We start from the raw sequence: 57,476 nt of genomic DNA, 5'->3' as shown, positions 1-57,476 counted from the left end.
GCGCTCACTGATTCACCTGCCAATGCGCGGCAACCAGGCCCCGTCCTTGGAACTGCCCGAAGACGGCACGCGCCAGCTTGATCTCGTCCTGCTTCATCACTCGCTCCAGTTCGCGCCCGCCCGCTGGAAGGAAGTCCGCGGACGACTCGGCCCGGGCCGTCCGAGGACGGTGACGCTGCCCGACTCTGCACACATGGGCGAAGCCGTGATCAACCGCGAAGCACGGCGTTACCGGGAGAACCGGGACCTGTTTCACCAGCATCTCCACGCCGAGACCCTGTTCATGACCGGCAGCGCGAAGGTGTTCAGGGAGACCGCCCGGTACTTCCTCGATGTCGCCCGAAACGGTCCCGGTTACGTCCCCGTCCATCCGAGCTACCCGCGCTTCTGCACGGAGCTTCACTCCAACGACGGCATTCTCGGCGACGCGCGAGAGATCCACATCGAGTATTGCGACCAGTGGAACTCATGATCCAACAGCCAGGAACCCCGTCGGCCATGACCTTCCACGATTACCTCCAGTACCTCGCTGAGGACGCTCGCACAGCCATCCCAGCGGTCGACATAGGCGACCGACCGCGAGACGACTCCGGCGGGGATGCCCCGCGCCGCGGCGATGTGCGCCGGGTCGTCGGTGTACACGGTGGAGGCGAGGCCGAAGCGCGAGTCGCTCGCCTTCTCCAGTCCCTCCTCGAAGGAGGAGACGACGACGACCGGGGCGAGCGGGCCGTCGGCGCGCGGTCCGGTACCCGAGTGCGGCCGGAGCCGAATCGCCGCCGGCGGCATCGCACTCGCCATGCCCGAGCAGTGCGCGCCGACCTGGCGTCCTGCACACTGGCTGCTGGTCCGACTTTGGCCTTCCGGTACCCCGAGACGAGGAGAAGCGCCGTGGTCAGTGAGAACACTGCCAAGCTCGCCGTGCTCATCGATGCGGACAACGCCCAGTCTTCGGTGGTCGAGGACTTGTTGGCCGAGGTCGCCAAGTACGGCACAGCGAATGTCAAACGGGCGTACGGCGACTGGACGGGTACGAACCTGAAAGGCTGGAAAGAGCCGTTGCTGACCCAGTCGATTCAGCCGATCCAGCAGTTCGCCTACACCACGGGCAAGAACGCCACCGACGCCGCGATGGTCATCGACGCGATGGACCTGCTGTACACCGGGCGGTTCGACGGCTTCTGCCTCGTCTCCAGCGACAGTGACTTCACTCGCCTGGCCGCGCGGATCCGCGAGTCCGGTCTGACCGTGTACGGGTTCGGTGAACGTAAGACGCCCAAGCCCTTCGTCTCGGCATGTGACAAGTTCATCTACATCGAAAACCTGAGCTACGCCACGAGCCCGGCCACTCCCGCCGACGTGTCGCTGAGGCCGGCTCCGCCGGCGTCGGCCGCGAAGCTCAAGGCCGATACCGCGCTGGTGAACCAGCTGCGCAACGCCGTGGAGGCGGCCTCCGACGATGACTGGGCCCCGCTGGCCAATGTCGGGCACATCATCACCAAGCAACGCCCCGACTTCGACTCCCGCAACTACGGATACGCCAAACTCAGCGACCTGATGACCGCCACGACCCTGTTCGAACTGGACCGCCGTAGCCCCGGTGACGGAAAACAGGCGGTCATCTACGCCCGGGACAAGCGCCGCCAGGGCAGCTGACTCTGGGGGAGCCGCTCCTCGCGGCCACCCACCGGCTGGCAGTCGAGTCCGGATATGCGACACTCGCTCCTGTCAGTGATCATATGGTGACGATGAGCTTGAGTGCGTCGGCCCGCAGGGCCTTCGATGCGTGACTCGGCGCCGAACCCGCCGGAGACTCTGGAGCAACAACCGCATGAACCTCTTCTGGCCGATAATCGTTGGGCTCATGGCCGTAGGCATGGCCATCCTGGGATTTCAGGAGCAGCGCACGCTTTGGTGGCGCTTCCAAGCCCGGTGGTATGCGAATCCCGAGGCGAATGAGCCCTCAGATTCCGCGTTCATCGCCCAGCGGGCCGTCTGCTTCATCGTCGCGGCGTTCATGGCCTTCGGCGCCTTCCAGTTGTATCGCATCCAAGACAGTGTTTCCTGGAGCGGCAGTGAGGTGCGAGTCGCCGCCGACCAGGCCGCCCGCGCGCTCCAGTCCGACAGCGTGCTCATCGAATCCCTCGACAAGGATGGCGTCTTCACGTCATACGTTGAGTCCGCAGTGCGGGATGCCGCCGAAGCAAAAAAGAACCATGTGATGCTCGCGGTCTCGCGTGACGAAGCCCAACGGAGTCCAGGCGGATCGCAGTCAAAAAAGATAATCGAGCGCTACGGCATTACGGCCAAGGGCGAGCACGCCGTGTGCATGACGGTCACCGGCAACAGGGGCGGCAAAGTGACTTCGGTCTATAAGACGCCATCATGGGTGCCTCCGGAGTACTACTGGAAGCTCTCTGCCGCGGTCGCCGGCGGGTCCTGCTGAGCGTGCGCCCATCCCGGCTTAGTGCTCCTGTCCCGTCATGGCGTCATTCTTGCCCAGCGAAAGCGTTGTATACCGCTGGAACCGGCCGGTGTGCCGCGCGAAGCGGGCGATGGGGATCTCCAGGGTGCCGACGAGTTGCAGGGCGCCGGCCGGCGGCTCAGGGCGAGGTCGACGTGGTGCCTGGTTCTGTGCGGGTGAAGTCGGGCAGGCGTTCGCGGGCGATGGCGCGCAGCGTCTCGGCGTGTTCGGGGGGCACGCCGTAATAAGGCCAGCGTAGCCGTGTGCCGATCGGGGACCAGCCGCCGATCGTGGCCAGCAGTTTGTCGAGTGCGGCATTGCAGTATTCGCGCTGGAGCGGCTGGATGAACTCGCTGAGGAAGGCGTTGAGGCGGGCTTCTGTGGACATCGCGGCGGAGAGGCCGTCGCGGATGGCATGCCACCAGGCCACGGCGGCGTAGGGGTTCAGACAGGCGATGTTGGAGTATGCGCCGGCCGCGCCGCGAGAGTGGCCGGAAGCGAGATGGTGGCCTGGTACGAACACGGAAACACGTTCCATCACCGGGCCCATCGCCTCGTACCAGGCATCGTCCCCGTCGCCGACCTTGAGCCCGATGATCTCCGGGACCTCATCGCACAAGCGCCCATATTCGTCTGGGGTCAGCACGCGCTTGGAATGCGGGGGGTTGTACAGGACCAGGGGTACCGGTGTCGCCTCGTCGGCGAGCCGGCGCAGGAAGGCGATCGCCTCGCGGTCGGTAACGGCGAACCAGTCCGGCAGGATCACCTGGATCGCCGCGGGCGCCAGTTCCCGGGCGCGGCGGAGCCGGTCAAGGGCGACCTGTGGACTGGGGTGGGCGCAGCCGATCTGGAACGGCATCCCTGCCGATGCGCAGCGCTCGGCCACAAGTGCGGTGAGCCGATCGACCTCCGCTTCGCTCTGCGTCCAGAATTCTGCGGCCGACCCACCCGTGTACACGCCGTCCACGCTGGCGGCGATGAGGTGGTCCACCTGCTCGCCGACATGCTCCCAGCGCAGATTGTCGTCTTCGTCGAGCGGCAGGAGCACCGTTGCCCATGTGCCCGTGGGGGGTTTCACCGGACACCGATCTGCTGACGGACCAAGGCGGTGGAGCGGTGGCCTCGCGTCGCGGTCATCTGACCATGCCTCTCACGGGGGGGGCTACTTTCTGAGATCCTGCCCCGTTCTGCGTGATCTTGTATCCGTGATGTTCGCCACAGAGGCCGGACGGGGTGCGAAGCGGGCGATGGGGTTCTCCAGGGTGCCGATGAGTTGCAGGGCGCCGGCCGGGTCGGCCAGGTCGACCATCTGCCGGTTGTTCCGCAGTTGCAGGCGGTTGAGGCAGGACAGCGCGAACCGCTCGGCGAACAGGTCGTGCCGCGCGAACCGGTCGGCCAGGTGGGGGACCGAGTCCTGGTAGTCGAGAACGCACGCGGCCACCGTCGACCAGAACGTGTCCTCGTCCACGGTGCCGTCCGCGTCGAGGATCGCGGCGAGGAAGCGGAAGAAGCAGTCGAAGACGTCCGTGAAGACCGACAGGATCTTCATGTCCTCGGGCACGTCGGCGCGGACCCGCTCGACCGCCGGGGGCAGCGGCCGGTCGGCGCTCATCACCCCGATCTCCTCGGCGATGTCCTTGAAGACGGCGCGCCGGGGGACTCCCCGTTCGTCCAGGACGAGGATGACGTTCTCGCCGTGCGGCATGAAGACCAGGTCGTGGGCGTAGAAGCAGTGCAGGATCGGCGTCAGGTAGGCGTCGAGGTACCGGCGCAGCCAGGCGACCGGGTCGAGCCCCGATCCGTTGATCAGGGCGCTGACGAAGGAGCCACCGAAGCGGTCGACGTGCAGCAGCGACGCCATGGTCGCGAGCCGCTCGCCCGGCCCGAGCAGTGGCATTGGGCTCTCCCGCCAGAGCGCGGCCAGCATCTTCAGGTACGGCGAGCCCTTGGCGGAGGCGGCGGCGTACTGCTCATGGTGGTACCCGACCGCCGCGCGCTCCCGCAGGACGGTCAGGCCCGTCCGCTTCAGGACCTCGTCGCCCGCGACCAGGTCGGCGACCCAGTCGTTGATGGCCGGGGTGGCCGCCATGTACTCGGCGGACAGGCCGCGCAGGAAGCCCATGTTCAGCACGGACAGGGCCGTCTTGACGTAGTGCCTGGACGGGGCGCTGACGTTGAAGAACGTCCGGATCGACTGCTGGGCGAGGTACTCGTCGTCACCGGGCCCGAGGAAGACGAGACGCCGTCGCGCCACGTCGCCCGCGAAGGTCACCGACAGCCGGTTCCACCACTGCCACGGGTGCACGGGGATCAGGTGATAGTCGGCGAGGTCCAGGCCGAGCCCGGCCATGGTCGTGGAGAACCGTTCGAGGGTCGCCGCGCCCAGCTCCGCGCGGACCAGCGCGTCATGGTCCAGGCCCGCGCCGCTGGTGAAGGTGGAGCGGTCCCGGTGCGCGGCCAGCCACAGCAGGCGGACGGGGCGGGCGGCCTCCGGGGCGTACCGGTGGTACTCGGCCAGGTCGAAGCCGAGGCGCCCGTTGTTGGCGACGAAGCAGGGGTGGCCCTCGGTCATGCCGGTCTCGATGGTCTGGAAGTCGGCCCGCGCGAGGTCGGCCGCGGGGACCGGTGGCCGGGCGAGCTTGAAGGCACTGCTCGCCAGGGTGCTGCCGATCTCCTCCAGGTAGACCGGGAGGACCTCGTCGGTGAGGCCGAGCGTGTGGCGCAGCTCCAGGATCAGGTCGAGCGCGTCCAGGGGGAGCTCGGCGCCGGACCGCCACCGGGTGATGGAGTCCGCGTCGATCTCCCAGTGGTCCAGCGCCAGCACGCGCGCCGCGAACCGGTACTCGACGGTGCCGTCGTCGCTCCGCACGGCGTACCGCCCGTCGGGCAGCCGTTCCGGGGTCAGCAGCCGCTCGTGCGCGAACTCGGCGAGGGCCTTGCGCACGAGCATCCGATTCGCGTGGGCCCAGCGTTCGGGGGTCAGGTGCGCGACCGGGTCGGGACGGTCGGCGCCGCGCCGGGTCGCCTCGTACCGGTCACGGGTGCAGACGCTCAGGAGGGCACGCTTCTCCGGGAGCGACACGGTGCCGACGACCTCGAAGCCGACCTGCGCGTTGAGGGCGTGCACGGCCGTGTTGCGGACGTCCGGTTCGACGATCACTCGGCGGGTCTCCGGGTCGGCGAACAGCAGCTCCATGGCGGTGACGATGACGGCGCGGGTGAAGCCGTGGATCGGCGTGTCGGCCGGTGCGACCAGGAAGTGCATGCCCACGTCGCCAGGGCGCGCCTCGTACGCGGTACCGAGCTCCCGGCGCGGGTCGTAGCGTTCGACGAGGAAGGCCGGGCGGCCTTCGTGCAGGCCGAGGAACGCGTCATGACCGGGCCGGGCCGCGATGGTCTCGAACTCCGCGACCACGTCGGACAGGGTGGCGTCGCCCATCATCCAGAACACCGACTTGGGGTGGGCGACCCAGCGGTGCACGAGCGGGGCGTCGCCGGCCGGGTCCACGGGCCGCAGCGCGAACTCGCCGAGCCGGTCGTCGGTGCGGGAGAACACGATCATGCGGAGACGACCTCCCTCGACGCGGCGGGGACCCCGAACTCCTGGAACGCGATGGACGTCTCGATCGGATAGTGCTCGCGGCCCAGCAGGCCCCGGATGATCCAGGAGTTGCGGTACGCGGCCATGCCCAGGTCGGGCGCCACGAAGCCGTGCGTGTGGAGTTCGGCGTTCTGGACGTAGACGCCGCCGCCCGCCGTGTCCACGGTGTAGTCGCGGCGCACCTTGAAGCGCCCGGACTCGTCCCAGCGGATGCGGTCAGCGACCGGGGTGAGGAAGGCGGGGACCTGGTAGCGGTAGCCGGTCGCGAGGACCAGGCCCTCGGTGGCGAGGGTGAAGTCCCGTCCCTGTTCCTCCTGGCGCAGGCCGAGGGTGTACGCGCCGGTCCCGGCGTCGTGGCGCACCTCCCGCAGCGCCGTGTTGGTCAGCAGCCGGGTCGGGCACGGGCGGTCGAGGCTCTGGCGGTACAGCAGGTCGAAGATCTCGTTGATGAGGTCGGCGTTGATCCCCTTGTACAGGCCCTTCTGGGCCACCGAGAGCCGGTCGCGGGTCGCGGCGGGCAGCGCGTGGAAGTAGTCGGTGTACTCCGGCGACGTCATCTCCAGCGTCAGCTTGGTGTACTCCAGCGGGAAGAACCGGGGCGATCGGGTCACCCAGTTCAGCTCGTAGTCGTGGCGGCCGACGTCCTGCAGCAGGTCGTGGTAGATCTCCGCCGCGCTCTGGCCGCTGCCGACGACGGTGACGCTCCGCTTCTCCCGCAGCGACGAGCGGTGCCGCAGGTAGTCGGAGGCGTGGATCGCGTCGCCGGGCAGGTCGCGGCAGCTGTCCGGGACGTGGGGCGGCGTCCCGGTGCCCAGGACCAGGCTCCGCGCCCGGAAGGTCGCGCGGTCGCCGGTGGCCCTGCGGTCGGCGTGGACGACGTACACCTCCTCGGCCTCGTCGTACTCCACGGCCGTGACGTGGTGGCCGAAGCGGATCGTGGAGAGCCGGCCGGCCGCCCAACGGCAGTAGTCGACGTACTCGGTGCGCAGCGGGAAGAAGCTCTCGCGGATGTAGAAGGAGTACAGGCGCCCCGACTCCTTCAGGTAGTTCAGGAACGAGAACGGCGAGGTCGGGTCGGCCAGCGTGACCAGGTCGGCGAGGAACGGCGTCTGCAGGGTGGCGCCCTCCAGCAGCATTCCCGGGTGCCAGGCGAACTCCGGCTCGCTCTCCAGGAAGATTCCGTTGAGCTCGTCGATCGGGTCGGTCAGGCAGGCGAGGCCGAGGTTGAAGGGGCCCAGTCCGATGGCGACGAAGTCATGAGGCGTGGGCAAGGTCGTCTCCCAGGTAGGCGCGGGCGTGTCCGGCGAGGAGGTCGAGGACGTCGGCGACGTCGACGACGGTGGTGCGCGGGTTGAGGAGCGTGAACTTCAGGTGGTGGCGGCCGTCGACGACGGTCGTGGCGACGACGGCCGCTCCGGAGGCGGACAGCGCGGCGGCCGCGTGCAGGTTGGCCTGGTCGAGCGCGTCGTCGCTCACGCCGGGAGGCGCGTAGCGGAACACCAGGGTGCTCAGCCGGGGCCGTACGACGACCTCGAAGCGCGGGTCGGGGTCCAGCAGCGCCCATGCCTCGGCCGCCCGGTCGATCACCGCGTCGAAGAGTTCGCCGACGGCGTCCGCCCCCGTGATCCGCAGCGTCAGCCACAGTTTCAGCGCGTCGAACCGCCGGGTCGTCTGCAGGCTCTTGTCGACCTGGTTGGGGAGGCCCTGTGCGGCGCTGCGCGCGGGGTTGAGGTAGTCGGCGTGGTAGGTCACGTGCCGCAGCGCCGCCCGGTCCCGTACGAGCACCGCGCTGGAGCTGACCGGCTGGAAGAACGACTTGTGGTAGTCCACGGTGACCGAGTCGGCCCGCTCGACGCCGTCGAGCAGGTGGCGCCGGCGCGACACCAGCAGCCCGCAGCCGTAGGCCGCGTCCACGTGCAGCCACACGTCCGCCGACACGCAGATCTCGGCGATCTCCGGCAGCGGGTCGATGCTGCCGAAGTCGGTGGTCCCGGCGGTGGCGACCACGGCCATGGGCAGCAGGCCCTGACGGCGGCAGCGGTCGAGTTCGCGGGCGAGCGCGCCCGGCCGCATCCGCCGGTCCCGGTCGCACGGAACGCCGATGACCGCGTCCTCGCCCAGCCCCAGCAGCCGGGCCGCCTTGACGACGCTGAAGTGGCCGCACGCGGAGGCGAGGACGCGCAGGCGGGGCAGCACATCGGTACGCGCCGGGGCGTCCGCGCGCCGGCACGCCTCCTCGCGGGCCAGCAGCAGGGCCTGGAGGTTGGACTGGGTGCCGCCGCTGGTGAACACCCCGTCGGCGGCCGGGCCGAGGCCGAGGCGCCCGGCCGTCCAGTCGATCAGGCGGCGTTCGATCAAAGTTCCGCCGGCGCTCTGGTCCCAGGTGTCGACCGAGGAGTTGACCGCCGACAGCACGGCCTCGCCGAGCAGGGCGGGGATCGCGACCGGGCAGTTGAGGTGGGCGAGGTAGCGGGGGTGGTGGAAGTAGACCGCGTCCCGCAGGTAGAGGTGGTCGAGTTCATCGAGGGCGGCGGTCGGGTCGCCGAGCGGCCGGTCGAGGTCGACGGCGGACACCTCCTCGGCGAGCCGGCCGGGGGTGATCCCGGTGAACGGCCGGTCCGCCGAGGCGATCCGGTCCGCCACGCGGCCGACGCCGGCGGTGACGAGGCTGCGGTAGAGCTCGGCGGTGTGGGCGTCGAGCAGGGGCGACGTGAATGTCACGGGTCGTCCTTCCCAGGTCAGTCGTCGGCGGGGGCGGTGCCGGCCACGGCCTCGGCGATCAGGTCCTCCTCGGTCGCGCCCCGGCGCCAGTAGCCGGTGAAGACGACCGCGCGGCGGTCGAGGCCGCGTTCGCCGACGAGGTGCCGGCGCAGGGCCCGCACGCCGCCGGCCTCGCCGGCGATCCAGGCGTACGGGGTGCCGGCGGGCAGTGCGGCGGCCCGGACGGCGTCCAGGATCAGGCCCGAGGGGGCGCCGTCCCGGACGAGCCAGGTGATCTCGGCGTCCGCGTCCGTCGGCAGGTCCTGGACGTCGGCGGCGTGCGGCACCTCGATCCACGCGCGCGCCCGGGTGCCCGCCGGCAGCGAGGCGAGGATGCCGGCGACGGCGGGCAGCGCGGTCTCGTCCCCGGTGAGCAGGATCCAGTCGGTGCCGGGAGGCGGCCGGAAGTCGACGCCGCCGTTGTCGGGCGTCACCGGGCCGAGCACGACGACACGGTCCCCGGCGGCGGCGCGGGCCGCCCAGCGGGAGGCCGGTCCACCGTCCCCGTGGAGGGCGAAGTCGACGTCCAGCTCGCAGGGGTCCCGGCGCTGCTCGCGCGCGGTGTAGGAGCGCATCACCGCCCGTACGGCGGGGTCCATCGTCCGCCAGCGCGCGAACCACTCCTCGCCCGCGTCGGTGGGGACCACGGGGGCGTCCTGGTGGGGGTGGGGGAGGAAGAGCTTGAAACGCTGGTCACGGCCGCCCCCGGCGAACTCCGCGAGCGGATCGCCGCCGAACGTGATCCGGACCATGGACGGGCCGAGGCGTTCGGTCCGTACGACGCGAAGGTCGAAGAAACGGAAGGGTGCCGAGGTGGGGGTGGTGCTCACCGGACCTTCTTCGCCTTCTGGACGGCCGCGGCGAGGGACTCGATGAGCGGCGCGCAGCCCGCGTGGCTGAACCGCGGCTCGCTCTGCCAGGGGGTGATCTGGCCGGCCTTCACGGCGGGCAGCTTCGCCCAGGTGGGCTTGGCCCCCAGGTCCTTGGGCTGCAGCGCGGAGGTCCGGCTGTCGAGCAGGAGAAGGTCGGCCGGGTACTTGTCGGCGTTCTCCCAGCTCAGGCTCTCGAAGAAGCCCTGGGCGCTGACCTTGCCCGGGACGATGAGGTCGACGCCGAGGCTGCGGAAGTAGCGCAGATCGGCATTGGCGTTCGGGTCGGAGACGTAGAACAGGTCGGGGCTCGCGGACGCGGCCATGACCTTGAGCCCGCCGTTCGCCCTGGCCGCCGCGCGCAGCGTCTCCGACGCCCGCTCGAACCGGGTCTTGGCGTCGGTGACCTGCCGGGCCTTCAGGTCGGCGCCGAGGGCCGCGGCCAGTTCCTCGTACCGCCGGAGGGGTTCGGTCAGCGGCACCTTGGCGGCGGTGATGGCGACGCTCGGGGCGAGCGCGGCGATCTTGTCCTTGCTGTTGTCGGGCACATACCACAGGGCGTTCGGCAGGTACATGTTGGTGACCAGCAGGTCGGGGCGCAGCCCGGCGTACTTCTCGATGTTGAACTCGCCGAAGGTGTTGCCGAGGATCGTGACCTTGCCGACGTCGAGGCTGCCGGCGAGGGGGTCGGGCCGGCCGTCCTTGAGCTTCGTCGGTCCGAACACCCCGACGATCTGATCCCCGACGCCGAGGTCGCGCAGGGCCGCGGCCGTTCCGACATAGGCGACGACGCGCCGCGGGCGGCCCCGCACGCCGGCCTTACGCCCGCGGTCGTCGGTGAACGCCCAGGATCCACCGCCCTTCGCCGGGCCCGATCCACCGCCTCCTCCGCACGCGGTGACCAGCGCTCCGGCGCCGATTCCGCCGAACGCGGCGAGCAGGCCGCGACGGGACATCCGGGGGTTCCGGGCATGGGGCATGGCGTTGCCTTCCTTCGTCGAGGGGGAGAGGGGGTCTGGGCCGGAAGATCGAACTTAGGTTAACCTAACCTAAGTTGGTGTTGTCCAGTGTGACCGTGATCTCGGTCCGCAGCGGAGCTGATACGTGTCTGTCACCAAGTCATCGAGGCCGCCGGTCGCGCCGCCGACGGGAGGACGGCGGCCCCCGCGCCCGGCCGGGCCGCTCGCCGCGCTGTTCTTCCTGCTCGTCGTGGTCGCGGCGAGCCTGGCCATCGGCGCACGGGAGTTCTCCTTCGGCGAGGTGTGGCACGGCCTCCTCGACCCGCACGCCCCCGCCTACACCGTCGTCCGCCAGACCCGGCTGCCGCGCACTCTCCTGGGGCTGCTGGCCGGCGTCGCGCTCGGCCTGGCCGGAGGGGTGATGCAGGCGCTGACCCGCAACCCGCTCGCCGACCCCGGGCTGCTCGGCATCAACGCCGGAGCGTCGGCCGCCGTCGTCTCCGCGATCACCTTCCTCGGCGTCACGTCCCTCGGCGGGTACGTCTGGTTCGCCTTCGCCGGGGCGGGTGCGGTCTCGGCCCTGGTCTGGGCCGTCGGCGGGGGACGCGCCGCCACGCCGGGGCGGCTGGCCCTGGCGGGGGCGGCCGTCAACGCGGCGCTGTACGCCTACGTCAGCGCGGTCGAGCTCCTCGACACCGCCTCCCTGGACACCATGCGGTTCTGGACCGTCGGCTCGCTGGCCACCGCGCGGCCCTCCACCGTGACGGGCGTCGCCCCGTTCGTCGCGGCCGGGGTGCTCCTCACCGCCGTGCTCGCCCGCCCGCTCAACGCGCTCGCCCTGGGCGACGACGGCGCGCGCGCCCTCGGCGCGCGCCCCACCGGCACCCGCGCCGGCGCCATCGTCGCCGTCACGCTGCTGTGCGGAGCGGCCACCGCCGCGTGCGGGCCGATCGTGTTCGTCGGGCTGATGGTGCCGCACCTCGTGCGCGCGCTCACCGGCCCCGACCTGCGCCGGCTGCTGCCGTACTGCGCGGTGCTGGCACCGGTGACACTGCTCGGCGCGGACGTGCTCGGGCGGGTGCTCGGCCGGCCGGGGGAGGTCCAGGTGGGCATCGTCACCGCGGTGGCGGGCGGCCCGGTCTTCCTGTCCGTGGTCCGGCGGCGACGGGTGGCCGGCGCGTGAGCGAGGCGATCGTCATCCGGACCTCCGGCGGGTTCTCGGTACGGCTGCGGCCGCGCCCTCTGGCCGTCGGGGCGGCGTGCGTCCTGGTCGCCCTGGTCGTCGCCGTCCTCGCCATCGGCGGCGGCGACTATCCGATGAGCCCGGCCGACGTCGTGCGTACGCTCCTCGGGCGGGGCACCTCCGCCGACGCCTTCATCGTCGAGCAGGTACGGCTGCCGCGCGTGCTCACGGCGCTCGCGGCCGGCGGAGCGCTGGCGCTCTCCGGCGCGGCGTTCCAGGCCCTGGCCCGCAACCCGCTGGGCAGCCCGGACCTCCTCGGGTTCACCCAGGGCGCGGCGGCCGGGGCCCTGACCGTGATCGTCGTCATCGGCGGCGGCGGACTGGCGCTGGCGGCCGGGGCGGTCACCGGGGGACTGGTCACGGGGGCCGCGATCTACCTGCTCGCCTGGCGCGAAGGACTGCACGGCAGCCGGCTGGTCCTGGTCGGCATCGGCGTCGCCGCGACCCTCACGGGGATCGACGGCTACCTGCTGACCCGCGCGAACATCCCCGACGCCGCCCGCGCCGTCCTGTGGCTGACCGGCACCCTCGACGGACGCGGCTGGGGCGACCTGGCCCCCCTCCTGGCGGCGATGATCGTCGTCGTGCCGATCGTGCTGCTCGGCTGCGCCCGGGGGCTGCGGATCCTGGAGATGGGCGACGACGCCGCGACGGCGCTCGGCGTACGGGTCGAGCGGGTCCGCCTGGCGCTGCTGGCCTCGGCAGTCCTGCTCAGCGCGCTCGCCGCCGCGGCCACCGGCCCGGTCGCGTTCGTCGCGCTGACCGCTCCGCAGCTCGCCCGGCGCCTGACCCGCGAACCGGGCCCGAACCTGCTGCCCTCCCTGTGCATGGGCGCGGCCCTCCTGGTCACCGCCGACCTGGTCGCCCAACGGTTGATCCCCGGCCACCGGCTGCCCGTCGGCGTGGTGACCGGCGTGCTCGGCGGCGTCTACCTGATCGGGCTGCTCGCCGGCCGGCGTCGCGCGGGACGGCCGTGAAGACCTCCGGCACCTCGACAACGGAAGCAGGGAACGTGGCACACGAGAGCACGCGCGAACGGGAGCACGAGAGGGCCGAGGGCGGTGGGCCCCGGCTGGCAGGGCGGGCGCTGACGCTCGCGTACGAACGCCGGACCGTCGCCGAGGGGCTGACCGTGGCCATCCCCGACCGGTCCTTCACGGTCGTCGTGGGCCCGAACGCCTGCGGCAAGTCCACACTGCTGCGCGCGCTCGCCCGCATGCTCAAGCCGCGCTCGGGCACCGTCCTGCTGGACGGACGGGACATCCACGCGCGACCCACGCGAACGGTGGCCCGGACGCTCGGGCTGCTGCCGCAGTCGTCGATCGCCCCGGACGGCATCACGGTGGCCGAGCTGGTGGCGCGCGGCCGCCATCCGCACCAGGGCCTGTTCCGCCAGTGGTCCCGCGATGACGAGCGCGTCGTCCAGGAGTCGATGGCCGCCACCGGCGTGGCGGACCTGGCCGACGCCTACGTCGACGAGCTGTCCGGCGGTCAGCGGCAGCGCGTCTGGATCGCGATGGCCCTCGCCCAGGAGACCCCGCTGCTCCTCCTGGACGAGCCAACGACCTACCTGGACATCGCCCACCAGATCGACGTCCTCGACCTGTGCGCGCGGCTTCACCGGGAGCAGGGCCGCACCCTCGTCGCCGTCCTGCACGACCTGAACCACGCGGCCCGCTACGCCGACCACCTGATCGCCATGCGCGACGGCCGCGTGGTCGCCGAGGGAGGACCCGCCGAGGTCGTCACGGCCGAGCGGGTCGAGGAGGTCTTCGGCCTGCCGTGCCGCGTGATCGACGACCCGGAGACCGGAACCCCCCTGGTCGTCCCCGCAGCACACCGACGATAGGTCGCCCATGCTGGGGTTTCCCGGGCGGATCCCGTAGATTGTCGTGAAGGGGCATGCACGTTGAGAGCACGTGATGGAACAGGACATTGATTACAGAGCCCTGTTCGCCGCGGCGCCCAGCCCATGTCTGGTTCTCTCACCCGACCTGATCATCGTCGACGTCAACCAGGCCTATCTGGACGCCACGGGGCGCGAACGGGCCGACCTGCTCGGTCAGTACATTTTCACCGCGTTTCCCGACAATCCGGCGGATCCCCGCGCTGATGGGACCCGCAACCTCAGTGCGTCCCTGCACCGGGCCCTGGCGACGGGGCGGCGGGACACCATGGCGACCCAGAAGTACGACATCCCGGTCCCCGGTCGGCCGGGCGTGTTCGAGGAGCGGTACTGGAGTCCGATCAACACTCCGGTACTGCAAGCGGACGGCACGGTCGCGTGGCTGATCCACCGTGTCGAGGACGTGACCGCGTTCGTCCGCGAGCGGGAGCGGCACCGGCTAAGGCGCGGCGGGCGCGCCAGGGGCCTGCGCGAGCGTGGCGAGGACATGGAGGCCGAGCTCTACGCCCGCGCCAAGGAACTGCAGGAGCTCAACGACGAGCTGAGGCGCGCCCACGCCCGTGAGCGGAGGGTCGCGCTCGCGCTGCAGCAGGCCATGCTGCCCGCGGTCGACCCGCCGCGGCATCCGGACTCGGCGGTCCGCTACCTGCCGGCCGTGAGTTCCCTGAACGTCTGCGGCGACTGGTACGACATGGTGGACCTGAGCGACGGCCGCATCGGCGTCGCCGTCGGCGACGTCGTCGGTCACGGCCTGTCGGCGGCCGGCGTGATGGGCCAGCTGCGCAGCGCCCTCAGCGCCGCCATCCGCGTCGTCGAGGGACCCGCCCAGGCCCTCGACATCCTGGGCCGGTACGCCCGGTGCGTCGACGGCGCGCTCCTGACGACCGTCGTCCAGACCGTCATCGATCGGGACGCCGGGAGGATCGAGTACAGCTGCGCGGGGCATCTCCCACCCGTGCTCGTCCGGCCGGACCGTACGGCGGAGTTCCTCGACCAGGCCACCGACCCGCCGCTGGGCGCGCGTCCGCTCCACCTCCCCCGGCCACAGGCCGCCCGGGACTATGAGGCGGGGAGCGTCCTCGCCCTGTACACCGACGGACTCGTCGAGCACCATGACGAGGACATCGACGTGGGGTTGGAACGGCTGGCAGACAGCCTCGCCCGGCACGTCGCGCTCGCTCCCGAACCGCTGGCCGACGCCGTTCTGGCCGACCTGGAGGTCGCGGGTGGCGGCGCCGACGACATTGCCTTCGTCATCGTCCGCCTCTGAGGCCGTACTACCGTTTCGCCGGTCAACAGTCTCAAAAACGGCGATTGCCAGATTAATTGCCGATGATCGATACTATGATGCTCGAATTACCGGGGATCTACCGATGCGCACCTCCTCTTTCACTCTCAGGTGCGCATCTTCTGCGCGAAGTGGGGTCATCAGTGCGCATCAGGCGATCGGGTCGATTGATCACTACGGCGGGGGCCGGAGCGGTTCTCATGCTGGCCGCGGCATGCTCATCGAGCGGTGACGCGTCTCAGGCGGGCAAGTCGGCCAACGCCCCAGACGCGGCGGCCGCGATCACACCGGCCAGCGGCGCCTCCAAGGTGCGCCCGGACAAGGGCGTCACGGTGACGGCGGACAGCGGCGTCCTGGAGCAGGTCAGCGTGCAGGCCGGCCAGAGCACCGTCGACGGCGTCCTGGCCGCCGACAAGAAGAGCTGGAAGACCAAGTGGGCGCTCAAGCCGGGCACCGCGTACACCGTGACGGCGACCGCGAAGAACGCGGCGGGCAAGGTCGCGACGGTCACGAGTAAGTTCACCACCCTCAAGGCGTCCTCGACGGTGAAGGTCAGCGACGTGACGCCGAGTGCGGGGGAGACGGTCGGCGTCGGCATGCCGATCACCGTGAGCTTCGACCGGGCGATCACCGACCGGGCGGCGGTGGAGAAGGCCCTGGAGGTGCGCTCGACCTCCCCGATGGAGGGCGCGTGGCGCTGGATCACCAACCAGCAGGTGATCTTCCGGACCAAGGCGTACTGGCCCGCGCACAGCAAGGTCAGCCTCGTCGCGCACCTGTCCGGCGTTCGCGCCGCGTCCGGCGTGTACGGCACCAAGGACGTCACGAAGAACTTCTCGATCGGCGCCTCCCACATCGCGAAGGTCAACCTCAAGACCCACAAGAGCAAGGTCTACGTCGACGGCAAGCTCGCCAAGACCATCCCGGTCAGCGGCGGCATGGGCGGCGCCGACTCCCACGGCAACGACTTCCGCACCACCAGCGGCGTCCACCTGGCGATGGGCAAGTCCCCGGTGGTCACCATGACCTCGCCGAACATCAAGGAGGGCGAGCCCGGGTACTACCACGAACTGGTCTACAAGGACGTGCAGATCAGCAACAGCGGCGAGTACCTCCACCAGAGCCCCGGCGAGTACGGGTGCCTCGGGCACAGCAACTGCAGTCACGGCTGCGTCCGGCAGACGCCCGCCGGCGCCCAGTGGTTCTTCAAACTGAGCAACCGCGGCGACGTCGTCGTCATCAGCGGCACGACGCGTGACCTCGAGTGGAACAACGGCTGGGGCTACTGGCAGCTGTCCTTCACCAAGTGGATGAAGGAGGGCGCCCTCAAGCAGCCGGTGACGACGACGCCCCTGACGGCGACCGCCGGTTCCGGCACGGGCACGCCGGCGCACAACTGACGACGGACGGCGCCGGGACGCCGGCGCGGACTGACGGCGGCGGGGCCGAGCGGCCCCGCCGCCTTCTTTTCCGATCACGTCCTTTACGATCATGGAACGCGGTTCGGGGTGACCGCGTCGAAGGACGGCGAAGAGCGCAGTCGGGGATGACGGGAGAGAGATGGCGGTCAATCCGGGCTTGCTGACGCGCATGGTCGCGGGGTTCAAGAAGGAGGTCCCCGCGAACACGATCGAGTCGATCCAGAAGGCCGGGATCGCCGTCTACCAGGCGCTCGACGAGGCCGAGGCCGTGCGCCGCGACCTGGCCGCCCAGGAGATCGACGCCTGGAACGCCCCGGTCGCGGCGGCCGCCCAGCAGCTGTACGCGTGGAACGCCTACGTCCTGCAGACCCTGGGCGACAAGATGATCGAGGCCGACTACCGCGCCGACACGCGCACCGTCGGGTACCTCCCCCGGGTGACGGCCGAGCAGGTCTGGGCGTTCTTCGGCCAGGTCGAGGGCTGGCTCTCGCTGAACCGCCAGGCCGCGGCCAATCCGGACTACCTGCCCCACCCTGGGGGCGTCCTGCCGGCCGACCTGCCCGGCTGGATCGAGGTCGAGCCGTGCCCCGCCACGCACCTGGAGGCCATGATCGCGGCCGGTGCCGCCATCCGGGAGCACGTGGAGACCGCCCTCGGAGCGTTCGACATCACCGATGGCCAGGACGGGCACCGCGCCGACATCGCCCGGTTGCGCCAGATCGCCGCGGAGGCGTCGTCCGTCGCCGACTACGCCGCGCACGTCTTCGAACCCGGGGCGGGCCAGGAGCTCCACGCGATCATCGAACAGCGGTTGCAGCACGCCCTAGGGGCGTACTACCACCTCGGCCAGCTCATCGCGATGCCGAGCCTGCTGGGCACGTACGGCTGGAGCGAGGGGGCGGCGGGCGGCCCCTCCGGCACCAGGCTGCCGCTTCCGGGCGGCGCCGGCTTCGACCCCTGGTGCCTGACCGACCCCGACTCCCTGCACCGCTGGCAGCGCGACGCCCAGGCCGGCCGGTCGATCAACGAGATGTGGCGGCACGACCCGGACCCCGCCAGAACGCTGCGGCTCCAGGAGCAGATCAACGCCGCGCTGCAACGCGGCGACGTCGTGCGGAGCGGCTCGATGTACTACTGCTCGCCCTGGGCGTCGATCTACCGCGTCCGGCGCTCCGTCGTGATCGGCCGGCGCTCGCTCCAGCCCGGCCAGGACTTCACGCTCGAGGTCACCGCGGAGGAGGTGCTCGACTCCGGCCGGTTCATCCGTGAGATCGTCACCGGGCCCTTCCAGCCCGCCTCGCGGTTCGAGTACGACGAGCCCGGCGACGATCACTGAGGACTACGTCTTCGCAGTCGTGGGAACCTTCCGCTCCCTGGGTGATGATGGGAGCACCTTCCCCCTCACGCCGGGAGCACGTGTGTCAGATTCGCTGACCTACGCCGACGCCCTGAAGATCCTCGGCAGCCGCCACAGTCGCCTGATCGGCATCGTCGACCGGCTCGCGGCGGCGGGGCTGGCGACGTGGACGGTGACGGCGCTGGCCACCGGGCACGACGTGTCGGCCCCCCTCAACCTGTTCGATCTGAAAGAGGAGATCGTCAGGTTCGGGCACGAGACCGTCCGCCGGATCTCGGAGCGCCGCAGCGGCGTGTCCCGCTACGACCGCACGCAGCGGCTCGCCGCGGCCCACGCGGTCCTCGTGGTGTCTTCCTACTTCGAGGCGCTGGAGCAGGCGGACCTTCCGATCGGGCTCGACCGGTTGGAGCTGACCGCCGCCGAGCAGGTCGCCCAGGCGACCGGCACCGCTCCGGCACGTGGGGGCGCCGACCTGATCGACGGGCTGGTCAACGACCGGCTCCCGCTGCCCGAGCCGCACGTGCCGTACGAGCGCACGCGGGCGGCGATCACGGCGACGTACGAGCTCATGTCGAGGCGGCTCACGACCTTCGCCCGCGGCGTCGCCGCCTGGGACGCCCTCGCGGGTCCTGAGCGAACCCGCCTGACACGGGCGGTCATGGCCGTGCCGCCAGCCGCCCTGAACGGCTACGAACAGGCGTTCCGGCGGCTGGCCGCGGACAACCGGGAGTTCGAGGTCTGGGCCAACCTGACCCGGATCGACGCGCTCGGCGCGGGCCTGTCCGAGGTGGGCAGGATCCTCACCGAGATGGCGGCGAGCCGGGCGGGCGACCGGCCGCGCCGCCACCTCCTCCGGAGCTACCGCGCGGCGCTCGCGGAGCCGATCGTCGCTGCGGGCCGGACGCCCGAAGGGGTCGTCCTGCCGTCTCTCGGCGACGCGTACGTCAATCCGCGCTGCAAGGTGGCGGAGGTGCGGCCGGGGGACACCCCGGCGGGGCAGGAGTGGTGGGAGCACCGGGAACCGGCGCCCTACACCGATGCCTTCCTCTCCGGCTATCTCACCTCACCTCGCGCGGTCCAGGCGCCCCTCGTCGTCCTCGGCGAACCCGGGTCGGGCAAGTCCAAGCTCACCGAGGTCCTCGCCGCACGACTCCCGGAGGAGGACTTCCTGCCGATCCGGGTCGAGCTGCGCGACGTCGCCGCCGAATCACTGATCCAGGAACAGATCGAGCAGGCCATCCTCCACCAGTCAGGAGAACGGGTGGCACTGCCCGACCTGCTCGATTCGGCGGGCGGGGCGTTGCCGGTCGTGATGCTCGACGGCTTCGACGAGATGCTGCAGGCAGCGGGCGTCAACCGGTACGACTATCTGGAGCAGGTGCGCGACCTGCAGCGGCGGCAGCTCGCGATCGGGCATCCGGTCGCCGTCATCCTGACGAGCCGCACCGTCGTCGCCGACCGCGTACGGTATCCGGCGGGCAGCATCGCGCTGCAGCTCCAGCCTTTCACTGACGACCAAGTGCGCTACTGGCTGGACGTCTGGAATCGGCACAACGCGGAGATCTTCGCGGCGCGGGGGCGGCGGGCGCTCCCGGCCGAGACCGTGCTCGCCCATCGTGAACTCGCCCGGCAGCCCCTCCTCCTGCTCATGCTCGCCATCTTCGACGCGAACGACGACGCGCTGCGGGCCGGGATGACCAGCATCGGGCAGGCGGGGCTGTACGAGGCCCTGCTGATGGACTTCGCGTTCCGGGAGATACGAAAGTCGCCGCGCAACGCCTCATTGCCCTCCGATGCCCAGCGCAGACTCGCCGAAGCGGAACTGGAGCGCCTGGCCGTCGCCGCGGCCGCCATGTTCACCCGCGGCCGGCAGACCGCCTCCGAGGACGAACTCGACCGCGACCTCGCCGTCCTGCTGCCCGAACGGGAGGGGACCACCGACGCCGACGAGGCGGCACTCAGCCCGGCGCAGCGTGTCACCGGCAGGTTCTTCTTCATCCACCGGTCGGAGGCTCGGGTACAGGACCAGCGGACACGGAGCTACGAGTTCCTGCATCCCACCTTCGGGGAGTTCCTGGTCGCCTGGCTGACCGTCCGGGCACTCGGCGATCTCGTCGCCGTGAAGGAGGTGACGAGCGCGCGGTCGACGGCATCCGGCGGCCGGCTGGACGACGGCTTCCTCTTCGCGCTCCTGTCCTTCGCGTGCGTGGCCGAACGCGCGCCGATCGTCGGCTTCCTCGGCGAGCTGCTCCGCCGGACCCCGGAAGCGGACCACGAGCCGCGCAGGACGCTGCTGCTGCAGCTCCTCGACGGCGCGCTGTACCCGCACACCGGCAGGTCGTACGCCGCCTACGAGCCGGTCGGGCACCCGGTCACGCGGCGGCTCGCCGCCTACTCGGCGAACCTCACCGTCCTTCTCGTCCTCCTCTCCGGCGAGGGGATCACCGTGGCGGAGATGTTCCCCGGTTCCGGCGCCGCTGTGGCCGAACGATGGGTGCAGCTGAGTCATCTCTGGAAGGCGCAGCTGTCCTCTTCGGAGTGGGACGGGATCGTGAAGACGATCCGGGTCAGGGTGAGACTCGCCGACGACCTCCGGATCCACCTGAGCAGGGAGGACGGGTCCGCGGTGTCGGTCATCGATGCCTTCGCCATCTCACCGCCCGGCTCGCGGCCGGAGTCGACCGACTACGACGTTTTCCTGTCGGGCGAGCCCGCCGGCTCCTACGACCTGCGCGTGCCCGCCACCAGCGACGTCGGGCTCCTCGTCAGGAGGATGGCGTTCCTGCCGAACTGGCGGACGGCGATGCTCTTCCTCCAGTCCGTGCCGTTCTTCCAGACCATGGGCGATCGCGTCCGGTGGAGCACGGACGACGAGACGGCGATCCTGCCCGCTCACCAGCTGGCGCGGCTCGACCACACGCGGGGCGCGCCCGATCACGAACGCGCGGCGGTCTACAGCGGATGCCTCCAGGCAGTGGCCGCCTTTCCGGAGCTGCACCGGCTCGTCCTGCTGCGTCTGCGCGACGACGTGGGCAGGCTCTCGGCAGCGACGGTGGTCGACCTGCTGCGGCAGGCGAACACCGTGCGACCGAACGAGGTGTACCTGGAGGCGATCAACGACCTGTGGCGGCGGCTGCCTGACGACGGCGGACCCGGCCACGGCGTCGACGGTCGCGATCTGGTCGTCGCGCTCGTCAAGGCGATCGAGCAGCGGTGGCCGGACGCCGACCTCGGCCGGCTGACCCCCGGGCTGCGCGTCGCTGCGGCGGGAAGGGCGCGCACCGCCGGCTCCCGCTAATGCGTCATCTGAAGATCTTTTAGCGGTGCCACCGTGGGAGTATCGGTCGGCGGAGGCTGACCGGGCGGATCCGACGTCGCCCCTCCGTTGACTGCGGGACTATCGCCCATTTGCGATGACCTCGAACGGCGATAGTCCCGAACTCAACGTGAGGGTTCGCCATCAGGGCTCGTCGAGCGGAGGGGCGTCGAGCCAGATGAGCCGTACGTCCTCATCCAGCCCGGCCAGGACTTCACGCTCGAGGTCACCGCGGAGGAGGTGCTCGACTCCGGCCGGTTCATCCGTGAGATCGTCACCGGGCCCTTCCAGCCCGCCTCGCGGTTCGAGTACGACGAGCCCGGCGACGATCACTGACGGCGACGTCCCCGCCGCATCCCACCACGGAGCTCGCCTCGAACCCGGCCTCGATCACCTACTCGTGTCGGCTCACCGGGGGCAGTCGATGACAATCTGAGAAGTCTTGTTGTCGAACCTGGGATTATTTTTGTTCTTCGTCAGGTCCGCGTCATTGGAGTTAGGGCCAGGCTTTACGTAATACTCTTTAGCGCCATAATACCTTGTGTCACGAAGCCGGGCCTTGCATCGCGTAGCATTCTTCATCGAGCTGGCCGCGTTATCGACCCGGCCGCTCTTGTTCTGCCAGTGCTTTCCCGGCAGGTCGACGGTTGTAAAGCCTGAGCCTCGCGGCGCGACGCAGAACCTGCCGCCCCCGTAGTTGTCGTTCTGGTAGATGCAGAGGTATTTAGTAGACGTCACGTGGGCGATGTCGGAGGCGTTTCGTGAATCGGCCTGGGCGGCAGGTGCACCCGACAGGCCCAGGAGGACGAGTCCAGCGAGCAGTGCGCCACCGGTCATCTTTTTCATAAGCTTCCTCTTATCGCTTTGGTCGCCTCGACGACTTCCTCAAAGGCGGACGAGAGCCCGCGACGTGGACTCGGATCCGGCCTGGCCATGGAAATCCGGCTGAGTGGCCGTTGTGAATCTTAGCCGCCAGATACACAAAATGACAACGTCCCGTAACGGTCCCGTCATCGACCGTCTAGATAGTCTTCAAGACCCAATCAGGATGTCCATGAATTGGGTCCTGGGACCCTGTCGGCCGGGCCTCCCTAGTGCTAATGGATCGCCCATCTGGACGAGCTGCGCCCGAATGCTGTCGGTGGCGGGCGCTAAGGTCGCCGGTCATGGCGAATCGGTCCTATCTGTTCGTCGGTGACCACGACGGGATCAACCCGGGATGGGAGGTCGGCATCCCCGGCCTCGAGCATCAGGTGCTCGCCGAGGACGTCTACTGCGTGCCGTTGCTGTGGCTGGCGATGTTCCGGCCGCCCGACCTCGTGACCGCGACGTTGCCGCCGGACGACGACGATGACGACGACGGGCCGATCGAGACCACGGCGCCGCTCGCGCCGAAGGAACGCGCGCTCGCCCAGCTCGACGCGGCCCTGCCGGCGCTGCACCAGATCTTCGAGGGAGCAGGGCGGCTGGACGATCACGCCGCGCTGCTGCGCGAGGCCGTCGCGTCCATGCCGGGCCGGTTCGTGACGATCGAACTCTACGAGATCGCGGTGCTGATCGACGAGGAGCAGTACTACCGGGACCTGCGTGCCGCGCTGGGCAGCCTCGATCGGCCCGGCGATCTCGCCGCCGACCGGGCCCGCCTGACGGACCTGGCGCAGTTGCGCGAGGGGCGGCCGTTCCCGCCGGCCCGGCTGGTCGTCGACGGCCTCGACGCGCCGGACGACGACTGGTGGAACCACAGCAGACTGCTCGGGACGCGCTTCCTCCGCCCGGTGCCGTGGGAGCCCGCCCCGGGTGTCCCCGCCTGACCGGATCCGTCCGCCGCCGGGAAGGACGCGGGCGGGTGCCAGGGCCTCGCTCGGCGTCTCCCGCCCGCAGAAGCGACGGAGGACACGGCCCGGGCGGTGCCCGGGCCGTGCTCAGCGTCAGGTCGTGCCGGGGGTCACGCCAGGTCGAGGGCGGTGAACGGGTAGCCGTCCCAGAGGGCACGTTCGCGGCCGCGCGGGTCGTTCTCGACCTTCGCGCCGACGTTCCACATCATCGTCGCGCGCGCCGAAGCGCGGTACGCGGGCCAGGCGGGGCGCCGGACCGTGCGCCGTGCGTTCGGGTCGCCGGTGCGGGCGAAGGACGTCCAGGCGTCGATCATCTGGTCCGACAGGGCGGTGAGGCGGGTCCGGTCGGCCTGGAACGCCTTCTCGCCGCCCAGGACGCCTGTGAAGCGCAACGTCCCGAAGACGAACGGCAGCTCGATCGTGTGCACGGCCCCGTACTCCGTGGTCGGGCGCCAGCCGAACTCGTACAGGTAGGTCGGCCGCCACCGGCTCTGCGCCTGCGCGAGCCGGGCGGCGGGGACGCGCATGCCCTGGTCGGTGAACATGGCCATCGCGGCGTCGGTGGCCGACCGTCCCTTCCGGTAGGCCGCGACCATGCGTTTCCGGCGCGCGGCGAGCTCACGGGGGAAGAACACCGCGTCGTACTGCCGCGCGATCGCCGCCATCGCCTCGGGACCGAGCTGGCCGAAGAAGTTCATCTCGTCCAGGTTCGTGCCGGTCAGCAGGTCGACCCCCCTGGCGTTGCCCCGGGCGACGCGTTCGATCACCGGGCCACGGACCAGGTTTCCGTCGATGTACGGGCCGAAGTAGGTGCCGCCGAGGATGCCGGGTGCGCTCTTGTCGATGACCGTGTTCTGGAGTTCCAGGAGCTGCCGGGTCGACATGCGGCGCAGCGCGTCGACGCTCTTCACCGGGAGGTCCGAGGCGACCTTGCGCTCGTACGCGGCGGAGTGCACGAGGGCACCGCTGCCGCTCTCCAGGATCACCCGCCGGAACAGCCGCTCCGGGTGGTCGGTGGCCAGCATGGCGCTGAGCGAGAACGCGCCCTCGGACTCCCCGACCGCCGTGACGTCGGCCGGGTCGCCGCCGAAGTCCGCGATGTGATCCCGGACCCAGCGCAGCGCGGTCATCTGGTCGCGCAGGCCGTTGTTGCCCGATCCCTTGTAGGACGGGTCGAGGCCGCCCAGTTCCGACCAGCCGAGCACGCCGAGCCGGTAGTTGAGGGAGACCACCACCGCGTCTCCCCGGGCGGCGAGCGTCGCCCCGTCGTAGCGCGCCTCGTTGGCCGTGCCGTACCGCCCGGCGCCGCCGTGGACGAACACGATCACCGGGCGCCTGCGGCGGTCGGGTGCGGGCGTCCACACGTTGAGGCGCAGGCAGTCCTCGTCGGTGAACAGCGTGCGCCCGTCGGGGTAGTCCTCCGACAGCGTGTCGCGGTCCTGCGGGCAGACGGCCTTGTCGTCCGTCGCCTTGAGCGTTCCGCGCCAGCGCGTCACCGGCTGCGGCGGACGGAACCGTAGCCGCCCCGTCGGCGGCGCGGCGTACCGGATCCCCCGGAAGACGCACAGGCCGTTCTGGGCGGTGCCGGCGATCGCGCCGAGCGACGTCGTCGCGCCGCATCCGGTACGGCCGTTCGCGGCGGGCGTCGCGGCGGCCGTGCAGGAAGTGATCAACAGCGCGGCGCCGGCGAACGCGAGCGCCGCGGGGACTTTGAAAGGCATGAGCAGGCTCCTTCTTCGACTGCTCAGAGCCTCGGCGGCCGGGGCGCCCAGGCGGATCGCCGGAGCGAGTGAACCCCGTCTGGTCCCTCCGGGCGAGTTCCCGGTCACCGGCCGGGGACCACCAGACCGGACTCGTAGGCGAAGACGACGGCCTGGGCCCGGTCGCGCAGGCCGAGCTTGGTCAGCAGGTTGCTCACGTGCGTCTTGACCGTGTGCTCGCTGACCACCAGCTCGGTGGCGATCTCGGAGTTGGAGCGGCCCTGGGCGAGCAGCCGCAGCGTGTCGATCTCCCGGCCGGTCAGCTCGTCGAGCCGTCGCCGCGTGCTGGGCCGTACCTGTCCGCGGCCGACGACGTCGGCGATGAGCCGCCGGGTGACGCTCGGCGCCAGCAGCGACTCGCCCTCGGCGACGAGGCGGACCGCGCGGACGAGATCGTCCCGCCGCACGTCCTTGAGCAGGAATCCGGCGGCCCCGGCGCGCAGGGCGTCATAGACGTACTCGTCGACGTCGTACATCGTCAGGACGAGTACCTTCGCGGCCGTGCGCCGGCAGATCTCGGCGGTCGCCTCGACACCGTCCACGCCGGGCATGCGGATGTCCATGAGGACCAGGTCCGGTTCCAGCTCGACCGTCTTGGCGATCGCCTCGGCGCCGTCGGCGGCCTCGCCCACGACGGTGATGTCGTCCTGGGCGCCCAGGATCATGGCGAAGCCGCCGCGGAACAGGTCCTGGTCGTCGGCGACGAGTACACGCAGCATGGGCCTATCCGATCGGAAGAGTGGCGGCGACGGTGAAGCCGGGGTGCCCGGGTCGCACCCTCAGCGTGCCGCCGCAGGCCGTGACGCGTTCCCGCATGCCGATCACGCCGTGCCCCTCGCGCAGATCGGGAGCGCCCCGCCCGTCGTCCGACACCTCGATCTCCAAGGTGTCGGCGGACCAGCGGAGCCGTACGCCCACGGTGCGCGCGGCCGCGTGCCGGATCGTGTTGGTCAGCGCCTCCTGGACGATCCGGTACACGGCGACGTCCACGTCGGCCGCGACCATCCGTGGCTCGCCGTCGACATGGAGGGCCGCGTCGAGGCCCGCGCGGCGGGCGTTGTCCAGGAGTCCGGGCACGGCCTCGATTCCGGGCACCGGCCCGTGCGCCGTGCCCTCGTCGTCCTGGCCGCCGCGCAGGGCACCGAGGATCAGGCGGAGCTGTCCGACGGCGTCGCGCCCGGCGGCCCCGATCGCCTCGAAGATCGCTTCGGCCTTCTCCGGGTCCTCGCGTACGACCAGCGGGCCGGCCTCCGCCTGCACGATCATGATGCCGACCGAGTGCGTGACGATGTCGTGCATGTCACGGGCGATGCGGGTTCGTTCGCGGTCCACGGCGGCGGCGCGCTCCTCGCGTAGGCGCCGCTCGCGCTCTCGTTCGGCGGCACGCGCGGCCCGCCGCGCCCGCGCGCCCACCCCGACGGCGTACGCCGCGACGATGGCTGTGACCAGGTAACGGTAGGTCTCCAGATCCTCCTCCGGTACCACCAGGGACACCACCACGCCCACGACCAGGGCCACGATGCCGACGGCCCGCCGCACCGGCGACATGGTCCGCGCCGCGAACGTAAAGGTGCAGACCAGCACCCCGTACGGCAGGAACAGCAGCGGCGTGTGCGCCAGTGAGCCGGCGGTGACCGCCAGGACCGTCGTCGCGCCGCCCACGAGCCCGCCCACCGTGAAGATCGCCCGCCGCCACGCCACCGGCACCGAGGCCACCAACGTCAGCGCCAGGAACCACCACGGCTGCCGGTACGGGACGAACGCCGTCGTCACCGTCGCGGCGGTGACGACGGCGGCGATGGCGGCGTCGAGCCGCGAAACCCGGAGAGTGCTCGCTCGCACGGCCGACTCCTGTGTTCAGAGGGAACCCGGCCGAGAGTATGCACCTGCCGCCACCACGATCACCTCCCTCGCCGTACCGATAGCCGCATCCCTCGCCGGGATGAGGTCGCTTCGGACGGCGTCGAACACGATCAGCGTGACGCACCTCAGGGTCAGGACGCGGCGAGGAGCGAACGAGCGTGGCGGTGCAGTGGGATCACCAGGTCGTCGTAGTCGCCACGATCGGCACGAAAGAGCATGCGAGTGATCACGAACAGCTGGGTCCGTGTCCCCTCTGGGGTGTCGAGCATGTCAGCGAACGTGTCGTGCACCGTCTGGGCGACGTCGGCTTGCAGGAGGGTGTGGCAATAGAGGGTGGCGGCGTCGTAGCCGTACGGGGCTCGGCCCCACATTTCCCAGTCCAGCACGGCGTCGGAGGCTACCGGGGCAGCGCCGGCCTCCCGCCGCCGGGCCAGCGTCTCACCGGCTTGGCCAGCCCGGGCCTGACGCACCCACAACCGCAGCGTCTCGCGGTTGACGCCCAGGTCCTTGGCCACCGACGCGTACGTCTGCGCCGGATCCGACAGATACAACGCCACCGCGTCGGCCTTGAACTCCTCGGAGTAGACCTTCATCACCACGCAGGACCCCTCTCACCCCCAGACCTTCATGATCCGGGGCGCTCAGGGTGTCCACACCTCGGGGGGAGGGCCGGGGAGGGCCCGACTTGCCGGATCCGTTCTCACCAATGAGGAACGTCACGGGCTGATGGAGCCCCAGCCCATGATCGTGGATCGCCGCCACGGCAGGGATGGTGTACGGCCATCGTGTACGGTCGATCGGCTCGGCCACCTCAACATGAAGGTGTTGGACGATCACGGGCTGGGTTCCTCTAGTTGTCGTTGTCGATGGTCGCCTACCGGGGGCGGCAGCTACTTGGCTTGCACGCCGGTCCCGGGCCATAGCTCGGGACGCAGCCGCCCGCCGGACGGCAATCACCCACCGCTGCTCTAACGATCGGGCCGAACCCGATGATGACGCAAGACGAACCGGCGACCTGGTCACCATGGCGCTCAGCGGCATGAGCGGACGTCCGGTTAGGACGTCGGGTCGGGCGCATAGAAACACGGCCATGCCTCTTAGCGTGCTCGCCTCCCGCCGCCAGGGCTGGCGGATATCCGACGCCACACCACGGAGTCGCGATGGAGGCCACCGCCTGATGAGTCACCCCGTGAGAGCATCCCGGCATGAGTGGCTCGACCGGAGCGGTGAAGCTCAGGGCAGCGCGCCCGGATGAGGCGGAGGCGCTCAGCGGGCTGGTAATGCGTTCCAAGGCGTACTGGGGCTATGACGAGGCGTTTCTGGCCGCTTGCCGGGAGGATCTTCGGCTTCGGCGTGGTGAAGTCGTCGAACGGCGCGCGGTGGTGGCCGAACGGGATGGACTGGTCGTGGGTGTGGCCACGCTGGAGGGTGATCCACCGGAGGGTGAGCTGGGCCTGCTGTTCGTGGAGCCGCACGCGATCGGCGGTGGCGTGGGACGCGCGCTGTACGAGCACGGGCTGCGGGAGGCGGGACGGCTCGGGTTCACCCGGGTGACGATCGAATCCGACCCCAACGCGGAGGCGTTCTACCTGGCGATGGGGGCGGAACGACAGGACTTCACCGGGCAGGACCGTGTCCTGCCCGTGCTCGTTGCATGGCCGGTCGCGCCGGAGGCGTCCTGGTCTGTCGCTTGGAGCGAGGGAGGTCCCACGGTCCAGGTCGGCAATGTCGCCGAGTTCAACGGCCAGTTCACCGGCGGTGTCCAGGGTCCCGACCACTACTCCTGCCTGGCTGCCTTCTGCGGTCCACGCCCGACGGTGATCGTTCTCCCCGAGCGGGTCGAGGATTGGTGGGTACGGGACGTCGCCGCCGTACTCGGCTGGGGCGAGGTGGAGGTACACAGTGGGATCGCCGGTGACGGCCGGGTTTCCAAGGCGATCCGGGCCCGGCCGGACCTGATGCAACGCCTCACCTCACGGGTCCTGCCGTGGGGCCGTACGCCGGCGTTCGAGCCGATCGCCCCGTCACCCGGCGGTGTCGTGGAAGCCATCGGCCGGTACGAGTCCAAGAGGCGTGCGCACGCGTTGTTCCAAACGCTGGCTCCCGATCACCCGGGAATCCTCGTCCCCGCACAACGGCCGGTAGGTTCGCCGCGCGCACTCGCACGGGAACTGGCCGGCGGGGCCCGAGTGGTGTTGAAGAGCGAGTACGGCGTCGGCGGGTCCGGCACGCTGATCGTGTCGCCCGAGACCGAAGGATTCCGCTCATTGGCACGGCGGTGGGCGCGCGACGGCGTGCTGCTGGAGGAGTACGTGGAGGGATCCGGCCCGTACCGTAACCCCACCTTCGACGCCGTCATCGACGCCGGCGGCGAGGTCCACCCGGTCGGCGTCGGGCTGATGGACGTCGACGGGACCAGCTACCGGGGAGTCACCGTCGGCCCCGGTGTCCTGCCCGACCCGCTCACTGAAACGGCCATGGCGTTCGGGGCAGCGGTGGGCCGGGCCCTGGCCGAGAACGGTTATCGGGGCTGGTACGACGTTGATTTCGTCACCGACCGATCCGCCCGCCTCGCCCCTACCGAGATCAATCTGCGGCTCACCGGCCCCGCCGTCGCGTTCCACATTCAGGCCGCCCTGGATCGTCTCCGAGGGGGAGGTCACGTCGTCCGCACGCTCGACCGGCTACCGCTGGGGGCACGGCTGCCCGCCAGCGCGTTGCGCGCACACGTCACCCGTACCGTGCGGAGCTGCCGGGCACTAGGCGCCACACTGCTGGTCACGATCCCGACAGCCGCATTCGATCCCGTCCCCTACCTGGGCGTGGCGATCGCCGCCCGTACGTCGCGGACCCTTGAGGAGGCGGAAACGTCCGTCCGCGCCGCGAACGCGGCACTGGGCGAGATGTTCGGGGATCTGGAAGTCAGCCCGCCCGGCGCTCGCGGACCGCGAAGACGACGAGGACGGCTGCGGCGATCATCAAGGTGACGTTGAACCCGTAGACGAGGGCGGCCTGACCGCTCCAGTCGGTCTTGGCAGTGAGCCGGTAGAGGTTGTCCTGCGGCCACCAGGCGACCAGCAGCCAGACGATCGACAGATGGGCGAGCGTGGTCAGCCCTACAGGGCGTCCCAGACGGGCCAACCGCCCGCGGCCGAAGAGCAGGAAGCCGATCCCCAAGCCGAACGCCAGGCATTCGGCCACATAGAGCCCTGTGAAGAGTGCCTTCCACTCGTTCGGCACCGCCGACAGATCAGTGGAACCCGGCCAAAGACTGTCGGTGATCAGGAACGCCACCAAAGCGACGAGCCCCGCGAGCACCAGCATGACCACCGTGCGCGGCCCATCGCCCAGATCAGACAGCGCCCCTTTACCACCCGCCGCCTGCCCCGGAAGCACCGGAAGCGGAAGCGCTTCGCGGTCCACCTCACCGGAACCGGTACGGGGCAGGGATTCCACCGATATCACGGCGCGCGGGATCCGCTCGGATCGCAGACGGGGGGCCGACAGGAACGTCCGAATCTCCGCGACATCGGTCTGACCTGTGGCGACGACGTAAGCGACGAGCGTCTTCTTCTGTGGCCCGGTCTCGATTCTGGTGACCACGCACTCCCGCACAGCCGGATGCCTGAGAAGTTCCGCCTCGACGTCCTCATAGCCCATAGAAAATCTCCCTGAGTGGGGGGAAACGCTGACCCAGGCAATGATGCCACCAAGACACCACTCCCATCGATAGCGCGACCTGGTGGTTGAGTAACGCATACGGAGCGCGCGGGGTCGCTCCTTTGCTGCCCAAGTGGCGGACGCCATGGCATTAGGGCCGTATCTGAATGCGCTTTTGTCCAGGCAGGGGTCGTCGATGTCGTGGCAGTGGGCGAGCCGCCGTCGTACCGGGTCGCGCTCGACCGGCTCGAGCCGGATGAGGGACCGGATCTCCCGAAGGTTCACGCTCATCCTTTCTCCGCGGTGGCCCGGATCTCAGGTACGGGTCATGGTTTCACGGACATCCGGACATGCCACAACTCCCTGCCGTCGCGGGTGATTACTATGCATTACTCCGTTATTGTCATTAACATGACTACGCCTATTCACGGAACATCGAGGCAGGTGGGATGAAGCGCAGGTCGCGCGGGAACGTTTCAGTGCCGGGAGTCTTCGCCCGGGTCACGGCGGCGCTCGCCGGAGGGGCACTGGCCCTCACCATGAGCGCATGCGGACGAGAGGACGGGCCACGGGCCGGGGCGGTCAGGTCGAAGATTCCCGCCGCGAAGGACGCCCCCCACTTCGACCCGCCCGTGAGGTTCGCGCCGAACGGCCGTCCGCTGCTGTCCACGGCGACCGGACCGGACGACGCGGGCGACGTGGCGGTGGCCGGACGCCTGGCGTACTTCCAGGATGCCGAGGGACTCCGGGCGGTCGACGTGACCACCGGCGATCCCTCGTGGAGCGCCCGGCCGGGGGCGGGCGCGACCGTTGACGGCCGGGACATCAGACCGGCCATCGTGTCCTCGGGCGGCCGGGAGCGGGTCGTCGGACTCTTCCCCGGGAAGCTGCCGGGCCATGGCACCACGGCCGCGACGCCGGTGCTCGAGGTCCTCGTCGTCGACCCGGCAACCGGGCGTACGGTCAGTGACGACGCACTGCCGCTGCCGCCGCACCTGGCGGGGGAGGACTTCACCTACCACCAGATCGTCGGCGCCGACGATCAGGCGATCGTCATCGGGCTGAGCGGGTCGGGGGTGGACGCCGTCGTGGTCGTGGACCCGGCCGCACGCCGGATCCGCTGGGCCCGGCGCGGGGTGATCCCGGTCGCCGCGTCCGGCGGTCGGGTCGTCGTCATCGGCACGGTGCGCCTCGCCGGCATCTTCGGCGGCGGCAAGTACCGGCTGCAGGGCATCGACGCGATGACGAACGCGGTCCGCTGGAGTACGGCCCCGGTCTTGACCCACACCTACGAGGCCGGCCCCGCCGGACCGACGCTGGTGGCGCTGTTCGCCGGGGACGGAGCCGACGGCCTCCTGGACATCTCCACGGGCAGGCGGCGTTTCCGGTTCCCGGACCAGAGCGTCCGCTACGACTGCGTCCACGACGGTAGGTCGGTGACCGTCTGCCATTCGACCCACCAGGTCCTGGCCTTCGACGCGGCCACGGTGCGGCCGCTGTGGGAGCTGCCGAAGGGCGGGAGGACACAGCCCACGGTCACCGCCGTGTGGCATGGCGCCCTCTACGGGACCACCGCCAACGGCCCCGTCGTCCTCGACGCCCGCACCGGTCGCGATCGCGAGACCTCGCCGGGCGCGGCACCGTCACTCGTCGGCCCCTATGGCGCCATCGTCGAGCAGGACCATTCCCTGGTCTTCCAGGCCGCCGCCGGGTAGGCGCCGGTGGGCGTCAGCGCGCCGGCGGTTCGTAGACGAGACCGAGCGAGGCGACCAGCTCGACGAGCATCTGGTCGAACAGCGGACCGTGATCGTCGATGCCGACCCCGAGATGGCCGAAGATCTCCAGACAGACCGCGGCGTAGATCCGATGCCAGCACGTCAGAAGGATCCAGATGGCTCCGAGCGGGAGGTCGAGCCCGGTCGTCCTCCGGTAGGCGGCGAGTTCGTCGCGCAGGGCGGGGGCGAGCTCCGCGTCCGGAATGACGGCGAACGGCCGCTGCCGCCAGAGCTCCTCGAACAGGCCGCCGAAGAGGTGGGCGAGCCGCACCACCCAGCCGGCCGAGATCTCGCCCTGCGCCCGGCCCGAGGTCCCGTTGGGCGACCCGAACAGGAACGCGAACTCCGCGGGGTGCTCCAGGGCCCACGTGCGGATCGCGTTGGTGGCGCCGGTGAGCCGCGTGAGCAGATCGTAGGACGGGTCGGCGGCCGCCGTGAGCGTCGCCACCAGGTCCTCCACCAGGTCGGAGGCGACCGCGCGTACGAGGTCGTCGTGACTCTCGTAGTACCGGTAGATCGCGGGCGCGGTGATCCCGACCTCGCGGGCGATCGCGGCCAGGGTCATCGCCGCCGGTCCGTCGGCCCGGAGCAGCCGATGCGCGGACGCCCGGATCTCCCGGTCGAGCTCGGCTCGCAGGCGCTCGCGTCGTGTGGTCATCGCGACCCGCCTCTCCTGTCGATCACCTGGCCCGACCAGGCTAACGCCGGTCTGCGACGCGGACGGTCTCGACCCAGGACGGCGGGGCCGGGGCGTCCGCGCCGATGAGGGCGGCGATGAGGCGGGCCGACGCGGGTTCCTCGGGCCACGGGGTGAATCCGTCGGTGAGCACGATCACGACGCCGGGCCGTTCGGGCAGGGCGAGGGCGGCCCGGATGCCGACCCGCATGTCGGTGCCGCCGCCACCGGCGAGCGTGACCTGCTGTGCGGACGTCACCCGGGAGGCGGCGTGGACGTCGGCGTCGCAGGCCAGCACGGTGACCCGGTTGCCGCCGACGCCGACCTCGCGCAGCACACCGGTGACCTCGCCGAGGGCCGCCGCCAGGTCGTCCTCGCCCATCGACCCGGACGTGTCGACGACGATCGCCACCACGGGGACGGGTCGGCGCAGGCTGGGCAGGACGACGTCGCGCGACGCGGCGGCGCGCAGGGCGGCGGTGCGGCGCGACGGGCGGCGGTACGTGTAGTCGACCGCCCCGGCCGCCCACGCCACCGCCTCCCGTACGGCGCCCGCCAGCATCCGCCGCCAGTCGACCGTGGGCTCGAGGATCTGCTCGGCCCACCGCCGCCAGCCAGAGGGGAGGTCGCCGCGGTTGCGCTGGTGGGCGCGCATCGCCTCGGCGGTGTGCCGGCGCAGCGCCTCCGCCTCGACCGGGCCGACCCCGCCCGGCCCATCGGTTCCGGGGAGCTCCCATCCGGCCGGCGAGCCGTGGGCGCCGGAGCCGCAGTCGGAACAGGTGGCCGAGGGAGGCAGGTGGGGCAGGTACTCCTCGAACAGCCGTCCGGCGTCCAGCCCGAAGCCGCGGGGCTCCACCCGACCGGCCGGCAGCGCCAGCCCGTCGGCGATGAGGTCGTCGTTGATCTCGCAGTCCTGGGCGACGTTGAGGCGCAGCCGGTCGCGCTGGTCCGCGGCGGGCAACCGGTCCGCGCGGCCGTGGTGGTCGCGCAGCAGGTGCGCGACCTCGTGGATCCACACGCCCGCGAGCTCCGGAACGGGCGTCGCGTCCACGAAGGCCGGTGACACGTAGCACCGCCAGTGCCGGTCGACGCCCATGGTCGGCACGCCCTCGCTGGGCACGACCGTCAGCGAGTACAGCGCTGAGGCGAGGTACGGCCGGTCGGTCGCGGCACGGTACCGCGCCGCGAGCAGCTTGACCCGGTCGAGCCCGGCCATGTGTCAGGCCTCGCCGGGCAGCGCGCCGGACAACTGGAGCAGGTCGACAAAGGCGTCGATGCCGCTGGGCACCGGCCATTCGGTGTCGCGGAGCACGGCCAGGTCGGCCGCCGCCCGGGCCGCGACGTCGGGCACGCCCGCGTCGACCGCCTTGGCCAGCACCGTCCAACCGGCCTCCCAGCGCCGGCGGGTGAGGTCGGACTGCACCGCCGAGACGACCGCGGTCAGGAACGCGAGCTGCCGGTCGCCCCGCTCGGGCAGCGCGAAGGCGTCCGGGTCGGCCAGGACGCGGTTCGGATCCGGTAGGTCCAGCTCTTCGAGATAGGACAGCAGCTCCAGCCCGGCGCCGTCCCCGACCGCGCCGACCACGGCGGCGGCGACCGCCTTCTGGCCAGCGCCGGTCGCGTATCCGGTCGCGAGCAGCCGCAGCGCCATCTCCCAGGTGCGCGGTGACGGCCAGGCGCGGCCACGGCTCTCCGCGTCGCCGGGCAGGTGGTGGGCCAGGCCGGGCCGTGCCGTGAGGAAGCCGGAGATCACCCCGCGGGCGCGGGCCACCGCGCTCGGCACCCGGGCCGGGTCGACGCGCGGAAGGGGCACCGCGGGCCAGGTCCCCGCCATTCCCCGCGCGACCGTCCGTGGGTCGTGCGTCCACTGCAGGTGGACGAACCGGTTGGCCAGCGGAGGGCTGAGGTGCCAGCCGTCCGCGGCGCTCGACGGCGGGTTGGCGGCGGCGACCACGCGGACCGGCTCGGGGAGGGTCAGGCTGCCGACGCGGCGTTCGAGGACGACCCGCAGGAGCGCCGCCTGCACGGCCGGGGGAGCGGAGGACAGCTCGTCGAAGAACACCAGGCCGCGTCCTGCCGTGGCGAGCCGGACCGCCCAGTCCGGCGGGGCCATCGGCACCCCGGTGGTGGCCGGGTCGTCGCCGACGATCGGCAGACCGGCGAAGTCGGACGGCTCGTGCACGCTGGCGATGACCGTCTCCAGCGGGACGCCGAGCCCGGCGGCAAGCTGCCGCAGGCCTGCCGACTTGCCGATGCCGGGCTCGCCCCAGAGCAGCACCGGCAGGTTCGCGGACACCGCGAGGGCCAGGGCCTCCAGCTGCGGGTCGGCGGTCGGCTCCGTCCGCCGTGCGTCGAGCCGGCGCACCAGGTCGTCGGCGGCGGCCAGCGGGTCGTCGGCGGGGACGCCGTCGGGTGTACTCACTCTTCCTCTTCCTGCCGATGGGGCCAGGGCCACCGTCCGTGGCCGAGGCCGGGGTGGTCGCGGTCCAGCTCCTTCTTGAGGAAGGCCAGGTCACCGCGTTTGCACCGGTGGATGTGGTCGCGTACGGAGGAGCCCCAGCGGTCGGTGACGTCGGTCCGCGCGCCGGCGTCCAGCAGTGCCCGGACGACCTCGACCGGGGCGGAGCGGCCCACGGCGACGAGCAGCGGGGTGCTCTCGTCCTGGTTCACGGCCTCGATCCGCGCGCCGGCGGCGAGCAGCGCCCGGACGAGCCGGGCCGATCCGCCGTGGCCGACCGCGGTGAGCAGCGGAGTGGAGCCGTAGTGGTCCCGGGCGTCGACGTCGAGGCCGGCCGCCAGGAGCCGTGGCAGCAGCTCTTCGTGGTCGAGCAGGTGGAGCGTGTGCAGGAGCGTGCGCCGCCCGCCGCTGCGGATGTGCGGGTCCATCCCGGCGTCCAGGAACCGCAGCACTCCCGGCGCGTCACCGTGATCGGCGCGGGCGAACACCTCACGCCGTTGCGCGCGCAGCGCCTTCGGCAACCGGCCGGTGCCGGACCGTACGACCGGCAGGACGGTGAAGCAGCCGGTGACGGCGCCGCCGAGCGCTCCCAGGGCGCGTTCGCGCCGTTGCTCGTCCTCGTCGTGCGGCACCCGCAGCGCACCGTCCCGGAACGCGACGACGTGCCATTCGCCGCGGCACCGGACCCGTACCGGGGCGGGGGGGACGTCGGGACCCGGCGGCCCGATCGGGCCGCCGGTGGTCGCCCGCCGTGGGAACAGCGCGGCGCGGACCAGCGGATGCAGGTGATCAGGGCCGACGTCGCCGCGCCGCAGCAGGTCGAGGTCCGGCAGCCGCCGCCAGCACGCCTCGGCCAGCGCGGGAATGTCGCCGGTGTGGCCCGCGTCCACGAGCCGGGCCCGCAGGCCGCCGCGGTCGAGCTCCAGCAGCACCGCACTGCCCCAGGGGTACGGGGGCGGGACCTGGTAACGGCTCCCGAGGCCTTCGCCCTGGAGACGCCGGACCTCAGGACCGAGACGAGTCAGGGCCAGCGGCAGCCTCTCCAGGACGGCCAGTGGCTCCATCCGGTGGGAGGAACGGTTCATCCTGGGCGGGGTCGCGTCCAGTTCGATCCCGGCCGCGGCGAAGGCCGCCTCGACCTCGCCGCGCTCGTGCAGCAGGGCGGCCCACTCGGTGAGCGCCACCGGGTCTACGGGACCGGGAGGGGCGGCGGGCAGCGCGCGCGGGGTGCCGTCGGCCGCGAAGAACGGCGCGCGGTCCCCGCCGCCGCAGCGTTCGAGTAGTTCACCGGCGCGCCGCGCGTCCCACAGATGCCGGGCGAAGGTCCAGTCCTGCACGTGCTGCGCGGCGTGCTGCCCGTCGCGCTCCTTGACCCGGCCGAACCGCAGCACGAGGCGCTGCGGCCCGTCGACCGTACCGGGCGTCACGACGTGGAGGTACGGATGGGCCCCGGCCCGGCGCCCGTAGCCACGCAGCACGACCCGCAGGCCGGGGCGGATCGTCGTCCGCTCGGCCGGCCCCCGGGGCAGGTGCCAGCGCAGCAGGTCGGGGGCGAGGTGGAGCAGGTCGTCCTCGAGCTCGGCCGCGACGGCGTCGCCGTGATCGTGGGCGACGTCGGCCAGGTCGAAGGGGACATCGACGTCGGCGGCCGCGCAGGCGCCGCGCCAGTCTCCGGCGAGCCGGTGTTCGGTGGCCTGTTCGATCATCCACCGGGGCACGGCGTACCGCCGGATCCGCCGCAGGTGCCCCGCCGTCTCCGGGGTGTAGGACTTCGACCACGCCCGGCGCGCGCCGGACGCGGGCCGGGGCAGCGGTGTACCGATGGCGTTCATTCTTCCTCGGTGAGCTCGGGATGCTCGCGTTCGATCCGTTCCATGAGGAAGTCGAGATCGTCCCGGTACTGCATCTCGACCAGCCGGTGGAGCGACAGCTCCTCACCGTGGATCTCGCCCTTCAGATCGATCCGCGCCCCGGCGGCCAGCAGCGCCCGGACCAGTGCCACCGAGCCGTCCCCGCAGATCGCCGCGAACAGAGGCGTGCGCCCCTCCACATCCCTCGCGTCGATGTCGACGCCCGCTCGCAGGACACGAGCCGGCAGCCCGTCGTGGTCGAGGAGGCGCAGGGTGTGGAGGACCTCTCGTCGGCGGGGGCCGCGGACGCGGGGATCGATTCCGGAGTCCAGCAGGTGCAGGAGGTGGAGCAGTGTGCGCCCCTGGCCGTCGCGCACGCGGGGGTCGACACCGGCGTCCAGCAGCGCGAGCACACCGGGAAGGTCACCGTGGTGAATCCGCGCGAACAGTTCGTCGCGCTGGGCACGCAGGCCCTTCGGCAGCCGTCCGATCCCCGACGTCCACGTCTCCCGTACGGCGAAGCAGCCCGCGACCGCGCCGCCGAACGCCCGCAGCGCGCTCTCCCGCCGCTGCTCCTCCTCGTCGTGCGGGATGTGGAGGACACCATCGCGGGCCGACACCTCGTGCCATTCGCCCCGGCATCGGACGCGGACCGGGACGGGGAGCTCGGGGCCGGGTGGTCCGATCGGGCCGTCGGCGGCCGTCCGGGCGGGGAACAGCGCGTCCCGTACGAGCGGGTGCAGGTGCTCCGGGGGAGTCCGCCCGTCCCGCAGCAGATCCAGGTCGGGCAGGCGGCGCCAGCAGGCCTCCGGCAGGACTGCGGTGCCCTTTGGATCATCACCCGTGGAGGCGGCCACCCACGCGCGCGGCCCGTCCCCGGGGCCGCCCAGGTCGAAGAAGACGGCGGCGTACTGCGTGTACGGAATCCAGAACCGGTCATCGCCGGTCGGCTCGGCGAGCCGCCGCAACTCCGGCCCCAGCCGGGTCAGGGCCAGGGGCATGCGCGCGAAGGCGTCGAGCGGGTCCACGCCCTTCACGCTGAAATACGGCTCGACGTCGACGGGCGACGGGTCCAGGTCGATGCCGGCGGCGGCGAAGGCGGCCTCGATCTCGCCGCGTTCGTGCAGCAGGGTGACCCATTCGGTGTGCGCCGCCGGATCGGCGGTGCCGGGCGCGGTTCCGGGGAGCGCCGTGCGCGGGCTGCCGTCGGCCTCGAAGAACGGCGCGCGGTCCCCGCCACCGCAGCGTTCGCGCAGCTCGCCGGCGTGCCGTACGTCCCACAGGTGCCGGGCGGCGCTCCAGTCCTGGACGACGTTGCGCCAGAACGCGCAGTACGTCACGTCGGTCTCCAGGAAGACGGCCTCGGCCCGCGCCCTCCCGAAGTGCAGGGTCAGCCGTTGCGGCCCGTGCGCCATCCAGCGGGGCGTCCCGACGAACAGCGCCGGGGTGTCGGCTCGCCCGCCCGGGCGGGCAAGCACGATCACCTGGTCGGGGACGAGCGTCGTACGCCCGCGGTCCAGGCGGGGCAGGTGCCAGCGCAGCAGGTCGGGGGCGAGGTGGAGCAGGTCGTCCTCGAGTTCGGCCGCGACGGCGTCGCCGTGCTCTCCGGAGATGTCGGCCAGGTCGAAGGTGACGTCGACGTTGGCGGCCGCGCAGGCGCCGCGCCAGTCTCCGGCGAGCCGGTGTTCGGTGGCCTGTTCGATCATCCACCGGGGCACGGCGTACCGCCGGATCCGCCGCAGCCGCGACGCCTCGTGCGGCGGGTGGGACCGGGACGGCGTACGAGCCGGGAACCCGGCGGGAAGAGCGGCGTTCACCGGTAAAGGCTCCCGATGGCGTGCACGTCCGGGTGGGGCCCGGCGGCGGGCCGCAGGCGGGGCGCGAGGGCCCGCTTCATCCGGCGGGGCACCCCCGGCCCGAACCCGACGTACTCCAGGCGGGTGTCGTCGGGGACGGCGGCGAGCACGGCCTTGGCCCCGCGTCCGGTGATCCCCGTACGGCGGAGCTCCAGCCGGCGCAGCGGACTGCCGGGCAGCGCCGCGGCGAGCGTCGCCGCTCCCGCGTCCCCGGTGACGTTGGCGGGCGCGCCGAGGCTGCGCTCGGACGGCGGACGCCCCAGGTCCAGCGCCTCGATGCCGCCGAGGGCGCCGGCCAGCGCACGCGCGCCGTCCGGCCCGATGCCGTTGCCGCCGAGGCCGAGACGCACCGGCCGGGCCGGGTCGGCCGCCGCCGCGAGCGTGGCGGCTCCGGCATCGCCGAGATGGTTGGCCGGGACGTACAGCTCGCGCACGCCCGCGTCGCGCACCAGCGCCGCCAGGGTGCCGGCCGACTCGGGCCCCAGCCCGTTGCCGCCGAGGAACAGCCGCTCGACCGGATCCGTCCGCTCGGTCAACGCGGCCAGCAGCGCCCGAAGACCGTCCTCGGTCAGCCCGGTGTTGACCAGGTCGAGGGTGCGGATCGTCGTGTTCCGGCGCAGCATCGCGGCGAGTGCCCGCACCCCGTCATCGCGTACCGGGTTGCGCTTCAGCCACACGGCACGGACGGTGGTGTCGTCGGCCAGCCGCCCGGCGAGCGCCTCGGTACCGGTCGCGTCGATGCGGTTGCAGCCGAGGTAGAGCGTCTCCAGACCGTGCCCGGGGACCAGCGCGTCCGCGACGGTCCGGGCCCCCTCGCTCCCGATGGCGTTGGTGCCGAGCAGCAGGTGCGCGGCGTGCGGCGAGGCGACGGCGACGGGAAGCAGCAGGGCCGCGCCCGCCGGGCCCAGCCCCTGTTTGCACAGGTCGATCCGGCCGTCCGGGCGCACGGTGCCGAGCGGGAACGTCTCGTCGGCCGTCACCGGGGCCGGGTCGGCGAGGCGGACGAGCAACGGCCGCAGGTCCGCCGGGTCGGCCGGCGGGACGTCGGGATGCTCGATCGCGGGGCAGCGTACGGGCGTCGGCTCCATCATCACCAATCCACCGGTCGGTAGTCCTTCAGGAACAGGCCGGACAGGCGCTCCCCGCCCACGCCCCGCACGATCGGGTCGTACACCCGGGCGGCGCCGTCGATGACGTCCAGCGGCGGGCGGAACCCGGCCTCCCGCTGCACGGTCTTGTCCGGATGGGGGCGCTCGTCGGTCACCCAGCCGGTGTCCACGCTGTTCATGGAGATGCCCGAGGCCGCGTAGTCGGGCGCGGAGGTACGGGTCAGCATGTTCAGCGCGGCCTTGGCCATGTTCGTGTGCGGGTGGCGAACGGTCTTGTGGCCCCGGGAGAAGCTGCCCTCCATCGCCGAGACCTGCACGACGTACCGGTCCGGCCACGGTGACGCCTCCAGCAGGCCGCGCAGCCGGGACGTCAACAGGAACGGCGCGAAGGAGTTGACCATCTGGACCTCCAGCCACTCGGCCGGGTCGACCTCGTGCAACCGGAGGCTCCAGCTGTTGCGGTCGCGCAGGTCGAGTGGCTGCCCGGTCTCGTCCGTACGCCCGGCGGGGAACAGCGCCTCGAGAGTGTCGTCCCACGCCGCGACGGCCGTCGTGCCGTCGTCCGCTCCGATGCCGCCGGGGGAGCGGTCCGGGCGCCCGGCCGCGGCCGCGGGCGCGGGGAGCGCGGGCTCGCCGGTCACGGCCGCCGCGTCGGTCACGTCGATCCGGGCGGCGAGGCCGGTGAGGGGCTCGCTCTCGGCCACGCGCACCTCACGGTGGTACACGCCGGGGCGGCGGATCGTCTGGGCGGCGTTGTTGACGAGGATGTCCAGGGACGGAAACTCCCGGTGCGCGGCCTCCAGCAGGCCCGCCACGGCGGCCAGGTCGAGCAGGTCGACCCCGTGCACGCGGAGCCGGTCCAGCCAGTCGGGAGCGTCGGGGACGGCCGCGAACCGGCGCGCCGCGTCGCGCGGGAAACGGGTGGTCACCAGGACCTCAGCGCCGTCGCGCAACAGCTTCAGCGCGAGCTGGAAACCGATCTTCACCCGCCCGCCCGTCACGATCGCGCGGCGGCCGCGCAGGTCGCACCGGGCGTGCCGGCGGGCCAGGTTCTCCTCGGCGCACGCCGGGCAGAGCAGGTGGTACTCCGGGTGCACGAGCCGGTAGTGCGTCTTGCAGACGTAGCAGCGCCGCGCCTTGACCAGCGACCGCCCGGCCCCCGCGGGCCGGTCGCCCGGCGAACCGGGCCGCAGGGCGGGGTCTTGCTCCGGGGAGCGCATTGTCGGTGCGGGCCCGTGGCTCGGCGACACGGGACGCCGCTCCGATCGCGTCGACGTCACGGGCCGGTCGCCCGGCGGGCCGGGCTCGGGCGCGGGGTCCTGTTCCTGGTAACGGGTCGCGGCGGCGGTCGCCTCGCGATCGTGCCGTCTGCGGTCGGCATGCCGGGACGCCTTCCGAGCCTTCTTGCCCGCGCGATACAGCTGCGTGGCGGCCTCGTGCACGGCCGCCCAGCCGGGGTCGTCCGGATGGGCCGCGCGGGCCTGGCCCATCACGCGCAGGCACGCGTCGATCTCGGCCTGGTCGGGGACGGTGCCGGATCCGCCCGGTCGGCTCCCTGGCCGGTCGGGATCGACGACCACGGACACCCCCACCGATCGGCTCTACGAAAAGGGGCAAGGCCGGCCGGATTCGAACCGGCGTCCTCCAACCCGCTGTAAGGCGCGACGACCTCTGCGCTACGGCCCTGCCGCGAGAGAGCGTAGCGAACAACCCGGACACTTCGGGATTGAACAGGAGGGATGTGCTCTTCGGTGCGTCGACCCGGCCCGTCGGTGGCCGATGCCGACCGACCGGATCGGCCGGTGTAAGTGACAGGACCGACCGGATTCGAACCGGTGTCCTCCTGATCTGGAGTCAGGCGCGACGACCTCTGCGCTACGGCCCTGCAGGGGCGAGCGTAACGAACGAAGAGCGGCGAACCGGCCGGATTCGAACCGGCGTCCTCCTGCTGTGGCGTCAGGCGCGACGACCTCTGCGCTACGGCTCGCCGCGAGAGAGCGTAGCGACACAGGGCGGCGAAGAACCGAAGCGGCGGCCGATGGTGGATCTCAGCGCGGGCGGCGCGGTTGTACGGATCCGGGTGTCGAAGGGCGGAGCGGTAGGACCTTCACTCGCGGATCGACGCCACCTGGCGCCGGAAATTGCCGACAAATGCCGGGAGGAAAAAGCGACTTAAATAGCTTTGCTGTCAAGGGAAATGCTTTACCTTTTGGCGTCTTGACGGCTAGCTGTGGTCCATCTTCAATGGATGTCGCAGACATTGGAGGCTTTCGCTAATGAAAACCTACGGCTATGACTACGTTTTCTCGTTGAACGTCGACACGGTCAACGAGATCCTGGCCGGAAATCTCGAGAACGTCGACCAGACCATTGACTATTCAGCGGTGGACAAGGATAGTGGGTCGACGATCACGTTGAATGCTCGGCTCGCGCCCTGGCAGATGGTGGGCGGGCAGAATTCCTTGATCAACCTCAACGTTCCCATCAGTCAGGGATCGCTCGCGCTGACGGGCGGAGCGATCACCGGCAGCTACGACCTCAGTGGTGTGACACCCGAACTGCAGATCACACTCGGCTGGGTCGGAGCGGGCGACCAGCAGGTGGAAAAGGGAAGTGGCGACCAGACGCAATTGACCTTCAATCCTGATCCCAGTGCCGACCAGAACAACCCCGGCTACGTCGCAACGCTAAAGATCAACGATCCCGATAACCGGCTGGACACGGTGGGCACGGGGATCCTGTCGGGGTTGATGGCCGACGCGCTGTTCGCGAACCGGGACAACGTCGCCTACGTCTTCGCCAACGTGAACCCGACGCCGCCGGAGCTGGCGTCGTGGCTCAGTCCGGGCGAATGGCAGTACTTCGTCTCTCAAGGCGATGGCAGCGACGGTGCGCTGTGCTTCTTGTGCATGTTGAACGACGGCGATGCCTTTCCGTCCCAACCCGCCTTCGACTCATCGGCCCTGCAACCCTCGGCGAACAGCGTGGTACTGATCTCGCAGCCGACGTTCTTCGCGCACGTCGTGCTGCCGGCAGTCCAGTCGACGTTCCCCGGTGGGACGTTTCAGCAGACCACCACGGACGGGTCGTCATCGATCACCAACAGCGGGGACTTCAACGTCGATACGGTCGCGGTCACCTCCTACTCGCTCACCCCGAGCGCCGCCGGAGACGGTCTGGCCACGAGCTCATCAGGTGGCGGCCCGCTGACGTTCCTGTTCGGGCTCGCCGATCTGCCGGATGCCAGCTACAACTGGACGCTGACCACGGTCAATCCGCTGAGCTATGACGGCACGGACATTACCTTCGCCGTCGATCCAAACCCTGTGGAGCAACAGAACACCACCATCCATTGGTATGACTGGGCTCTTCTCGTCGTTGCCGGAATCTTTACCGACGACGAGCTTTATGCGGCCATCCAGGCCCTTGTCGAAAAGTTCGCCGACCAGGCGCAGAACGTCGGTATGTCCACCATCAACGCCAACATCCAGAAGGCCACCGGCGGTGCCGTGATGAACCTTGGCCAGGTCATTGACTGGACCAAGGGTGGCCAGACTCTCACCCCGTCCACCGTGGGTATGAGCGAAGCGGTCTTCATCGCCGGCAACCTCAAGGTTCCGAACTCGCAGAATCAAGGATGAGGGAGCATCATGAGTAAAGATTCCAGATCGCCGGTCGGGGCCCGCGCCGCTACCGGTAACGGCAACGGTAACGATGCCGACACCTACGGCTGGGACACGGCCTTCGCCATCAACTTCACCAACGCCAACACCGCCATAACCGAGGCATGGCCCAATGTGAATTCCGGTGCGAAGAACCTGGTGCAGCAGGCCAGCGACGACCCCACCTACAACATCAACGCCGTGCTCGGTCCCTGGCAGTTCACCGTTGGTGGAGACGGTAAGAACATCCGCATGGCCTGCCCCGTGGTGTCCGGTGTCTACAACGCCGGAGGCGATGGAACGATCCAGTTCGACGGCAAGAACTGTGAGATCGTCATCGAGATCGGGATGGAATGGGTGCCCGATCCTGACCAGTTCTCCTTCGTCATCAGCGACCAGGCCAAGGTGGACACGATCAAGGCCGACCTCGACAACAACACGATCGACAGCACGCTGCAGCAGGAGTTCTCGGCCAACAACATGCCGCTCTCGTCCGACGCCGTCGCGCGGGTCCAGACCGCGGGCGAGGAGTGGCTCATCACCGATGGCACCCCGAGCTTCTACATCTTCCACTCCACGGACAAGTACAACAACGAATTCCTGAACGTCTACCAGTTCGAGAAGGCATGGCTGAACGATCTCCAGGCTCTTCAAGCGGCTGCCTCTGAAGACGAACCCGCCGTCAGCATCATCACGATCGTGAACAACCCGGCCACCGGGATTGCCGCCGCCGTCCTGCCTGACCTGCTGAGCACCTGGTTCAACGCGAACATCGCCGAGTTCAACCACGTCTTCGCATCACTCGACCTCACCCCCCTCGTGTCCGCCGACGACAAGTACGCCTGGATGAAGCCGACGGCCACGAGTTATGCCGTCACCGACCAAGGCACCATGGACTCGAGCGTGTTCGGGGTGCTGACGATGGCTCTCGGGAACCCGCCGTCCGACAACCATCAGGTCTCTCCTTACGCCATACCTGCCGCCCCCGCGCAAGCCGGCTTTCTCATCAGCGGACCGATGTTCATGCAGAACATGATGCTTCCGGGCGCCATGGCGATCTTCAACAACGCCCCGGCGAGCAGCTTCGACATCGACAACGACGGCCTCACGGTGAGAAACAACACGGATCTCGTGTGGGGCAAGTTCATGATGGACAACAACCAGCAGGGCTCGGTCCCCGACAACGGCTACTCGGCACAGCTCGACCAGGGCATCCTGCCTGACGATCTGGTCAACGATCTCACAATGATCGGCGTCATGGTCCAGGGGTATTCCGTCTCGGTGACCGATGCGGGCAGTCAATGGTTGCTCAGCACCCAGGACGGTTCGGCGTACGAGTACATCCTCAACCTGGACGGCAGCAACATCGACGTGTACCTGGCGACCGTGGTGACCATCGCCAAGGGCAATTTCACGATGACCCTGGTGCATTCCTACATCGAGATCGAGTTCACCGACCTGGTCTATCCCTACAGCTCCAGCTACGACGTCCACGCCGACTACACCGAGCAGGTCACGCTCGAGCTGCAGACGTTGGACGGCAATCAGGTCTTCTGGGCCGATCCGGTCACTCAGAAGAGTCTCGTCGTGAACGTGACGAAGACCCAGTCGGCGATCACCCGCGAGATCGTCGAAGGTGCGGTGACCGCCGTGCTCTCCCTCGTCGCCATCGCCGGTCCGATCATCGAGGGCCTGCAGGCCGGCACAGAGATCACCGAGCTGAGCGAGGACGCCGGCCAGGGCATGATCGAGATGAAGACGTTCAGTCAGGTCCTGAATGAAAACCCTGAAGCGACCGAGCAGGACGCCCTGGAGGCGGGTAGTAACGCCGCCGATCAGAGCAGTGGAAAACTGACCAACATCAAGAATGCGTTCGGCACTCCGATGTGGAAGTTCGTGGCGACGTTGGCCGCCCTCTCCGGCGCTGTGGTGGGTGGTGACCAGGCGATCTCCGCGATCATCGAGAACGCGGTGACCAAGCAATGGCAGAACGTCCCCGGTTTCGACGACTTCGCGAATGCGGCGATCGTGCCCTATACCTGGCCGAGCGTCTCCGGCTACACGCTGCAGAGCGCGTCGCTGGCGGGGTCGCTCCAAATCGGCCTGACGGTCGACCAGTGATGACAGCGCCCGCCGCCGGCGCGACCGACGACGCCGCCGTTTACACCTATGGCTGGGACACCGCGTTCGCGATACCCGTGCCCGACGTGAACCAGGCCATCATCGACCACAAATCATCACCACCCGACTTCTCCATCACCGAGCCGACTTTCAGCGTGACGGGCAACTTCGGTGACTGGCAGGTGTGCCAGGGCGGTGACGGCAAGGCGGTCCGCATGATCTGGCCGCTCAGCCAGGTGGTGCTGACCTACACCAGCACGGGAAAACAGCTCACCTTCCCGGACGGTCACGCCGTGGTCGAGGTCGAGCTGCACTACATTCCGCATACCGGGGCAGAGGGGTCCTTCACCGGCAATCCTCAGGCACTGGTCGTCAACCCCACCGCATCGACGCCGACCGTACCGCCTTTGTCGATCATCGACGTTCAGCTCACTCCGCCACCGGGGACGGTCAGTGGTGCCCTGGTCCAGCAGGCGCTCCTGGACTGGGGGACGGCCCACCTCGCCGACTTCGCGCACGTGTTCGCCGTCGTGGATCTCAACCCGATCGTCGACACGGGGCAGTGGGGCTTCGTGACGCCCAACTACACCGACTACGCCTATCTCGACGGAGACTCCTTGCAGGACAGCGTCCTGGGGGTTCTCTGCATGACGGGGACGCGTACCGGCGACCAACTACCCGAGCAGGTGAGCCAGGCCGCCATTCCGTCCGGCAGCGTCGCCGGCTTCGTCGTCTCCCAGGCGCGGATGCTGAACGACCTCGTGCGGCCGGCGATCATGCTGGCCTATCCAGGATTGACCGACGGAAATTTTCTGCTCAACTCCGACGCCACCGAGCTCTATCTCACCGAGGGCACGTCGATACCGCTCGCGCCGGTGGTGCAGGACGGCTCCCCCTACTATCCGAGTCTGACGAACCTGACCGTCACCGCCGAGGGCAGCACGCTCATCCTGAACAGCTACACGTCCACGGATATCGTCGAGGGCATCACCGCGACGTGTCAGGCCACCAACTGGTACACGATCACCCTCGGGACGTCGTCCAACGGACAGACGCTGTCGTTCACCGCCACGCAACAGCCCGACATCGTCCACAGCATCCACCAGAGCCCAGGGTCCATCCTCACCCAATTCATCATCATGCTGGTCGGAACCCTCGCCCTGGGAATCCTCGCCGTCCTGACCGACGGCGCGGCGCTCGTCGTCGGTGGGCTGGTGATCGGGCTCATCCTGGGGGCCTCACAGATCACACCGGCACTGATCGAGAAGCTCAACGGCGACGACTCACCGGCGATCGACCTGTTGCTGGCCAACGCCGTCGACCCGATCGTGTGGACCGCCAGCTCGGGTTTCAGCCTGGACTACGCCGGCCTGAACGTGTCGCTCCAGCTCGGCGGCGACCCGCTCTTCGCCTGACCCACGATCACCAGCTACCCACGGAGGTCCGGACATGAAGCATCCGACCCGTTCATCACCGACCAAGGGGGGCGCACCCGTGACCGCCTCTCCAGGCCGGCGATTCGTCCAGTTGCGGCGCGCCGACGCGCAACTCGGGGGTGTCACCACAACGATGACCTTCCTGCCCGCAGCGGCCGGGACAACGCTCGGGGTGACCAATGACGGGGTGCTCGCAGACATCGCAAAGCGCGATCCCCAGCGAGCCGAGCGGATCCGCATCGGGATGCAGCAGCTCATCGGTCGTAACGATGCGGTGATGCGCTGGCTCGAAGCCGACCCGGCGAATACCGCGTTGTTCACCACCGATCCCATTGCCGCGCTGCGGCGCGCGTTGCCGGACCTCCCAGAGGACTTCTTCAACGGGTGGCAGTGACGCTGGTCCGGCGGTAGATAGTGATGCCGGTGGCCCGGGCCACAACGCTGTAGCCCAGTGAGGGCAGATCCGCGATCATCGACCGCTCGTACGGCGCGCCGGTGGTTACGACCCATTCGGGGCGGAACCACGGGCTCGGCTCGCTGAGGAAGCGGAACACCCGGCAGCGGCCGGTGAGCTGTGGTGCGATGCGGTTGGCGGTCGCCACGTCCGCTCCGTCGGGGATGATCCTCAACAGTGCTTCAGCGGTCCTGACCCGTTCCGGTACCCGCCAGGAGGCGGGGTTGAGCACACTCCAAAGTGGTTGTGGAACGCACATCGCGATGATGAGGGCCAGGATCGGTGCGACACGGGCGCCCCGCAGTACGGCGACGCGGTCGCTTGCGCGCATCCGGGCCAGGCCGTCGGCGAAGGCGATGAAAATTATTGGCATCAGCACGGCGTTGTAATGGAACCGGGTACCCCAGAAGATCGGATTGGATGTCCAGAATCGTGCGAGCAAAGATGGAGTTGCGAGTAGCACTAGCGGAGAGCGCAGCGCGAGGAACAGAGTAGGCGCGAGCAATGCCAGTATTGTCTCTTCCTTTGTCGCCGGTACTGGCAAAGAGGAAATGGATCCTGCGGTCTTGCCGTACGGATAGGAATGGTGCGAGTTGAACGCCGGGATGATAATGAGGACGGCGAGCGCGCCGACCGCCACCGCGACCGCGGCGACGAGTGCGCCGAGGCGGCGGTGGCCCTGCCAGAAGATATACACGCCGATCGCCGCGACGATGAACGCCTGGTCCTCCTTTACCAGCAGGAGCGGCAGCGCCCAGCCGGCGGCGGCGCGCCAGCGGCGCCGGGCGAGCAGTTCCACGCTGCGTGCGAGCAGCGGCACCGCGAAGGCGATCTCGTGAAAATCGAACACGACGGCCTGCTGAATTCCCCACGACAGGCCGTACGCCAGGCCGAGGCAGACACCCGCGCGGTGACCGCAAAAGTCGATCGCAAGGCGCGTCACCGGCACCGCCGACAGCGCGAGCAGCGCCGCCTGAAGGACCAGCAATGTGACCGGGCTCGGGAATATCCGGTAGAACGGCGCAGTGAGGATGAGAACCGGATGAAAATGGTCGCCCAGCAGATTGAAACCGGGCCCTTTCAGATCGGCAACCGGCGGGCGCAGATGGGCATACGAGCGGACCGCCTGCTCGAAGATTCCTAGATCATATCCGGTGCTCCGCATCTGACGATGACGGTTCACCGAAAGCGCGGAATAGGCGGCGAAGAGTAGGCAGGCGAGTAGCCGCGGAGATGATGACATGGCGGGCAGACTGGCCGACCAGAGCTGAATGCCCGCTGAAGCAACCTGAAGCCGATTTCAGGAATGTGTGGCGCCATGCCGCCATAATGTCCCGATGCGGTTGTTGCTGGTGGAAGACGACGAACGGCTTACGACCACGCTGACCCATGGCCTGCGGGCCGAGGGGTATGCGGTCGACGTCGCCCATGACGGCCGGGAGGGGCTGAGCCTTGCCCTTACCCACCCCTACACCGCGGTCGTCCTGGACATCATGCTGCCCGGGCTCAATGGCTTCGCCGTCTGCGAGCGGCTGCGCCGGAGCGGCAGCACGGTGCCGATTCTCATGCTGACCGCGAAGAACGGCGAGTATGACGAGGCGGAGGCGCTCGACACCGGCGCTGATGACTACATCTGCAAGCCGTTCTCCTACGTCGTCCTCATCGCCCGGCTGCGCGCGCTGCTGCGCCGCGGCGGCGCGACCCGCCCGTCGGTCCTGACCGCCGGCGACTTGCGGCTCGACCTCGCCGCCCGCCGATGTCGTCACGGCGCGACAGAGATACGGCTCACCGCGAAGGAGTTCGCGGTGCTGGAGTGCCTGGCGCGCCGGCCGGACGAGGTGGTCGCGAAGATCGACATCATCGACGAAGTCTGGGACCAGGCGTTCGACGGCGACGTGAACATCGTCGAGGTCTACGTCCGCACCCTGCGCCGCAAGCTCCCGTCCGGGTCGGCGACGATCCAGACCGTGCGCGGCGCCGGCTATCGGCTGGCGACCACCCATGGTTAGGCGGCTCAGATCGGTGCGGGCACGAGCCGCGCTGAGCGCGGCGCTCGCGGCCGCCGTCGTTTTCGGCGCCGGCGGCTGGTGGGTCCGCGACGTCGTCCGCAACCAGTGGCTGACCGCAGCGCGAGAGACGGCGACGCGCGACGCCTTCTCGGTGACCTCCGTTCTCGAATCGGGGGCCAGACCGCGCGGCACCGACTTCTCATTTGTCGTCGTCCGCACCGATGGGCGGCGCTCCATGGCGGCCGGTCCGGTCTTCGAAGGCGATCTGGACCGGCCCCTGCCCGGGTTCCCGCCGAGGGTCGGGTGGGGCATCCATACGGTCCGTGGAAAGGGCCGGTTCGTCGTCGGCACCACCAACGTGCTGCCGCCGGACTGGATCAAGATGCTGACCGGCAGCGGCGGCCAACCGGCACAGCGCCTGACGGTGTACGTGCTCGTCTCGCCGGCCGACGCCAACACGGCCGTCGCCACGATCGATCGCCTGCTCGGCTGGGGCCTGCCGGTCGCCGTGCCGTTCGTCGGCCTTATCGCCTGGTTCGTCACCGGCCGGGCCCTGCGGCCGGTGGAGGCCATCCGGGCGAAGATGGCCGACATCAGCGCCCACGCGCTCGACCAGCGGGTCCCCGTACCGGCCACCGACGACGAGATCACCAGCCTCGCCCGGACCACCAACGAGACCCTCGACCGGCTCGAACACGCCCACCACCGGCAGCAACGCTTCGTCGCCGACGCCTCCCACGAGCTGCGGACACCGCTCGCGGGCCTCCGTAACTCGCTGGAGATCGCGCTGGCCTACCCGGAGCGAACGGATTGGCCCATCACGGTCGCCACGGCACTGGCCGACGTCGACCGCCTGCAGCGCCTAGCCGAGGATCTCCTCCTGCTCGCCTCGCCCGCCCAGGTGAAACTGACGACCTCGGACCTCGCCGGCATCGTCGAGGAGCAAGTGGCCGAACGCGCCCACACCGGTGATGGCCCCGCGTTCACCGCGCACACGACACGCCCCGCCCTCGTACGCGAGAGCGAGATCCGACTCGCCCGGATCGTGCGCAACCTCCTCGACAACGCCGCCCGGCACGCCCGTACGAAGGTGGCGGCGACCGTCGCCGTCACCGACAGCAGCGTCACACTGACCGTCACCGACGACGGTCCAGGCGTCCCGCCCGAGGATCGCGAGCGGATCTTCGAGCGCTTCGTCCGCCTCGATGACGCCCGCACCCGCGCGCACGGCGGCGCCGGGCTCGGGCTCACCATCGTCCGCGATCTCGTCACCGGGCTGGGCGGCACCGTCCGCGTTACAGGCTGCTCCACCTTCGTCGTCACACTTCCCGGCGACGAGGCATGATCGCCGCCGCAGCGGCACGAGGCCGAGTGCATCCGGATCTTCGCCGACCAGAAGTCCGGCAAGAACGCCAGACCCAGGCCGCTGGCATCCCCAGCGAGAAGATCGACGACTATGTCACGGACGCTGTCCACGCGGAAGGCCTCGGCGACGAGCCGTGCAGCCGGACGAGTGCTTCCCGTACGGCCGCCCGGCCATCCGGAACGCCCGACCGCCCGATTCGCCCTGCTTTGCTCGACCCGGTGCCGTCGGCCCGAAGGGGGGCCGAACCGATTGCTCGGTGAACGCCGCATCCAGGCGACGGTCTACGGTGTTCGATCCCGGTTTGCGCCTGCGGTCACCGAGTTATCCGCTCGCCTCCGGGCCCGGAGAGCCGCTGGGAGACCGCTGTGACCTCGACACAGTCGCTTTCGTTCGAGCCGCTGCGGGTGCTCTTGCGCCAGATGGCCCTCGCCTGCTCTGGGGAGCTCATTCCGTTCTCACCCCGACGACGGCAACCTCGACGCAGCTGCCTTCATCGGATCCGCTATGAATGCTCTTACGCCATGTCGCATCGGCCAGGTCAGGAATGTTCATGGTCCGACGCTATCTGTTGAAGCACTCGAAGCGAAGATGCTTCGTCAAGCGCTGCACTTCGGAAATAGGCGAATATCTTTTCGAAGATCAGCACTTCCGCTTCGCTCTCTACGAAGGTGCTCCGCGTGAAGTCCTCGGCTACGGCGACGGTCAGCTGGCCGGGTGGGCCAAGCGTGAAGATGTCGAAGGATCCTGCGATGCCCAGGTCAGCGTTCGAAGACAGGGGTAGCACGTGCAGCGCGACCTGATCTCGTCGCGGGCTTTCGATCAGCTTTCGAATCTGAGCGCGCATCACCGAAGCGCCTCCGACCTGCTGTCGAAGCGCCGCCTCACCGATGACGGTCTCGTAACGGGGGGCGTCCTTCCGTGCCAGCAGCCGCTGTCGGCTCATTCGAAACCGCACCAGTTCCGCGTTGTTGCGCTTCGGACCCTTGAGCCCGGCTTTCATTAAGGCCCAGGCGTACTCTTCGGTTTGGAGGAGACCGGGGATGACGTTCGGCTGGAAGCTCTGGATCAGCACCGAGTCTTCCTCCAGGCTGGCCAGGTCGAGGGCGGCCGCAGAGATCCATCCTTCTCTTGCCCGCTGCCAGTTCTTGCCGGGGTTGTGTTTGGCGAGGTGGAGGAGGGACTCGCGGAGGGGGCCGTCGGGGACGCCGTAGAAGTCGAGCAGGTCGGAGAGCTCCTGCGGGTCGATGGGATGCAGGCCGTTCTCCAGCGTGCTGAGCCAGCCCTTTGAGCGGCCGTAGCGGCGGCAGGCCGTGTCCATGGTCAGCCCGTTCTCTTCGCGGGCCTTGCGCAGCGCCGAACCGATCCGGCGCATGCGTACGGAGGGCGCTTTCGCAAAGGGCATTTCCCCGGCATGTCACCGTCAGATTCGAAGTGAACACGGAAAGTGTCATCGGTGAACGTTCAGTGGAGGGCATCTGCGGTGATCCCTGGCGGACGCGGCCCGTCGGGCGGCATCCGCCAGGGATCACGATGGGCTGGTGCATCCGCCCACCGACGGGCCGGTCAGTGCGTCGTGTCCGTCAGACCTCGATCAGGGAGCCGTTCTCGTCGGTGCGGTCGGCCGTCTCGTCGTCGAACCAGATGCCGCCGGTGGCCAGGTAGCGGAAGCGGTGGACTCCGGGGGAGAGGGTCACCGAGACGGTGCGCCTGCCGTGGCGCCGCCTGACGAGCTCGTGGCGGCCGGGCTCCCAGCCGTTGAAGTCGCCGACGACGCTGACGACACCGTCGGGCTGGTCGGGGGGAAGGCTGAAAGTGACGCGGGTCTTGCGGCCGAACAGCCGTGAGCGCCTGAGCATCGGGAATCCTCGCAAAAGCTGGACCGGGGTAAGGGGGCTCTCAGCTTGGCGCGGCGGAGCGCGGACAGGACGGACGACACGGCGTGTAACTCAAAATTCACGCGCTTGGCGGCATACCGCATCAAAGGCGCAGGCCGGCCGATCGATGTCCTTCACAACGCGTGAACGCCGGCGGACGGGCTGGTCAGCTCACTTCCACGGGCCGGGCGTGTGCGGCGAACGCGTCGGCCGCGGCAAGGTCGAACTCCCCGTGGTCGCTGCCGATCCCCTGAGCCACCAGCGCCGCTGCAGCCGGTCGTGTCGACGACCTCGACGGCGAACGCCAGCACTTCGATCCTCTCGCCGACGGTCATCACGGCCCTCCGCTCGGGTCGACGCGACCAGATGAAATGTAGCTCTGAGTAACCGGCCGTTGTGCGTCCGCTGGGGACTCCCGCGGCAAGCTCAAGGGCAAACAGCCCAAGCTCACCGCCCGCCAGCAAGCGGAACTGGTGCGGATGCACGCCACCGGCGACTACACCATCGCCGAACTCATGGAGGTCTTCTCCGTCGGTCGTGCGACCGTCTACCGCGTCCTCGACCGCACCAAGACGACGGGGACGACGGACGCGGAGACTCCGCGTTAGCGCAGGTCGGCGATATCCGTTGGTTTTTCGGCCAGGACTATCGGGACCCCGAGAAAGCCCAGAGTTCGCGGCGAACTGAGGGATCCTCAGCGAGCCTGAGGGCGGCTTTGAACTCTGATGGGCGTATCCGGTTCGCTGTGAACCCAAGGGGCGACGTACAGCGCGGCAGGGCAGAGGAGTCCGCCGAATGTTGCCCTCTTATCCCTGCGTGTCATGTTCGCCGCGTGACCTGCGGTGACGGTTCCGGTTTGGCCTCGGGGCCGCGTTCGGGAGGAGAGGCCGACTCTTGCTTGACCGACTATTCATTGAGTGTATATTCGCTTGCATGTCTACCGGGCACATCCTGCTCGGCCTGCTTACCGAGCGGCCCAAGCACGGTTACGAGCTCAAACGCGAGCACGACGATCGGCTTCCCGGAGTGAAGCCGATCGCGTACGGACAGGTGTACGCCACCCTGCAGCGCCTTGAGCGTGACGGAAAGGTCGCCGTGAGCGGCACCGCGAAGGAGGGTGGGCCCGAACGTACCGTCTATGAGATCACCGGAGACGGCGCGGATGAGGTGCACCGCTGGCTGGCCGAGATCGAGCCGCCCGCGCCCTACGTCTCCAGCGCGCTGTTCGTGCGGGTCGTCCTGGCGCTGATCGCCGAGGGAACGGCGGACGGATACCTGCTGCGGCAGCGTGCCGCCCACCTGGAGCGGATGCGCGAGCTGACCGCCCGCAAGAACACCGCGGGGATTTCGGCGGGCGAGCTCCTCGCCACCGACTATGCCTTGTACCACCTCGACGCCGATCTGCGCTGGCTGGAGACGGCCCGGCAGCGCATCGACGAACTCACCCAGGAGATCCGCACATGACTTTGCTGGAAGCTCGCCGTATCGAGAAGGCGTTCGGCCGTACGCGCGCGCTGCGCGGTGTGTCCGTCGCGATCGGGTCCGGTGAGATCGTCGCGATCACCGGGCCGAGCGGCTCGGGGAAGTCGACGCTGCTGCACTGCCTCAGCGGGATCATGTGTCCCGAGACGGGCGAGGTCCACTATGACGGGCGGCGGATCGACACGCTCGACGAGGCGGCGCGCACCCGGCTGCGCCGTGAGGCGTTCGGCGTCGTCTTCCAGTTCGGCCGACTCGTCCCTGAGCTGACCGCGGCGGAGAACGTCGCGTTGCCGCTGCTGTTCGGCGGAAACGGCCGTGAGGAGTCCGCGACGGTGGCCCGTGCCTGGCTGGAACGGATGGACGCGCTTGACGTCGCAGACGCGCGGCCCGGAGAACTGTCCGGAGGCCAGCTTCAGCGTGTCGCGGTGGCTCGCGCGCTGGTCACCGGCCCGAAGGTGGTCTTCGCCGACGAGCCGACCGGGGCGCTGGACTCCGTCGCCGGCGAGAGGGTTCTGGGCCTGCTGCTGGAAGCCGCCCGGGTGAACGGTTCCACGGTCGTCATCGTCACCCACGACAACCGGGTCGCCGCGCACGCCGACCGGGAGATCGTGGTGCGCGATGGGGCGGCTGCGGGGGTGGTCGTGTGATGACCTTTTTCCAAGTCGCCGGAATGCTCGGACGCGGTGGGTCACGTGCCGAGCGCGCCCGTGCCCGACTCGTCGCCGCAGGGGCTGCGCTGGCCACCTGCTTCCTGTTCGGCGCGGCCAACGTGCTCACCCTGAACGGGCAACTCGACGACCGGCTGGGCCCCATCGCCAACCGGGGCACGCGTCCCGGTGTCGCCTTCGCATTCGGCCTGATGATCCTTCCGGTCGCCGCCTTCCTCTACCAGACGGGACGGCTGGCGTCCGCGGACCGGGAGCGACGGCTCGCCGCGCTGCGACTTGCCGGGGCGACGCCCGGGGAGGTGAGGCTGCTCGGTGCGTTGGAGACGACCCGCTCCGCCGCGCTCGGCACGGTGTGCGGCGCCATCGCCTACGTCCTGCTGGAGTGGTCGATCCGCGGGCTCCTGCTGCACCTGCCGACGACGGCAGCCGGGGTGCCTCCGGTCCCGGGCCTAGCCGCCATGGCCCTGGTCATCGCCGTCGCAACCGTCTCCGGCCTGCTTGCCGGGCGCCATGTCGTGACCAGTCCGCTGGGCGTGATCCGCCGCGCCACCCGGAGGCCACCCGGCCGGTATGTACTCTTGGTCCCGGTGCTGGGCTGCATCCCCATGGTCGCCCTGGTCGTCGGTGTTCAGATGCCGTACCGCCCGTTCGCCATCCTTCTCGGCGCCGGATTGTCCGCTGTCGGGCTGATGCTCTCCGCGAGCCGGCTGGTCTGGGCGTCCGCCCGAATCGCCGGGCGCCGAGCACGATCGGCGGAAACGCTGCTCGCGGCCCGCGCCCTGGAGGCCGACACCCGCCCGTGGGGCCGCACGATGTCCATCCTCGGCCTGGCCGTGGCCATCGGCAGCGGCACCGGGTGGATCCAGGCGGGGTTCATGGACGCCCGGCACACGCTCGATCCGTTCTGGCTGACCAGCTTCACCCTCGTCGACCTGGCGCTGCTTGTGGGAATGGCCGTGGCGGCGGCCGCCCTCATCACGCACCAGGCCGAGTACCTCATGGAGCATGGCCCGGTGCTGGCCACGCTGCGAGCCGCCGGCGTCGCCGACGGCGAGTTGCGCCGTGTTCTCACGCGGCAGGGGATCATCGCCGCGGTCCTGCCCTGCTCCGTCGCGGCGCTGATCGGTCTCCTCCCCCTAGCAAGGGCACTGCACAACGAGACCTGGGCGCTGTGGCCGGTGACGAATGCCGTCCTCATGGCCGCACTCGGCGTACTGGCGGCGACGCTCGCCACCAAGGCGTCACAGCACCGGCTCCAGCGCGCGGTCTCCCCCGGCCGCCTCCGCACGGAATGATCAGCGCACCGGCCGCAGGTCAAGGGCCGATCCCGCCCGGTTCAGCGCCGCGCCCGAGCGACCGATAAGTCCCTTGCCGTTCCCGCCGCAGACAGCCGATAGCCCCCCGCCTCACCCGAGGCGGGGGGAAGGGCCCGCGTTCCCAGATCAGCGTCTTGTGCATGCGGGTGACGACCTTGACCGCCTTGGCCTGCGGACTGTCGCCAGCGATGGGACGCAGTTGGTGGGAGTCGGTGCGGACCATGCCAGCCAGCATGTGCGCGTCTGCCGCGTCGCTCTTGGCACCCGAGACCGCCACGCGCTCGCGATAGCGAGCGGCCTGCAAGGGGTTCACCGCCAGCACCGTGTAGCCGGCCGAAGGCGTTGTGCCAGGCGTTGGTCCGCTCGATGTGCCAGCGTCAGATGGCCTGGTCCGGCGCTTTCTCGCCCGTCATAGTGGACCTCGCCGGCCTCGGGGCACATGATTTCGCTGAGGGCCAGCGTCCAGATGGACGGTGATGTCGCCGGGCAGCGGTCCCAGATCATCCAGCTTGTCCAGGGTGGTGGGGGGGCCAGCAGCGGGGAGTCATTGCGGTTGGCCGGGGCAAGCACCCTACGACTCCGGCAAGACCCGTGCCCTGCTCGACAAACGCGACCTGACCGGGCCAGATCGTGCGGCCCAGTGGAATGCCGCACCCGTCGACCAGCAGCGAGCGTTTCATGCCCTGCTTGCGCCGGTCGACCGGCGCAAGCAGGGCCAGTTCGCTAACGGGGCATCGTCGTCTTCCGCCGCGGCGACATACCCATCGCGATCAACCCCTGATCCCCGCTCCGTCTCATGACGCGAGAACGCCGGGGCCATGCGGGAGGGTGAGGCGGACCGATTTCGCAGCCGATTTTTTCGGCTACGGCCGAGGTCCTTCGCACTCGGGGGTCATCGGGAGGTCTCGGTGATCGTGCCGTTCAGCATCTCCCGGCCTTGTGCTGTGCCAAAGCAGATCAAGTTGTACTGCGTGCCGGCCGGCACGGCCGTGGCGATGATGACCGGTGCGGTGTTTCCGGCGGCGATGGTGTGCCCCCGGCTGAGGTCCTCGCCGTCGCGCCGTT

Annotated in this window: 49 protein-coding genes, 3 tRNA genes and 3 pseudogenes (2 of these 55 running past the window's edge); 23 read left to right on the top strand and 32 right to left on the bottom strand. The window is 70.1% G+C overall.

The genetic code is table 11. The features are described from left to right. Positions 1 to 472, top strand: the 3' portion of a protein-coding gene (locus NE236_RS36345; RefSeq protein WP_252846783.1) for a hypothetical protein. 182 nt of this gene lie to the left of the window's left edge; the window shows 472 of its 654 coding nt (coding positions 183-654); its start codon lies beyond the left edge, outside the window; its stop codon occupies positions 470 to 472. Here the strand turns inward: NE236_RS36345 and NE236_RS36340 are convergent. Beyond that, entirely contained in the window at positions 400 to 798 is a 399-nt protein-coding gene (locus tag NE236_RS36340; RefSeq protein ID WP_252846782.1) for an aldehyde dehydrogenase family protein, read from the bottom strand. The two genes, NE236_RS36345 and NE236_RS36340, sit on opposite strands and share 73 nt — an antisense overlap. 90 nt (positions 799 to 888) lie before the next feature. On the opposite strand from NE236_RS36340, the gene NE236_RS36335 reads away from it, so the two are divergent. Continuing rightward, positions 889 to 1,653, top strand: a complete 765-nt coding sequence (locus tag NE236_RS36335; RefSeq protein WP_252846781.1) for an NYN domain-containing protein — start codon at positions 889 to 891, stop codon at positions 1,651 to 1,653. 175 nt (positions 1,654 to 1,828) lie between these two features. After that, positions 1,829 to 2,443, top strand: a complete 615-nt coding sequence (locus NE236_RS36330) for a DUF6199 family natural product biosynthesis protein (RefSeq protein ID WP_252846780.1) — start codon at positions 1,829 to 1,831, stop codon at positions 2,441 to 2,443. A 157-nt stretch (positions 2,444 to 2,600) separates the two neighbouring features. Here NE236_RS36330 and NE236_RS36325 read toward each other — a convergent pair whose 3' ends face one another. The 6 genes from NE236_RS36325 to NE236_RS36295 all read right to left on the bottom strand — a co-directional run bounded on the left by NE236_RS36325 (position 2,601) and on the right by NE236_RS36295 (position 10,671). Next, positions 2,601 to 3,539 carry a dihydrodipicolinate synthase family protein gene (locus NE236_RS36325; RefSeq protein ID WP_308209197.1) on the bottom strand — a complete coding sequence of 313 codons (939 nt, stop codon included), beginning with the start codon at positions 3,537 to 3,539 and terminating at the stop codon, positions 2,601 to 2,603. 84 nt (positions 3,540 to 3,623) lie between these two features. Beyond that, a complete protein-coding gene (locus NE236_RS36320; protein ID WP_308209196.1) occupies positions 3,624 to 6,023 on the bottom strand; it encodes a GNAT family N-acetyltransferase in 2,400 nt (799 codons plus the stop codon). Next, the gene (locus NE236_RS36310; RefSeq protein ID WP_252846778.1) at positions 6,020 to 7,333 is read right to left on the bottom strand and encodes a lysine N(6)-hydroxylase/L-ornithine N(5)-oxygenase family protein; all 1,314 of its coding nucleotides are present in this window, start codon (positions 7,331 to 7,333) and stop codon (positions 6,020 to 6,022) included. The genes NE236_RS36320 and NE236_RS36310 overlap by 4 nt, the downstream gene beginning before the upstream one ends. Further along, on the bottom strand, positions 7,317 to 8,783 hold the full coding sequence (locus tag NE236_RS36305) for a pyridoxal phosphate-dependent decarboxylase family protein (protein ID WP_252846777.1): 1,467 nt from the start codon (positions 8,781 to 8,783) through the stop codon (positions 7,317 to 7,319). The genes NE236_RS36310 and NE236_RS36305 overlap by 17 nt, the downstream gene beginning before the upstream one ends. 17 nt (positions 8,784 to 8,800) lie before the next feature. Next, a complete protein-coding gene (locus NE236_RS36300) occupies positions 8,801 to 9,652 on the bottom strand; it encodes a siderophore-interacting protein (RefSeq protein ID WP_252846776.1) in 852 nt (283 codons plus the stop codon). Then, a complete protein-coding gene (locus tag NE236_RS36295) occupies positions 9,649 to 10,671 on the bottom strand; it encodes an ABC transporter substrate-binding protein (protein ID WP_252846775.1) in 1,023 nt (340 codons plus the stop codon). Before NE236_RS36295 ends, NE236_RS36300 begins: the two co-directional genes overlap by 4 nt. Positions 10,672 to 10,795: 124 nt before the next feature. Here NE236_RS36295 and NE236_RS36290 point away from each other — a divergent pair, with 124 nt between their 5' ends. The 7 genes from NE236_RS36290 (at position 10,796) to NE236_RS36260 (ending at position 21,163) form a co-directional block, all read left to right on the top strand. Further along, entirely contained in the window at positions 10,796 to 11,833 is a 1,038-nt protein-coding gene (locus NE236_RS36290) for a FecCD family ABC transporter permease (RefSeq protein WP_252846774.1), read from the top strand. Further along, the gene (locus NE236_RS36285; protein WP_252846773.1) at positions 11,830 to 12,870 is read left to right on the top strand and encodes a FecCD family ABC transporter permease; all 1,041 of its coding nucleotides are present in this window, start codon (positions 11,830 to 11,832) and stop codon (positions 12,868 to 12,870) included. Before NE236_RS36290 ends, NE236_RS36285 begins: the two co-directional genes overlap by 4 nt. Before the next feature lie 35 nt (positions 12,871 to 12,905). Beyond that, positions 12,906 to 13,742, top strand: coding sequence for an ABC transporter ATP-binding protein (locus NE236_RS36280; protein WP_252846772.1), 837 nt, complete (start codon positions 12,906 to 12,908; stop codon positions 13,740 to 13,742). A 73-nt stretch (positions 13,743 to 13,815) separates the two neighbouring features. Beyond that, the gene (locus NE236_RS36275; protein ID WP_252846771.1) at positions 13,816 to 15,069 is read left to right on the top strand and encodes a PP2C family protein-serine/threonine phosphatase; all 1,254 of its coding nucleotides are present in this window, start codon (positions 13,816 to 13,818) and stop codon (positions 15,067 to 15,069) included. Positions 15,070 to 15,287: 218 nt separating this feature from the next. Continuing rightward, on the top strand, positions 15,288 to 16,487 hold the full coding sequence (locus NE236_RS36270) for a L,D-transpeptidase (protein WP_252846770.1): 1,200 nt from the start codon (positions 15,288 to 15,290) through the stop codon (positions 16,485 to 16,487). Between the two features lie 160 nt (positions 16,488 to 16,647). Further along, positions 16,648 to 17,844, top strand: a complete 1,197-nt coding sequence (locus NE236_RS36265) for a hypothetical protein (protein ID WP_252846769.1) — start codon at positions 16,648 to 16,650, stop codon at positions 17,842 to 17,844. A gap of 82 nt (positions 17,845 to 17,926) precedes the next feature. Continuing rightward, positions 17,927 to 21,163, top strand: a complete 3,237-nt coding sequence (locus NE236_RS36260; RefSeq protein ID WP_252846768.1) for an NACHT domain-containing protein — start codon at positions 17,927 to 17,929, stop codon at positions 21,161 to 21,163. A 162-nt stretch (positions 21,164 to 21,325) separates the two neighbouring features. On the opposite strand, the gene NE236_RS36255 is transcribed toward NE236_RS36260, so the two are convergent. Beyond that, positions 21,326 to 21,514 (bottom strand): hypothetical protein, encoded by a 189-nt coding sequence (locus tag NE236_RS36255; protein WP_252846767.1) that lies wholly within the window; start codon positions 21,512 to 21,514, stop codon positions 21,326 to 21,328. A 75-nt stretch (positions 21,515 to 21,589) separates the two neighbouring features. Further along, positions 21,590 to 22,027: a peptidase inhibitor family I36 protein gene (locus NE236_RS36250; RefSeq protein WP_252846766.1), complete on the bottom strand. Its 438-nt coding sequence runs from the start codon at positions 22,025 to 22,027 to the stop codon at positions 21,590 to 21,592. Positions 22,028 to 22,347: 320 nt separating this feature from the next. Between NE236_RS36250 and NE236_RS36245 the strand changes: the two genes are divergently transcribed. Beyond that, a complete protein-coding gene (locus NE236_RS36245; protein WP_252846765.1) occupies positions 22,348 to 22,992 on the top strand; it encodes a hypothetical protein in 645 nt (214 codons plus the stop codon). Between the two features lie 134 nt (positions 22,993 to 23,126). Here NE236_RS36245 and NE236_RS36240 read toward each other — a convergent pair whose 3' ends face one another. The 4 genes from NE236_RS36240 to NE236_RS44070 form a co-directional block, all read right to left on the bottom strand. Further along, complete coding sequence (locus tag NE236_RS36240) at positions 23,127 to 24,737, bottom strand: carboxylesterase/lipase family protein (RefSeq protein ID WP_252846764.1); 1,611 nt, start codon at positions 24,735 to 24,737, stop codon at positions 23,127 to 23,129. Positions 24,738 to 24,841: 104 nt separating this feature from the next. Continuing rightward, on the bottom strand, positions 24,842 to 25,495 hold the full coding sequence (locus NE236_RS36235) for a response regulator (protein ID WP_252846763.1): 654 nt from the start codon (positions 25,493 to 25,495) through the stop codon (positions 24,842 to 24,844). A 4-nt stretch (positions 25,496 to 25,499) separates the two neighbouring features. Next, positions 25,500 to 26,618 carry a sensor histidine kinase gene (locus tag NE236_RS36230; RefSeq protein WP_252846762.1) on the bottom strand — a complete coding sequence of 373 codons (1,119 nt, stop codon included), beginning with the start codon at positions 26,616 to 26,618 and terminating at the stop codon, positions 25,500 to 25,502. A 152-nt stretch (positions 26,619 to 26,770) separates the two neighbouring features. Continuing rightward, on the bottom strand, positions 26,771 to 27,232 hold the full coding sequence (locus NE236_RS44070) for a transposase (protein ID WP_289851334.1): 462 nt from the start codon (positions 27,230 to 27,232) through the stop codon (positions 26,771 to 26,773). A 612-nt stretch (positions 27,233 to 27,844) separates the two neighbouring features. On the opposite strand from NE236_RS44070, the gene NE236_RS36220 reads away from it, so the two are divergent. Then, entirely contained in the window at positions 27,845 to 29,626 is a 1,782-nt protein-coding gene (locus NE236_RS36220) for a GNAT family N-acetyltransferase (RefSeq protein ID WP_252846761.1), read from the top strand. Here NE236_RS36220 and NE236_RS36215 read toward each other — a convergent pair. Next, positions 29,562 to 30,590, bottom strand: coding sequence for an AMP-binding enzyme (locus tag NE236_RS36215; RefSeq protein WP_252846760.1), 1,029 nt, complete (start codon positions 30,588 to 30,590; stop codon positions 29,562 to 29,564). The two genes, NE236_RS36220 and NE236_RS36215, sit on opposite strands and share 65 nt — an antisense overlap. A 188-nt stretch (positions 30,591 to 30,778) precedes the next feature. Between NE236_RS36215 and NE236_RS36210 the strand changes: the two genes are divergently transcribed. Continuing rightward, on the top strand, positions 30,779 to 32,014 hold the full coding sequence (locus NE236_RS36210; RefSeq protein ID WP_252846759.1) for an outer membrane protein assembly factor BamB family protein: 1,236 nt from the start codon (positions 30,779 to 30,781) through the stop codon (positions 32,012 to 32,014). A 13-nt stretch (positions 32,015 to 32,027) separates the two neighbouring features. Here the strand turns inward: NE236_RS36210 and NE236_RS36205 are convergent, their stop codons facing one another. From NE236_RS36205 to NE236_RS36160, 10 genes are all read right to left on the bottom strand, one after another. Continuing rightward, positions 32,028 to 32,732: a TetR/AcrR family transcriptional regulator gene (locus tag NE236_RS36205; protein WP_252846758.1), complete on the bottom strand. Its 705-nt coding sequence runs from the start codon at positions 32,730 to 32,732 to the stop codon at positions 32,028 to 32,030. Between the two features lie 40 nt (positions 32,733 to 32,772). Continuing rightward, entirely contained in the window at positions 32,773 to 33,966 is a 1,194-nt protein-coding gene (locus NE236_RS36200) for a vWA domain-containing protein (RefSeq protein ID WP_252846757.1), read from the bottom strand. A 3-nt stretch (positions 33,967 to 33,969) separates the two neighbouring features. Then, on the bottom strand, positions 33,970 to 35,172 hold the full coding sequence (locus NE236_RS36195; RefSeq protein ID WP_252846756.1) for an AAA family ATPase: 1,203 nt from the start codon (positions 35,170 to 35,172) through the stop codon (positions 33,970 to 33,972). Next, positions 35,169 to 37,040: an ankyrin repeat domain-containing protein gene (locus NE236_RS36190; RefSeq protein ID WP_252846755.1), complete on the bottom strand. Its 1,872-nt coding sequence runs from the start codon at positions 37,038 to 37,040 to the stop codon at positions 35,169 to 35,171. The genes NE236_RS36195 and NE236_RS36190 overlap by 4 nt, the downstream gene beginning before the upstream one ends. Beyond that, the gene (locus NE236_RS36185) at positions 37,037 to 38,875 is read right to left on the bottom strand and encodes an ankyrin repeat domain-containing protein (RefSeq protein ID WP_252846754.1); all 1,839 of its coding nucleotides are present in this window, start codon (positions 38,873 to 38,875) and stop codon (positions 37,037 to 37,039) included. Before NE236_RS36185 ends, NE236_RS36190 begins: the two co-directional genes overlap by 4 nt. Further along, complete coding sequence (locus NE236_RS36180) at positions 38,872 to 40,005, bottom strand: leucine-rich repeat domain-containing protein (protein WP_252846753.1); 1,134 nt, start codon at positions 40,003 to 40,005, stop codon at positions 38,872 to 38,874. The genes NE236_RS36185 and NE236_RS36180 overlap by 4 nt, the downstream gene beginning before the upstream one ends. Further along, positions 40,005 to 41,615, bottom strand: a complete 1,611-nt coding sequence (locus NE236_RS36175) for an SDR family NAD(P)-dependent oxidoreductase (RefSeq protein WP_252846752.1) — start codon at positions 41,613 to 41,615, stop codon at positions 40,005 to 40,007. The genes NE236_RS36180 and NE236_RS36175 overlap by 1 nt, the downstream gene beginning before the upstream one ends. Before the next feature lie 22 nt (positions 41,616 to 41,637). Then, positions 41,638 to 41,709, bottom strand: a tRNA-OTHER gene (locus tag NE236_RS36170). 126 nt (positions 41,710 to 41,835) lie between these two features. Continuing rightward, positions 41,836 to 41,908, bottom strand: a tRNA-Trp gene (locus NE236_RS36165). 29 nt (positions 41,909 to 41,937) lie between these two features. Next, positions 41,938 to 42,010, bottom strand: a tRNA-Trp gene (locus NE236_RS36160). Positions 42,011 to 42,299: 289 nt separating this feature from the next. Here NE236_RS36160 and NE236_RS36155 point away from each other — a divergent pair. From NE236_RS36155 to NE236_RS36140, 4 genes are read left to right on the top strand one after another with little or no spacing between them, the layout of a single operon-like run. After that, entirely contained in the window at positions 42,300 to 43,664 is a 1,365-nt protein-coding gene (locus NE236_RS36155; protein ID WP_252846751.1) for a TULIP family P47-like protein, read from the top strand. A 9-nt stretch (positions 43,665 to 43,673) separates the two neighbouring features. Then, entirely contained in the window at positions 43,674 to 45,806 is a 2,133-nt protein-coding gene (locus NE236_RS36150) for a TULIP family P47-like protein (protein WP_252846750.1), read from the top strand. Next, entirely contained in the window at positions 45,806 to 47,221 is a 1,416-nt protein-coding gene (locus NE236_RS36145) for a TULIP family P47-like protein (protein WP_252846749.1), read from the top strand. Before NE236_RS36150 ends, NE236_RS36145 begins: the two co-directional genes overlap by 1 nt. A 34-nt stretch (positions 47,222 to 47,255) precedes the next feature. Next, positions 47,256 to 47,636 carry a hypothetical protein gene (locus tag NE236_RS36140; RefSeq protein ID WP_252846748.1) on the top strand — a complete coding sequence of 127 codons (381 nt, stop codon included), beginning with the start codon at positions 47,256 to 47,258 and terminating at the stop codon, positions 47,634 to 47,636. On the opposite strand, the gene NE236_RS36135 is transcribed toward NE236_RS36140, so the two are convergent. Beyond that, positions 47,620 to 48,939, bottom strand: a complete 1,320-nt coding sequence (locus tag NE236_RS36135) for a DUF2079 domain-containing protein (RefSeq protein ID WP_252846747.1) — start codon at positions 48,937 to 48,939, stop codon at positions 47,620 to 47,622. The genes NE236_RS36140 and NE236_RS36135 overlap by 17 nt on opposite strands. 94 nt (positions 48,940 to 49,033) lie before the next feature. Between NE236_RS36135 and NE236_RS36130 the strand changes: the two genes are divergently transcribed. Together NE236_RS36130 and NE236_RS36125 are read left to right on the top strand one after the other, a co-directional pair. After that, positions 49,034 to 49,705, top strand: coding sequence for a response regulator transcription factor (locus NE236_RS36130; RefSeq protein WP_252846746.1), 672 nt, complete (start codon positions 49,034 to 49,036; stop codon positions 49,703 to 49,705). 13 nt (positions 49,706 to 49,718) lie between these two features. Then, on the top strand, positions 49,719 to 51,050 hold the full coding sequence (locus NE236_RS36125) for a sensor histidine kinase (RefSeq protein ID WP_252846745.1): 1,332 nt from the start codon (positions 49,719 to 49,721) through the stop codon (positions 51,048 to 51,050). Positions 51,051 to 51,384: 334 nt separating this feature from the next. On the opposite strand, the gene NE236_RS45355 is transcribed toward NE236_RS36125, so the two are convergent. The 4 genes from NE236_RS45355 to NE236_RS36110 form a co-directional block, all read right to left on the bottom strand. Beyond that, positions 51,385 to 51,519, bottom strand: coding sequence for a DUF397 domain-containing protein (locus NE236_RS45355; protein WP_372494493.1), 135 nt, complete (start codon positions 51,517 to 51,519; stop codon positions 51,385 to 51,387). Then, a complete protein-coding gene (locus tag NE236_RS36120) occupies positions 51,516 to 51,623 on the bottom strand; it encodes a DUF397 domain-containing protein (protein ID WP_252846744.1) in 108 nt (35 codons plus the stop codon). The genes NE236_RS45355 and NE236_RS36120 overlap by 4 nt, the downstream gene beginning before the upstream one ends. Then, positions 51,610 to 52,473 carry a helix-turn-helix domain-containing protein gene (locus NE236_RS36115; RefSeq protein WP_252846743.1) on the bottom strand — a complete coding sequence of 288 codons (864 nt, stop codon included), beginning with the start codon at positions 52,471 to 52,473 and terminating at the stop codon, positions 51,610 to 51,612. The genes NE236_RS36120 and NE236_RS36115 overlap by 14 nt, the downstream gene beginning before the upstream one ends. A 178-nt stretch (positions 52,474 to 52,651) precedes the next feature. After that, entirely contained in the window at positions 52,652 to 52,927 is a 276-nt protein-coding gene (locus NE236_RS36110) for an isoamylase early set domain-containing protein (RefSeq protein ID WP_252846742.1), read from the bottom strand. Positions 52,928 to 53,388: 461 nt separating this feature from the next. Between NE236_RS36110 and NE236_RS36105 the strand changes: the two are divergent. From NE236_RS36105 to NE236_RS36090, 4 genes and pseudogenes are all read left to right on the top strand, one after another. Then, positions 53,389 to 53,553, top strand: a pseudogene (locus tag NE236_RS36105) (helix-turn-helix domain-containing protein); the annotation flags it as partial. Between the two features lie 325 nt (positions 53,554 to 53,878). Next, positions 53,879 to 54,409 (top strand): PadR family transcriptional regulator, encoded by a 531-nt coding sequence (locus NE236_RS36100; protein ID WP_252846740.1) that lies wholly within the window; start codon positions 53,879 to 53,881, stop codon positions 54,407 to 54,409. After that, positions 54,406 to 55,074, top strand: coding sequence for an ABC transporter ATP-binding protein (locus NE236_RS36095; RefSeq protein WP_252846739.1), 669 nt, complete (start codon positions 54,406 to 54,408; stop codon positions 55,072 to 55,074). Before NE236_RS36100 ends, NE236_RS36095 begins: the two co-directional genes overlap by 4 nt. After that, the gene (locus NE236_RS36090; protein ID WP_252846738.1) at positions 55,074 to 56,390 is read left to right on the top strand and encodes an FtsX-like permease family protein; all 1,317 of its coding nucleotides are present in this window, start codon (positions 55,074 to 55,076) and stop codon (positions 56,388 to 56,390) included. The genes NE236_RS36095 and NE236_RS36090 overlap by 1 nt, the downstream gene beginning before the upstream one ends. A 19-nt stretch (positions 56,391 to 56,409) precedes the next feature. Here the strand turns inward: NE236_RS36090 and NE236_RS36085 are convergent. From NE236_RS36085 to NE236_RS36075, 3 genes and pseudogenes are all read right to left on the bottom strand, one after another. Then, positions 56,410 to 56,736, bottom strand: a pseudogene (locus tag NE236_RS36085) (IS110 family transposase); the annotation flags it as partial. Positions 56,737 to 56,865: 129 nt separating this feature from the next. After that, positions 56,866 to 57,133: pseudogene (locus tag NE236_RS36080) on the bottom strand (hypothetical protein); the annotation flags it as partial. A 170-nt stretch (positions 57,134 to 57,303) separates the two neighbouring features. Further along, positions 57,304 to 57,476: the 3' end of a hypothetical protein gene (locus NE236_RS36075; protein WP_252846736.1), read on the bottom strand. The gene runs 310 nt beyond the window's last position; 173 of the gene's 483 nt are visible here — the last part of the coding sequence; its start codon lies off the right edge, out of view; its stop codon occupies positions 57,304 to 57,306.

The sequence above is a fragment of the Actinoallomurus purpureus genome (assembly GCF_024055795.1).
Lineage (GTDB): Bacteria > Actinomycetota > Actinomycetes > Streptosporangiales > Streptosporangiaceae > Actinoallomurus > Actinoallomurus purpureus.
Note: the sequence above shows the minus strand (reverse complement) of the source record. Positions and strands in the feature narration are given on the sequence as shown.

Coding starts and splice junctions, on each gene's coding strand:
- NE236_RS36340 (WP_252846782.1), bottom strand. CDS start 798: ATGGCGAGTGCGATGCCGCCGGCGGCGATTCGGCTCCGGCCGCACTCG.
- NE236_RS36330 (WP_252846780.1), top strand. CDS start 1,829: ATGAACCTCTTCTGGCCGATAATCGTTGGGCTCATGGCCGTAGGCATG.
- NE236_RS36320 (WP_308209196.1), bottom strand. CDS start 6,023: ATGATCGTGTTCTCCCGCACCGACGACCGGCTCGGCGAGTTCGCGCTG.
- NE236_RS36295 (WP_252846775.1), bottom strand. CDS start 10,671: ATGCCCCATGCCCGGAACCCCCGGATGTCCCGTCGCGGCCTGCTCGCC.
- NE236_RS36275 (WP_252846771.1), top strand. CDS start 13,816: ATGGAACAGGACATTGATTACAGAGCCCTGTTCGCCGCGGCGCCCAGC.
- NE236_RS36270 (WP_252846770.1), top strand. CDS start 15,288: ATGCTGGCCGCGGCATGCTCATCGAGCGGTGACGCGTCTCAGGCGGGC.
- NE236_RS36265 (WP_252846769.1), top strand. CDS start 16,648: ATGGCGGTCAATCCGGGCTTGCTGACGCGCATGGTCGCGGGGTTCAAG.
- NE236_RS36250 (WP_252846766.1), bottom strand. CDS start 22,027: ATGAAAAAGATGACCGGTGGCGCACTGCTCGCTGGACTCGTCCTCCTG.
- NE236_RS36245 (WP_252846765.1), top strand. CDS start 22,348: ATGGCGAATCGGTCCTATCTGTTCGTCGGTGACCACGACGGGATCAAC.
- NE236_RS36240 (WP_252846764.1), bottom strand. CDS start 24,737: ATGCCTTTCAAAGTCCCCGCGGCGCTCGCGTTCGCCGGCGCCGCGCTG.
- NE236_RS36235 (WP_252846763.1), bottom strand. CDS start 25,495: ATGCTGCGTGTACTCGTCGCCGACGACCAGGACCTGTTCCGCGGCGGC.
- NE236_RS44070 (WP_289851334.1), bottom strand. CDS start 27,232: ATGAAGGTCTACTCCGAGGAGTTCAAGGCCGACGCGGTGGCGTTGTAT.
- NE236_RS36220 (WP_252846761.1), top strand. CDS start 27,845: ATGAGTGGCTCGACCGGAGCGGTGAAGCTCAGGGCAGCGCGCCCGGAT.
- NE236_RS36215 (WP_252846760.1), bottom strand. CDS start 30,590: ATGAGCGTGAACCTTCGGGAGATCCGGTCCCTCATCCGGCTCGAGCCG.
- NE236_RS36205 (WP_252846758.1), bottom strand. CDS start 32,732: ATGACCACACGACGCGAGCGCCTGCGAGCCGAGCTCGACCGGGAGATC.
- NE236_RS36200 (WP_252846757.1), bottom strand. CDS start 33,966: ATGGCCGGGCTCGACCGGGTCAAGCTGCTCGCGGCGCGGTACCGTGCC.
- NE236_RS36190 (WP_252846755.1), bottom strand. CDS start 37,040: ATGAACGCCATCGGTACACCGCTGCCCCGGCCCGCGTCCGGCGCGCGC.
- NE236_RS36180 (WP_252846753.1), bottom strand. CDS start 40,005: ATGATGGAGCCGACGCCCGTACGCTGCCCCGCGATCGAGCATCCCGAC.
- NE236_RS36155 (WP_252846751.1), top strand. CDS start 42,300: ATGAAAACCTACGGCTATGACTACGTTTTCTCGTTGAACGTCGACACG.
- NE236_RS36150 (WP_252846750.1), top strand. CDS start 43,674: ATGAGTAAAGATTCCAGATCGCCGGTCGGGGCCCGCGCCGCTACCGGT.
- NE236_RS36145 (WP_252846749.1), top strand. CDS start 45,806: ATGACAGCGCCCGCCGCCGGCGCGACCGACGACGCCGCCGTTTACACC.
- NE236_RS36140 (WP_252846748.1), top strand. CDS start 47,256: ATGAAGCATCCGACCCGTTCATCACCGACCAAGGGGGGCGCACCCGTG.
- NE236_RS36135 (WP_252846747.1), bottom strand. CDS start 48,939: ATGTCATCATCTCCGCGGCTACTCGCCTGCCTACTCTTCGCCGCCTAT.
- NE236_RS36130 (WP_252846746.1), top strand. CDS start 49,034: ATGCGGTTGTTGCTGGTGGAAGACGACGAACGGCTTACGACCACGCTG.
- NE236_RS45355 (WP_372494493.1), bottom strand. CDS start 51,519: ATGAGCTCCCCAGAGCAGGCGAGGGCCATCTGGCGCAAGAGCACCCGC.
- NE236_RS36120 (WP_252846744.1), bottom strand. CDS start 51,623: ATGAACATTCCTGACCTGGCCGATGCGACATGGCGTAAGAGCATTCAT.
- NE236_RS36115 (WP_252846743.1), bottom strand. CDS start 52,473: ATGCCCTTTGCGAAAGCGCCCTCCGTACGCATGCGCCGGATCGGTTCG.
- NE236_RS36110 (WP_252846742.1), bottom strand. CDS start 52,927: ATGCTCAGGCGCTCACGGCTGTTCGGCCGCAAGACCCGCGTCACTTTC.
- NE236_RS36100 (WP_252846740.1), top strand. CDS start 53,879: ATGTCTACCGGGCACATCCTGCTCGGCCTGCTTACCGAGCGGCCCAAG.
- NE236_RS36095 (WP_252846739.1), top strand. CDS start 54,406: ATGACTTTGCTGGAAGCTCGCCGTATCGAGAAGGCGTTCGGCCGTACG.
- NE236_RS36090 (WP_252846738.1), top strand. CDS start 55,074: ATGACCTTTTTCCAAGTCGCCGGAATGCTCGGACGCGGTGGGTCACGT.